The sequence below is a fragment of the Coprococcus sp. HPP0074 genome (genome assembly GCF_964238105.1).
In the GTDB taxonomy this organism is placed as follows: domain Bacteria; phylum Bacillota; class Clostridia; order Lachnospirales; family Lachnospiraceae; genus Faecalimonas; species Faecalimonas umbilicata.
This window is the reverse complement of sequence record NZ_CAXSKS010000004.1, coordinates 1-55,373: the sequence shown is the minus strand read 5'-3', so window position 1 is coordinate 55,373 and position 55,373 is coordinate 1. Positions and strand designations below refer to the sequence as shown.

At 42.2% G+C, this 55,373-nt stretch carries 71 protein-coding genes and 1 tRNA gene (1 of these 72 running past the window's edge); 66 read left to right on the top strand and 6 right to left on the bottom strand.

The window, feature by feature from the left end; translation table 11 throughout:
* The 6 genes from ACESPO_RS06455 to ACESPO_RS06430 form a co-directional block, all read left to right on the top strand.
* On the top strand, positions 1–836 hold the 3' portion of the coding sequence (locus ACESPO_RS06455) for a glycosyltransferase family 4 protein (protein ID WP_009263338.1). It extends 352 nt beyond the left edge of the window; only the last 836 of its 1,188 coding nucleotides appear in the window; its start codon lies beyond the left edge, outside the window; its stop codon occupies positions 834–836.
* Between the two features lie 247 nt (positions 837–1,083).
* Positions 1,084–1,743 (top strand): PHP domain-containing protein, encoded by a 660-nt coding sequence (locus tag ACESPO_RS06450; RefSeq protein ID WP_016439550.1) that lies wholly within the window; start codon positions 1,084–1,086, stop codon positions 1,741–1,743.
* Between the two features lie 326 nt (positions 1,744–2,069).
* A complete protein-coding gene (locus ACESPO_RS06445) occupies positions 2,070–2,957 on the top strand; it encodes a magnesium transporter CorA family protein (protein WP_117577847.1) in 888 nt (295 codons plus the stop codon).
* Positions 2,958–2,984: 27 nt separating this feature from the next.
* On the top strand, positions 2,985–3,236 hold the full coding sequence (locus tag ACESPO_RS06440; protein WP_008977027.1) for a DUF6472 family protein: 252 nt from the start codon (positions 2,985–2,987) through the stop codon (positions 3,234–3,236).
* A gap of 44 nt (positions 3,237–3,280) precedes the next feature.
* A complete protein-coding gene (locus tag ACESPO_RS06435) occupies positions 3,281–4,108 on the top strand; it encodes a DNA-3-methyladenine glycosylase family protein (RefSeq protein ID WP_016439551.1) in 828 nt (275 codons plus the stop codon).
* A 22-nt stretch (positions 4,109–4,130) separates the two neighbouring features.
* Entirely contained in the window at positions 4,131–4,484 is a 354-nt protein-coding gene (locus tag ACESPO_RS06430; protein WP_016439552.1) for a hypothetical protein, read from the top strand.
* Between the two features lie 25 nt (positions 4,485–4,509).
* Here the strand turns inward: ACESPO_RS06430 and ACESPO_RS06425 are convergent, their stop codons facing one another.
* On the bottom strand, positions 4,510–5,016 hold the full coding sequence (locus tag ACESPO_RS06425; protein WP_336305074.1) for a free L-methionine (R)-S-oxide reductase MsrC: 507 nt from the start codon (positions 5,014–5,016) through the stop codon (positions 4,510–4,512).
* A 178-nt stretch (positions 5,017–5,194) separates the two neighbouring features.
* Here ACESPO_RS06425 and ACESPO_RS06420 point away from each other — a divergent pair, with 178 nt between their 5' ends.
* The 4 genes from ACESPO_RS06420 (at position 5,195) to ACESPO_RS06405 (ending at position 8,464) form a co-directional block, all read left to right on the top strand.
* Entirely contained in the window at positions 5,195–5,641 is a 447-nt protein-coding gene (locus tag ACESPO_RS06420; protein ID WP_008977023.1) for a YaiI/YqxD family protein, read from the top strand.
* A gap of 58 nt (positions 5,642–5,699) precedes the next feature.
* Positions 5,700–6,851, top strand: coding sequence for a DUF3878 family protein (locus tag ACESPO_RS06415; RefSeq protein ID WP_336305075.1), 1,152 nt, complete (start codon positions 5,700–5,702; stop codon positions 6,849–6,851).
* An 87-nt stretch (positions 6,852–6,938) separates the two neighbouring features.
* Positions 6,939–7,580, top strand: a complete 642-nt coding sequence (locus tag ACESPO_RS06410; protein ID WP_008977021.1) for an endonuclease III domain-containing protein — start codon at positions 6,939–6,941, stop codon at positions 7,578–7,580.
* A 116-nt stretch (positions 7,581–7,696) separates the two neighbouring features.
* Positions 7,697–8,464 (top strand): nucleoside phosphorylase, encoded by a 768-nt coding sequence (locus ACESPO_RS06405; protein WP_320853025.1) that lies wholly within the window; start codon positions 7,697–7,699, stop codon positions 8,462–8,464.
* A 172-nt stretch (positions 8,465–8,636) separates the two neighbouring features.
* Here the strand turns inward: ACESPO_RS06405 and nagB are convergent, their stop codons facing one another.
* On the bottom strand, positions 8,637–9,368 hold the full coding sequence (nagB, locus tag ACESPO_RS06400; RefSeq protein ID WP_336305335.1) for a glucosamine-6-phosphate deaminase: 732 nt from the start codon (positions 9,366–9,368) through the stop codon (positions 8,637–8,639).
* Positions 9,369–9,541: 173 nt separating this feature from the next.
* Positions 9,542–10,402, bottom strand: coding sequence for a class I SAM-dependent methyltransferase (locus ACESPO_RS06395; RefSeq protein WP_116441097.1), 861 nt, complete (start codon positions 10,400–10,402; stop codon positions 9,542–9,544).
* Between the two features lie 303 nt (positions 10,403–10,705).
* Between ACESPO_RS06395 and yedF the strand changes: the two genes are divergently transcribed.
* The 7 genes from yedF (at position 10,706) to ACESPO_RS06360 (ending at position 18,249) form a co-directional block, all read left to right on the top strand.
* Positions 10,706–11,311 carry a sulfurtransferase-like selenium metabolism protein YedF gene (gene yedF, locus ACESPO_RS06390; protein ID WP_008977018.1) on the top strand — a complete coding sequence of 202 codons (606 nt, stop codon included), beginning with the start codon at positions 10,706–10,708 and terminating at the stop codon, positions 11,309–11,311.
* A gap of 90 nt (positions 11,312–11,401) precedes the next feature.
* The gene (gene selD, locus ACESPO_RS06385) at positions 11,402–12,442 is read left to right on the top strand and encodes a selenide, water dikinase SelD (protein WP_081636852.1); all 1,041 of its coding nucleotides are present in this window, start codon (positions 11,402–11,404) and stop codon (positions 12,440–12,442) included.
* A gap of 10 nt (positions 12,443–12,452) precedes the next feature.
* Positions 12,453–13,856: an L-seryl-tRNA(Sec) selenium transferase gene (gene selA / locus ACESPO_RS06380; protein WP_008977016.1), complete on the top strand. Its 1,404-nt coding sequence runs from the start codon at positions 12,453–12,455 to the stop codon at positions 13,854–13,856.
* Between the two features lie 76 nt (positions 13,857–13,932).
* Positions 13,933–15,849 (top strand): selenocysteine-specific translation elongation factor, encoded by a 1,917-nt coding sequence (gene selB / locus ACESPO_RS06375; protein WP_117577839.1) that lies wholly within the window; start codon positions 13,933–13,935, stop codon positions 15,847–15,849.
* Entirely contained in the window at positions 15,846–16,751 is a 906-nt protein-coding gene (locus tag ACESPO_RS06370; RefSeq protein WP_009263329.1) for a selenium metabolism-associated LysR family transcriptional regulator, read from the top strand. Before selB ends, ACESPO_RS06370 begins: the two co-directional genes overlap by 4 nt.
* Positions 16,752–16,835: 84 nt before the next feature.
* Entirely contained in the window at positions 16,836–17,972 is a 1,137-nt protein-coding gene (locus ACESPO_RS06365; protein WP_207666984.1) for an aminotransferase class V-fold PLP-dependent enzyme, read from the top strand.
* Positions 17,973–18,012: 40 nt separating this feature from the next.
* The gene (locus tag ACESPO_RS06360; RefSeq protein WP_008977012.1) at positions 18,013–18,249 is read left to right on the top strand and encodes a putative Se/S carrier protein; all 237 of its coding nucleotides are present in this window, start codon (positions 18,013–18,015) and stop codon (positions 18,247–18,249) included.
* Positions 18,250–18,359: 110 nt separating this feature from the next.
* Here the strand turns inward: ACESPO_RS06360 and ACESPO_RS06355 are convergent, their stop codons facing one another.
* Positions 18,360–18,947 carry a TetR/AcrR family transcriptional regulator gene (locus ACESPO_RS06355; protein ID WP_009263327.1) on the bottom strand — a complete coding sequence of 196 codons (588 nt, stop codon included), beginning with the start codon at positions 18,945–18,947 and terminating at the stop codon, positions 18,360–18,362.
* 29 nt (positions 18,948–18,976) lie between these two features.
* Entirely contained in the window at positions 18,977–20,005 is a 1,029-nt protein-coding gene (locus ACESPO_RS06350; RefSeq protein ID WP_009263326.1) for a proline racemase family protein, read from the bottom strand.
* Positions 20,006–20,237: 232 nt separating this feature from the next.
* Between ACESPO_RS06350 and ACESPO_RS06345 the strand changes: the two genes are divergently transcribed.
* The 44 genes from ACESPO_RS06345 to ACESPO_RS06130 all read left to right on the top strand — a co-directional run bounded on the left by ACESPO_RS06345 (position 20,238) and on the right by ACESPO_RS06130 (position 47,931).
* Positions 20,238–20,335: transfer RNA gene (locus tag ACESPO_RS06345), tRNA-Sec, on the top strand.
* 287 nt (positions 20,336–20,622) lie between these two features.
* The gene (gene prdC, locus ACESPO_RS06340) at positions 20,623–21,939 is read left to right on the top strand and encodes a proline reductase-associated electron transfer protein PrdC (RefSeq protein WP_009263325.1); all 1,317 of its coding nucleotides are present in this window, start codon (positions 20,623–20,625) and stop codon (positions 21,937–21,939) included.
* A 53-nt stretch (positions 21,940–21,992) separates the two neighbouring features.
* The gene (gene prdA / locus ACESPO_RS06335; RefSeq protein ID WP_336305076.1) at positions 21,993–23,855 is read left to right on the top strand and encodes a D-proline reductase (dithiol) proprotein PrdA; all 1,863 of its coding nucleotides are present in this window, start codon (positions 21,993–21,995) and stop codon (positions 23,853–23,855) included.
* Positions 23,856–23,904: 49 nt separating this feature from the next.
* Positions 23,905–24,195: a CBO2463/CBO2479 domain-containing protein gene (locus ACESPO_RS06330; protein ID WP_008977007.1), complete on the top strand. Its 291-nt coding sequence runs from the start codon at positions 23,905–23,907 to the stop codon at positions 24,193–24,195.
* Positions 24,192–24,644 carry a glycine/sarcosine/betaine reductase selenoprotein B family protein gene (locus ACESPO_RS06325; protein WP_008977006.1) on the top strand — a complete coding sequence of 151 codons (453 nt, stop codon included), beginning with the start codon at positions 24,192–24,194 and terminating at the stop codon, positions 24,642–24,644. Before ACESPO_RS06330 ends, ACESPO_RS06325 begins: the two co-directional genes overlap by 4 nt.
* A 27-nt stretch (positions 24,645–24,671) precedes the next feature.
* The gene (locus ACESPO_RS06320) at positions 24,672–24,917 is read left to right on the top strand and encodes a proline reductase (protein WP_008977005.1); all 246 of its coding nucleotides are present in this window, start codon (positions 24,672–24,674) and stop codon (positions 24,915–24,917) included.
* 173 nt (positions 24,918–25,090) lie between these two features.
* Positions 25,091–25,849, top strand: coding sequence for a proline reductase cluster protein PrdD (gene prdD, locus ACESPO_RS06315; RefSeq protein WP_009263323.1), 759 nt, complete (start codon positions 25,091–25,093; stop codon positions 25,847–25,849).
* A gap of 21 nt (positions 25,850–25,870) precedes the next feature.
* Positions 25,871–26,335, top strand: a complete 465-nt coding sequence (locus tag ACESPO_RS06310; RefSeq protein ID WP_016439560.1) for a glycine/sarcosine/betaine reductase component B subunit — start codon at positions 25,871–25,873, stop codon at positions 26,333–26,335.
* Positions 26,336–26,983: 648 nt separating this feature from the next.
* Positions 26,984–27,301: a 30S ribosomal protein S10 gene (gene rpsJ / locus ACESPO_RS06305; RefSeq protein WP_004843615.1), complete on the top strand. Its 318-nt coding sequence runs from the start codon at positions 26,984–26,986 to the stop codon at positions 27,299–27,301.
* A 74-nt stretch (positions 27,302–27,375) separates the two neighbouring features.
* Positions 27,376–28,056: a 50S ribosomal protein L3 gene (rplC, locus tag ACESPO_RS06300; RefSeq protein WP_008977002.1), complete on the top strand. Its 681-nt coding sequence runs from the start codon at positions 27,376–27,378 to the stop codon at positions 28,054–28,056.
* 28 nt (positions 28,057–28,084) lie between these two features.
* The gene (gene rplD, locus ACESPO_RS06295) at positions 28,085–28,705 is read left to right on the top strand and encodes a 50S ribosomal protein L4 (RefSeq protein ID WP_008977001.1); all 621 of its coding nucleotides are present in this window, start codon (positions 28,085–28,087) and stop codon (positions 28,703–28,705) included.
* Positions 28,705–29,004, top strand: coding sequence for a 50S ribosomal protein L23 (gene rplW / locus ACESPO_RS06290; RefSeq protein ID WP_008977000.1), 300 nt, complete (start codon positions 28,705–28,707; stop codon positions 29,002–29,004). The genes rplD and rplW overlap by 1 nt, the downstream gene beginning before the upstream one ends.
* Positions 29,005–29,069: 65 nt before the next feature.
* Entirely contained in the window at positions 29,070–29,912 is an 843-nt protein-coding gene (gene rplB, locus ACESPO_RS06285; RefSeq protein WP_009263322.1) for a 50S ribosomal protein L2, read from the top strand.
* 25 nt (positions 29,913–29,937) lie between these two features.
* Entirely contained in the window at positions 29,938–30,219 is a 282-nt protein-coding gene (gene rpsS, locus ACESPO_RS06280) for a 30S ribosomal protein S19 (RefSeq protein WP_004611886.1), read from the top strand.
* A gap of 77 nt (positions 30,220–30,296) precedes the next feature.
* Positions 30,297–30,683 carry a 50S ribosomal protein L22 gene (gene rplV / locus ACESPO_RS06275; RefSeq protein WP_008976998.1) on the top strand — a complete coding sequence of 129 codons (387 nt, stop codon included), beginning with the start codon at positions 30,297–30,299 and terminating at the stop codon, positions 30,681–30,683.
* Between the two features lie 11 nt (positions 30,684–30,694).
* Positions 30,695–31,351: a 30S ribosomal protein S3 gene (gene rpsC, locus ACESPO_RS06270; protein WP_008976997.1), complete on the top strand. Its 657-nt coding sequence runs from the start codon at positions 30,695–30,697 to the stop codon at positions 31,349–31,351.
* 2 nt (positions 31,352–31,353) lie between these two features.
* On the top strand, positions 31,354–31,791 hold the full coding sequence (rplP, locus tag ACESPO_RS06265; RefSeq protein ID WP_008976996.1) for a 50S ribosomal protein L16: 438 nt from the start codon (positions 31,354–31,356) through the stop codon (positions 31,789–31,791).
* Positions 31,781–31,987, top strand: coding sequence for a 50S ribosomal protein L29 (rpmC, locus tag ACESPO_RS06260; RefSeq protein WP_008976995.1), 207 nt, complete (start codon positions 31,781–31,783; stop codon positions 31,985–31,987). The genes rplP and rpmC overlap by 11 nt, the downstream gene beginning before the upstream one ends.
* A 46-nt stretch (positions 31,988–32,033) precedes the next feature.
* The gene (rpsQ, locus tag ACESPO_RS06255; protein WP_008976994.1) at positions 32,034–32,288 is read left to right on the top strand and encodes a 30S ribosomal protein S17; all 255 of its coding nucleotides are present in this window, start codon (positions 32,034–32,036) and stop codon (positions 32,286–32,288) included.
* A gap of 33 nt (positions 32,289–32,321) precedes the next feature.
* Positions 32,322–32,690 carry a 50S ribosomal protein L14 gene (gene rplN / locus ACESPO_RS06250; protein WP_008976993.1) on the top strand — a complete coding sequence of 123 codons (369 nt, stop codon included), beginning with the start codon at positions 32,322–32,324 and terminating at the stop codon, positions 32,688–32,690.
* Positions 32,691–32,702: 12 nt separating this feature from the next.
* The gene (gene rplX / locus ACESPO_RS06245) at positions 32,703–33,026 is read left to right on the top strand and encodes a 50S ribosomal protein L24 (protein ID WP_008976992.1); all 324 of its coding nucleotides are present in this window, start codon (positions 32,703–32,705) and stop codon (positions 33,024–33,026) included.
* Positions 33,027–33,049: 23 nt separating this feature from the next.
* Complete coding sequence (gene rplE, locus ACESPO_RS06240; protein WP_008976991.1) at positions 33,050–33,589, top strand: 50S ribosomal protein L5; 540 nt, start codon at positions 33,050–33,052, stop codon at positions 33,587–33,589.
* 17 nt (positions 33,590–33,606) lie between these two features.
* Positions 33,607–33,792, top strand: a complete 186-nt coding sequence (locus ACESPO_RS06235) for a type Z 30S ribosomal protein S14 (RefSeq protein WP_004611895.1) — start codon at positions 33,607–33,609, stop codon at positions 33,790–33,792.
* Positions 33,793–33,908: 116 nt separating this feature from the next.
* Positions 33,909–34,310 carry a 30S ribosomal protein S8 gene (gene rpsH, locus ACESPO_RS06230; RefSeq protein WP_008976990.1) on the top strand — a complete coding sequence of 134 codons (402 nt, stop codon included), beginning with the start codon at positions 33,909–33,911 and terminating at the stop codon, positions 34,308–34,310.
* Between the two features lie 71 nt (positions 34,311–34,381).
* Positions 34,382–34,924, top strand: coding sequence for a 50S ribosomal protein L6 (rplF, locus tag ACESPO_RS06225; RefSeq protein ID WP_008976989.1), 543 nt, complete (start codon positions 34,382–34,384; stop codon positions 34,922–34,924).
* Positions 34,925–34,941: 17 nt separating this feature from the next.
* Positions 34,942–35,310, top strand: a complete 369-nt coding sequence (rplR, locus tag ACESPO_RS06220) for a 50S ribosomal protein L18 (protein ID WP_008976988.1) — start codon at positions 34,942–34,944, stop codon at positions 35,308–35,310.
* A 13-nt stretch (positions 35,311–35,323) separates the two neighbouring features.
* Complete coding sequence (rpsE, locus tag ACESPO_RS06215) at positions 35,324–35,833, top strand: 30S ribosomal protein S5 (RefSeq protein WP_008976987.1); 510 nt, start codon at positions 35,324–35,326, stop codon at positions 35,831–35,833.
* Between the two features lie 14 nt (positions 35,834–35,847).
* On the top strand, positions 35,848–36,027 hold the full coding sequence (rpmD, locus tag ACESPO_RS06210; RefSeq protein WP_008976986.1) for a 50S ribosomal protein L30: 180 nt from the start codon (positions 35,848–35,850) through the stop codon (positions 36,025–36,027).
* Between the two features lie 22 nt (positions 36,028–36,049).
* Positions 36,050–36,490, top strand: a complete 441-nt coding sequence (rplO, locus tag ACESPO_RS06205; RefSeq protein WP_008976985.1) for a 50S ribosomal protein L15 — start codon at positions 36,050–36,052, stop codon at positions 36,488–36,490.
* On the top strand, positions 36,490–37,806 hold the full coding sequence (gene secY, locus ACESPO_RS06200) for a preprotein translocase subunit SecY (protein ID WP_008976984.1): 1,317 nt from the start codon (positions 36,490–36,492) through the stop codon (positions 37,804–37,806). Before rplO ends, secY begins: the two co-directional genes overlap by 1 nt.
* A 75-nt stretch (positions 37,807–37,881) precedes the next feature.
* Positions 37,882–38,526 carry an adenylate kinase gene (locus tag ACESPO_RS06195; protein ID WP_016441401.1) on the top strand — a complete coding sequence of 215 codons (645 nt, stop codon included), beginning with the start codon at positions 37,882–37,884 and terminating at the stop codon, positions 38,524–38,526.
* 4 nt (positions 38,527–38,530) lie between these two features.
* Positions 38,531–39,286 (top strand): type I methionyl aminopeptidase, encoded by a 756-nt coding sequence (gene map, locus ACESPO_RS06190; protein WP_008976982.1) that lies wholly within the window; start codon positions 38,531–38,533, stop codon positions 39,284–39,286.
* 11 nt (positions 39,287–39,297) lie between these two features.
* A complete protein-coding gene (locus tag ACESPO_RS06185) occupies positions 39,298–39,552 on the top strand; it encodes an RNA-binding protein (protein ID WP_008976981.1) in 255 nt (84 codons plus the stop codon).
* A gap of 13 nt (positions 39,553–39,565) precedes the next feature.
* A complete protein-coding gene (infA, locus tag ACESPO_RS06180) occupies positions 39,566–39,784 on the top strand; it encodes a translation initiation factor IF-1 (protein ID WP_004607275.1) in 219 nt (72 codons plus the stop codon).
* Between the two features lie 117 nt (positions 39,785–39,901).
* Positions 39,902–40,015 (top strand): 50S ribosomal protein L36, encoded by a 114-nt coding sequence (gene rpmJ, locus ACESPO_RS06175; protein WP_003497809.1) that lies wholly within the window; start codon positions 39,902–39,904, stop codon positions 40,013–40,015.
* A 314-nt stretch (positions 40,016–40,329) separates the two neighbouring features.
* Positions 40,330–40,698, top strand: coding sequence for a 30S ribosomal protein S13 (gene rpsM / locus ACESPO_RS06170; protein WP_008976980.1), 369 nt, complete (start codon positions 40,330–40,332; stop codon positions 40,696–40,698).
* Between the two features lie 30 nt (positions 40,699–40,728).
* Positions 40,729–41,124, top strand: coding sequence for a 30S ribosomal protein S11 (gene rpsK, locus ACESPO_RS06165; RefSeq protein WP_004607272.1), 396 nt, complete (start codon positions 40,729–40,731; stop codon positions 41,122–41,124).
* A gap of 16 nt (positions 41,125–41,140) precedes the next feature.
* Positions 41,141–41,734, top strand: coding sequence for a 30S ribosomal protein S4 (gene rpsD, locus ACESPO_RS06160; protein ID WP_008976979.1), 594 nt, complete (start codon positions 41,141–41,143; stop codon positions 41,732–41,734).
* Positions 41,735–42,018: 284 nt separating this feature from the next.
* Positions 42,019–42,978 (top strand): DNA-directed RNA polymerase subunit alpha, encoded by a 960-nt coding sequence (locus ACESPO_RS06155; protein ID WP_008976978.1) that lies wholly within the window; start codon positions 42,019–42,021, stop codon positions 42,976–42,978.
* Between the two features lie 108 nt (positions 42,979–43,086).
* Positions 43,087–43,623, top strand: a complete 537-nt coding sequence (locus ACESPO_RS06150; protein ID WP_008976977.1) for a bL17 family ribosomal protein — start codon at positions 43,087–43,089, stop codon at positions 43,621–43,623.
* A 229-nt stretch (positions 43,624–43,852) separates the two neighbouring features.
* A complete protein-coding gene (locus ACESPO_RS06145) occupies positions 43,853–44,545 on the top strand; it encodes an ABC transporter ATP-binding protein (protein ID WP_008976976.1) in 693 nt (230 codons plus the stop codon).
* Positions 44,546–44,547: 2 nt separating this feature from the next.
* The gene (locus tag ACESPO_RS06140) at positions 44,548–46,194 is read left to right on the top strand and encodes an efflux RND transporter periplasmic adaptor subunit (RefSeq protein WP_499788613.1); all 1,647 of its coding nucleotides are present in this window, start codon (positions 44,548–44,550) and stop codon (positions 46,192–46,194) included.
* 15 nt (positions 46,195–46,209) lie between these two features.
* Positions 46,210–47,445 carry an ABC transporter permease gene (locus ACESPO_RS06135; protein WP_336305078.1) on the top strand — a complete coding sequence of 412 codons (1,236 nt, stop codon included), beginning with the start codon at positions 46,210–46,212 and terminating at the stop codon, positions 47,443–47,445.
* Between the two features lie 93 nt (positions 47,446–47,538).
* Positions 47,539–47,931 (top strand): hypothetical protein, encoded by a 393-nt coding sequence (locus ACESPO_RS06130; protein WP_016441404.1) that lies wholly within the window; start codon positions 47,539–47,541, stop codon positions 47,929–47,931.
* Between the two features lie 127 nt (positions 47,932–48,058).
* On the opposite strand, the gene ACESPO_RS06125 is transcribed toward ACESPO_RS06130, so the two are convergent.
* Complete coding sequence (locus ACESPO_RS06125) at positions 48,059–48,742, bottom strand: phosphoribosylaminoimidazolesuccinocarboxamide synthase (RefSeq protein WP_008976972.1); 684 nt, start codon at positions 48,740–48,742, stop codon at positions 48,059–48,061.
* Between the two features lie 391 nt (positions 48,743–49,133).
* On the opposite strand from ACESPO_RS06125, the gene ACESPO_RS06120 reads away from it, so the two are divergent.
* From ACESPO_RS06120 to ACESPO_RS06100, 5 genes are all read left to right on the top strand, one after another.
* Positions 49,134–49,811, top strand: coding sequence for a response regulator transcription factor (locus tag ACESPO_RS06120; RefSeq protein WP_117577825.1), 678 nt, complete (start codon positions 49,134–49,136; stop codon positions 49,809–49,811).
* Positions 49,812–49,861: 50 nt separating this feature from the next.
* Complete coding sequence (locus tag ACESPO_RS06115) at positions 49,862–50,707, top strand: sensor histidine kinase (protein ID WP_035102981.1); 846 nt, start codon at positions 49,862–49,864, stop codon at positions 50,705–50,707.
* A 189-nt stretch (positions 50,708–50,896) separates the two neighbouring features.
* Positions 50,897–51,598 (top strand): ABC transporter ATP-binding protein, encoded by a 702-nt coding sequence (locus tag ACESPO_RS06110; RefSeq protein ID WP_016439563.1) that lies wholly within the window; start codon positions 50,897–50,899, stop codon positions 51,596–51,598.
* Entirely contained in the window at positions 51,591–54,188 is a 2,598-nt protein-coding gene (locus ACESPO_RS06105) for an ABC transporter permease (protein WP_270602218.1), read from the top strand. The genes ACESPO_RS06110 and ACESPO_RS06105 overlap by 8 nt, the downstream gene beginning before the upstream one ends.
* A gap of 151 nt (positions 54,189–54,339) precedes the next feature.
* Entirely contained in the window at positions 54,340–54,921 is a 582-nt protein-coding gene (locus tag ACESPO_RS06100; RefSeq protein WP_117577821.1) for a helix-turn-helix domain-containing protein, read from the top strand.
* The last annotated feature ends 452 nt before the right edge of the window (positions 54,922–55,373 follow it).

Sequence of the window (55,373 nt, the reverse complement as noted above, 5' to 3'; positions counted from 1 at the left end):
TTTATCTTCTGGCAGCGATGGTCAGGGAATGGTATCCGGGGAAAAAGATCATTGCCATCTGTCATGGATCGGATCTGCGGCAGATAGAAAAGAATACTCTGGAGCGAGAGTATATCAAGGAACGTATTCGGCAGTTAGACGGAGTGATCGCACTGCACAGGGAACAAAAGAAGGAAATCGAAAGAATTTTTCAAGTCAAAGAAGAAAAAATAAAAGTTGCCGGTGTCGGTTACAATGATAAGATCTTTTTTCAAACTGGTGAAAAAAAGGAGAAGAAAGAATCGTTTCAGATTATATTTGCGGGAAAAGTTTCAGAAAAGAAAGGAGTATGCAGCCTGCTGCGTGCGTTTTCCTATCTTCCGTATCCAAAAGAAAAATTGAAAGTTGTGCTTGCAGGTGGACATGGGCCGGAGGAGGAATATGAGCAGATACAGCAACTGGCGATAGAATGTCGCTATCCGGTCCAGTTTTTAGGAATGTTGTCTCAAGCAGAATTGGCGGAGCAATTTCGACAAAGCGATGTATTTATACTCCCTTCTTTTTTTGAAGGGCTGGCGCTTGTCAATATTGAAGCGATGGCATGCGGATGCAAAGTAGTTTGTTCAGATATTCCGGGAATGAAAGACTGGTTTGAGGAAAATGTTCCGGGAGAGCAGATTACTTTCGTGAAACTTCCGAGGATGGAGAACGCCGATGAGCCGGTGGCAGAAGAACTCCCGGCATTTGAACAGCGATTGGCAGAAGCATTGCGGCAGAAGTTGGAACAAACAGAAGAAGAAACTCCACAGCTTTCTCAGATTTCCTGGAGAAAAATCAGCGAATGTGTATTGAGATAAAGAAAATTTGGGTTACTCATAGATAAAACAAATAAGTGTTCTGTCTTATTTTATATTTCTATTAGAAAAAACGTGGCTGGAGTGATAACATTATTTTTAGAAGTGATTAGTGTGCAGAGATATTCTTGCTTGTCAATAGATGGTTGTACACTTGTCGGGAAAATAGAATTTTTCATCAGGATTTCGGTGTAAAGATACAGAGAAAGGGGAAAGATTCAGGGGGAAGACCAATGAATCAGGGCGTAAAATGTTTATTGATTTACACATGCATGAGTGTACCTATTCCAAAGATAGTCACTTAAAATTAGAGGAAATCGTAGAGTTGGCAAAAAAGAGAGGGCTGGGGGCAGTCTGCATTACAGACCACGATGATATGGGTCTGAAAGAGTATGCGGCGGAATATTCAGAAAAGACTGGATTTCCAATCTTTGTCGGAATTGAATTTTTTTCCTTACAAGGAGATATTGTAGCATTCGGAATTGAAGAATATCCGAAAGAGCGAGTGAATGCTCAGGAATTTATCGACCTTGTGAAAGCGCAGGGAGGAATTTGCTTCAGTGCTCATCCGTTTCGTAACAACAACCGTGGGCTGGAAGAGAATTTGAAAATTGTTCATGGGCTGGACGGGGTGGAAGTGTTAAATGGAAGCACATTGCCGGAAGCAAATAAAAAGGCGGCAGATTATGCCAAAGAGTTAGGGTTGGTTACCGTAGGTTCCAGCGATTGCCATGTAAGAGAGAAAGTAGGATTTTTCGCGACGTATTTCCCGGAAGATGTGTATACGATGGAAGATTTTATGCGCGTGTTCAAGAGCGGCGGGTGTAAACCTGCTTATTATTGGGAAGGGGAATATAAAATCTGGGATATGGAGACGCCGATACATAAGCCATTTCTGTTAAAAGAATAGAAGGGAAATGGCAGAAGGCGAAAGTAATGAAAACTCATAGAAAGAAGAAACTCTGCCGGGGGAGGTGAGTTTCTTCTTTCACTTTGTGGAGAAAGCCGGAAAGATGTTGTATACATCTTGACCGGCTAAAAAGAAAAAGCTCTATGTAAACGCAAAACGTAGTAGTTAGGCGAAGTACAATAGCCACAAATAATAAAAGTATAAATGCAACCATTGACTTCTTTGTTTTGATAAGGTTATGATAAAATAAAGTTGTGAGGAAAGTGTGACAAAAGAGAAAAGGATTTCTTAATAATCTAAAGAAGTTTAGAAAAAGGAGAAAAACGATGAACTATAAGTGGGAGGACAGCCAAAAGTCCTGTCAGATTGAGTTGTTGACGCCAGAAGAATTTCAAAGGTTGTATGCGGAGAAGTTTCCAAGAAGCTTTAAAGGTAATGAGTTGGAGCAGATTCGGTTTTGTAAGGCAGACCGTTTCTACCAGAGAGTGTCGGGGACATTTTCAATTCCGCGGAAGAAAGACCCTTCAGCAGAGAAGATTCGGTTTGGATATTATTTGTTAGAGGATACACTGATCTTTATTGAGAACAACGGAGAGGTCCGTAGAATTTTGGACGAGATGCAGGGATATCAGATGACAGATATTACATCAGCATCCTTATTGTTGTTTGATTTTATGGAGTATCTGATCAAAGATGATATGCTGTATTTGCAGCAGTATGAGGAGAAACTCACTCAGATGGAAGAGATGCTTCTAGATGGGGAATTAAAGGACTTCAACAGAAGTCTGCTTGAGGTCAGAAAGGATTTATCCGCATTGAGCGCCTATTATGAACAGTTGTCAGATGTTGGCGAGACCCTTCAGCAGAATGCGGCGGAATTAGGAGATGAGCAGGATAAGTTTTTATTCGGACTGTATTACGAGCGAGCAGAAAGGTTATATGCGATGGTGCAGAATCTGAAAGAATATTCGATGCAGTTAAGAGAAATGCACCAGACACAGATTGATATTAGACAGAATGAAATTATGAAAATTCTGACAGTCGTTACAACCATTTTTATGCCGCTGACATTGATTGCTGGATGGTATGGGATGAATTTTAAAAATATGCCGGAATTGGACGCGAAATACGGTTATATAGTAGTAAGTGCAATTTGTCTTGCCATTGTGGCAGTGGAAGTGTGGATTTTTCGAAAGAAAAAGTGGTTTGAGTAGTTGTTGAGGAAGAAAGGATAAAATGAAATGGAAACAATCGGAGAAAAGGCAGAAGGGAAATCTCTGACAAGGTCAGTGACAAAGAAAAGTACACAAAAACGAAGGATAACAAACTGTGAGAGCTGTATGAATTATGAATACGATGAAGAGTATGAGTATTATGTGTGCAGCAAAAATCTGGATGAGGATGAGATGTATCGGTTTGTCCGGGGAGAATTCCGGGATTGTCCATATTATCAGTTCGGAGACGAGTACCAGATTGTGAAGAAGCAGATATAATAGGGCAGTTTCTATACTAGATAAAGATGAGAAGAGGAAACGATATGGTGATAAGACAGAGCAAACATTTCAACTTGCAGCAGATCTGCGATTCGGGGCAGTGCTTTCGGATGGAGAGAGTATCGGAGAACTGTTACAGGGTGATTGCATTTGGCAGATCTCTGGAAATCTTGCAGGAGGGAGAGCAATGTACATTTTTCTGCACACCGCACGAGTTTGAGGAGATATGGAACGATTATTTTGATTTGGAAACGGATTATCAAAGTTATATAGAGGGGATTAACCCAAATGATTCTTACTTGCTCGCGGCGGCAGAGTGGGGGAGTGGGATACGGATTCTCCGGCAGGATTTGTGGGAGATGATAGCATCATTTCTGATTTCCCAGCAGAACCATATCACGAGAATCCGGAAGTGTATTCAAAATCTGTGTGAGACATACGGGGAGGAGAGGACAAGCGATTCCGGAAATACATTTTATACATTTCCGGAGCCGGAAAAACTAGCGGAACTTGGGGATGATGATCTCAAAGCATGTAATCTTGGATATCGCAGTAAATACGTTGTGCGGACTGCAAAAAGTATTGTATCAGGGGAAGTGGATCTGGATGCAATCCGACATCTGCCTTATGCAAAAGCAAAGAAAGAGTTGTTAAAGTTGTTTGGAGTCGGTGAGAAAGTTGCAGACTGTATCTGTCTGTTTGCGCTTCATCATCTGCAGGCATTTCCGATAGATACACACATCAGTCAGGCACTTCAGAAGCACTATAAGCGAGGATTTCCAAACCGCAGATATAAGGGCATGCAGGGTGTGATGCAGCAGTACATTTTTTACTATGAACTGACCGGAGATCATGAAAAAAGGCATATGTAAGAAGTGACAGGAGGTATAAATAGTGGCAGACAGAACAGTGCAGATAAAAAAACTGGAGCAGTTTGGAATCTGTGTTTCAGAAGGAATAGAGCAGTTTGGGGAAGAACAATATTTTAAAGAATTGGAGCAGTTTGTAAGGGGACAGGAGTTCCTGCGGCTTGGGCAGACAGTGACAAGAGGGCAGTGGTCAGCTGCGAGAATGACAATGCAGAGAATCGGTCAGACGATGGAGCGGCTGAGAATGCAGAGTATGAAGAAATTTCTTCCACAGCTTCAGAATACATTTGCCAGAAAAAATACAGCGCAGGCAAAAAATGTGCTTGCGCTGATGACACAGAGACGTGTGCAGATCATTCGGATTTTGACAGAAGCATAAGAGCATTTGTAGGATGAGCTTCTCTTTAGCAAAGTTCCAGAAGGGATTCGGACAGCATTCCCTCGAGCGTGTGGACAAGACATTCTAATCCATGTCGGTCTTCATCGTCGAACCGATGAAGGCATGGACTGTCGATATCGAGGACACCGACTACTTTCCCGCTGCAGTGGATGGGAACGACTATTTCGGAATTAGAGGCAGAGTCACAAGCGATATGTCCCGGGAATGCGTGGACATCTGGCACAAGCATTGTGCGGTCTTCTGCGACAGCAGTACCACAGACTCCCTTTCCTACTTTGATCTCTACGCATGCAGGTTTTCCCTGGAATGGTCCGAGAATCAGAGTGTCGTCTTTCAGAAGGTAGAATCCTACCCAGTTAATGTCGCGCAGTGCTCCGGCAAGAAGTGCGGAAGTATTTGCGAGATTTGCAGTCAGGTGAGGAACTCCGTCGACCAGTCCGGTCAGTTGTGTTCTGAGAAGACGGTACATCAAAGTTTTGTCATCAGGATAAGTTATTGCAATCTGTTTCATAAAAAACTCCATTCTGCCGTTCGAACGGCAATTTAATAAAGTCATTCTATCACAAGAAGAAGAACAGGTCAAAAGCCAGGATGGGGATTTTTATGTGGATGAAAGATGGGAAATGTGGAAAAAAGCGGGAAGCAAAATATAAGATGTGGAAAATAATATCAGATTCAGGAGGAGATATATGATTTTAGTAGACGCGGATGCATGTCCGGTTATCAGGTTGATTGAGCAGATTGCAGAGAAATATAGTGTTCCCTGCATTTTATTTTGTGATACGAATCATGTATTGTCATCTGATTATAGTGAAGTGAAAGTAATCGGTGCGGGGATGGATGCAGTTGATTTTGCACTTGTCGGAGCATGTAGCAGAGGGGATATTGTTGTGTCGCAGGATTATGGTGTTGCGGCGATGGTGCTTGGAAAAGGTGCTTACTGTATCCATCAAAATGGACGAGAGTATACAAATGAAAATATTGACAGGCTCCTGATGGAGAGGCATATGGCTAAGAAAGCCAGAAGGGCAAAGAGCAAGCATCATCTGAAAGGACCTGCCAGACGTACCGAGGAGGATGACAGAAAGTTTGCAGAAGCATTTGAGAGGATCGTTCGAAAGAGTTTTCAGTTATAGGAACAGCTATGGATAAAAGAGCGGAAGGAAAGAAGATAGCAGAGAGGCAGGTGAGAGTATGGAGGCAGTGAAAGTGCGAGAGGAATTATCGGAATATCTGGATGGGCTGCAGGAGCAGATGCCTTTGGCGTTTTGGAAGCTTGCGGAGATTTTTAAATATCAAGTATTTGAACTTTGCGAGGAACCTGAAGAGAAAGAAGAGGAAAGCGGGAAAAGTTATTTAATCCCATATATGATGAATGATGCGATTGAGGATTATCTGGTCTTGGAAAACTGCCGAATGGTAGGAGAGGTTGCCGTAGAAGAGCAAGCGGGAGGATTGGAACTGTCTGCGAGGATTTCCGGGAAAGAGGGCGCTTATGTACTTGTTGTGCGGCAGAAGAGCTTGCTTCATGGGGAGGAAACGGTGTTTACACTGCATTTTGAAAAAATCCGTGAATCTAGAACCTGCTATCAGTACCATGAGATAGGGCATTTTTGGATGGAAGGACAGGAGCAGTGGAGGCGGCTTGTCTATATGGCAGGAACGATCTATGACAAATTTGCGTATGTGGGAGAAGAAGTCTGTACAGAAGGAGAATTGGAACTTTTGAGGCTGGTAGAGTTTGCTCCATTTCGGAATTGGTCCCCGGTACGAGAGTCGCTGGAAGAAAAATATCCTGCGACTTATGAAGGAATTGCATGTATGGAGCAGTTTGCGGCGATGGCACAGGATCGAGGATATTTGGCACTGCTTCGTTTGTACCGCAGATTTCCATCGAGATCTCTGGAACGGTGGCTGACAAGAGCGCTGACGGATCCAAGCAGAGAGCAACTTTACGAAACCATCTTACAGGCAGTGGAAGCCGAGTCAGGTACTTATGAAAAGCGGGATTATGGAACGGCATTTCATCAAAAGATTGCAGAAAAACGGAAGCAGGCGGAACAGAAACTGATTCGAGCAGGATTTACAGGTACATATCCGGAGTATCATCGGGGAGAGTTTGAGGTCATCATTTTGGAGGAGCATCCTTTTACGGTGATGGAATGGGATCATTTTCAATTTCGGATCTACTATATGGTATCGCAGGTGAAGCGGCAAACAACAATAGGAAGGAATTGTCACAGACAGGCAAGAAACCGAGGATTCTTTCGGGGAAGAGGAAGAAACAGCTGGATTTTCACAGAAGATGGGAAAAATGTTGCAGACAGAATCCGAAAAAAGATGTAAAATAGAAAAACAAAATAAAAAGAAGACAGACCGTGAGAAAACAGAAAAAGAACAGTAGAAATTACGGGATGACAGGAGAAGATAAAGATGGCAAAGACAAAAAAGCAGAAACTGGCGCTGGAAGTGATCGAGCGCTTGCGGGAGGAATATCCAGATGCAGAGTGTACGTTGGACTATGACCAGGCATGGAAATTGTTGATCGGGGTAAGACTGGCGGCACAGTGTACCGATGAACGGGTGAATATTGTGGTAGAGAAATTATATGAAAAATTTCCAGATGTGGATGCGTTGGCAGACGCGGATGTGGCGGAGATCGAAGAGATCGTGCGCCCTTGTGGGCTTGGAAAAAGCAAGGCGAGAGACATCAGCGCATGTATGAAGATTTTAAAAGAGCAGTATGGGGGACAGATTCCGAAGACCTTTGATGAACTTCTGAAACTTCCGGGTGTCGGAAGAAAAAGTGCAAACTTGATCATGGGTGATGTATTTGGGGAGCCGGCAATCGTCACGGATACACATTGTATCCGTCTTGTAAATCGAATCGGACTGGTGGATGGCATTAAGGAGCCAAAGAAAGTAGAGATGGAACTTTGGAAGATCATCCCACCGGAGGAAGGAAGCGATTTTTGTCACAGACTTGTATACCACGGAAGGGAAGTGTGCACGGCCCGCACAAAACCACACTGCGACAGATGCTGTCTGGCAGATATCTGTGCGAAGAAAATTTAGGATAGTATTTACGCAGGATCAGCAGAAACATGTGTAACGTTGAAGTTACAAAATAGATTTAGCCCCAAAAGTGAAGTATCATAAAAACAAGGATTTAAAGTTTACGAGGTAGAAAAATGAGTATCATAAAAAATGAAATTCCGATATTGGAGTTTGATACAGAAAAAGATGCGATTATCAATCCTACACACGAGATGTTAAATATAAAACTTCCGCAAAAATGTGTTTTTGCTTTTCTGGAAGATTATATTGAGGAATATGCGAGTAAGAATGCTTTAAAACAGGTAGCGCATTTCATTAGTGCAACGAAAGAGTATCCGATTTACATAACGGAACACAAAGGGGAAGAGGTTGTGATCTGTCAGGCGCCAGTAGGAGCTGCTCCGGCGACACAGATTTTAGATTGGTTGATTGGCTATGGTGTGCGAAAAATCATTTCTGCTGGTTCTTGTGGATGTTTGGAAGAATTTCGCGAAGGAACATTTCTTGTACCGTACAAGGCTCTGAGAGAGGAAGGAACATCTTATCATTATGCTCCGCCTTCACGTTTTATAGAAGTGGATGAAATGGCAAGAAAAGCCATTGAAGAAACTATACTAGAACATGGCATGAAATATCAGGAAGTTATTACCTGGTCAACGGATGGATTCTATCGTGAAACGAAAGAGAAAGTAATATATCGAAAAAGCGAAGGGTGCTCTGTTGTGGAAATGGAATGTTCGGCACTTGCAGCTTGTGCGGCTTTTCGTGGAGTGAATTGGGGAATGATACTTTATACTGCAGATAGTCTTGCAAATGTTGATAAATATGATGAACGAAATTTTGGTGGCAACTCATATGAATATGCACTGATGCTTTGCCTTGATACGGTAGTGAAGATGTAAAGGTTTTTAGATTACAGGGATATTAGTATGTGGTAGGAAAGATAAATAATAGAATTTTAACAAAAGATGCTATCCCGATTTGTGAGTGATACAAGTCAGGATAGCATCTTTTATGAAAGTTTTGATATAAGTTTTTTAATATCTTTAGATTGAATTCACGCAGCAGGTGAAATTATAAATTTACTTTTGCTAAAGCTGCTTCGTCCCCTACGACTGTCACATCTGGGTGCATCTGTAAGATGGAAGCAGGAACGTGTGGTGTTACCGGTCCGAAAAATGCTTTTTCTACGATGTCAGCCTTGTCAGCGCCACTTACAACCACAACAATTTTCTTCGCTTTCATGATCGTTCCGATTCCCATAGTGTAAGCCTGTCTTGGTACGTCGTCGATGGAAGCAAAGAATCTTTTATTTGCCTCGATCGTACTTTCCTGAAGATCTACACAGTGAGTTGTCTTTGCAAAATCATCTGCAGGCTCATTGAATCCGATGTGTCCATTGTGACCAAGTCCGAGAAGCTGAAGATCCTGACCTCCGAGAGAAGCGATCAGAGCTTCGTAGTCAGCACATTCTTTCTCACTGTCTTCGATCATTCCATTTGGCACATGTGTATTCTCTTTGTCGATGTTGACATGGTCAAATAAATTATCGGTCATGAAATAGTAATAACTTTGATCATTGTCGCGAGGAAGGCCCTTGTATTCATCTAAGTTCACAGTAGTGACTTTGGAAAAATCAAGATCTCCGTTGTTATATTTTTCGATGAGCTGCTTGTATGTACCGATCGGTGAGGAACCGGTTGCAAGTCCAAGTACACAGTCTGGCTTTGTAATGATCTGTGCAGCGATGAGATTGGCTGCTTTTTGGCTCATCTGGTCATAATCTTTCATTTTGAAAATCTTCATCATAGTTCTCCTCCAGTTTCCATGCTTATAAATAAATTAGAAATTTGTACTTTAGATAATTCAAATGTAACAAAATCAAACTGGAAAAGCAAGTTTTTGCAGATGAAATCAACAAAAGTACAAAAAAAACCTACAATCAGATAACGTAGATGATGGTAAAGCGAGAGGCAAAATTAAATGGCTTCCCACCTACCCGAAGCACCGCATGGAAGGACAAGTCCGCTTTCCGATACTGGAAGTCCGATTTCGGAAGATTCTACAGTTCCATGGAAGTGTTTTAACTCTGTGGCGAGCATGTAGGTCAGTACTGCCGGTGCAAGTCCGGTTGTGTAGGAATTGATCAGGAAAAACAGTGGATTGTCTGACAGGATCTTTGTACAGAGTTTCACGAGTGGATGAATGGCATCCTCGATTTTCCAAATTTCTCCTTTTGGACCTCTTCCGTAAGATGGAGGATCCATGATGATCGCATCGTATGTGTTGCCGCGGCGGATCTCACGCTCAACAAATTTGACACAGTCGTCCACGAGCCAGCGGATCGGTGCATCTTTTAAGCCGGAAGAAACAGCATTTTCCTTTGCCCAGTTTACCATTCCTTTTGAGGCATCTACATGTGTGACATGTGCTCCCGCCGCCGCAGCAGCAAGTGTTGCACCGCCGGTGTAGGCAAAAAGATTCAGTACTTTGATCGGACGCCCGGCATTTTTAATTTTTTCAGAAAACCAGTCCCAGTTTGCAGCTTGTTCCGGGAACAGTCCTGTATGCTTGAAACTGAACGGTTTCAGATTGAAGGTGAGCGTTCCATAATGAATCTGCCATTGTTGAGGGAGGTCAAAAAATTCCCATTCACCGCCTCCTTTTGAACTTCTGTGATAGTGACCATTCATATGTTTCCATCCTTTGTGTGACTTTGGAGTATCCCAGATAACCTGCGGATCCGGACGGACGAGCAGATAGTCTCCCCAACGCTCTAGTTTTTCCCCGTTTGAACAGTCAATAACTTCATAATCTTTCCAGTGATCTGCAATCCACATATTTTTATTCCTTTCTGTTGTTCGTTTTCTCTTAGAATAGTTAAGTTTGCTATTTCAATGTCAGGCACGTTTGTTCCATTCAGGAATTTTTCATGCTGTTTTTTTGAGTATTGATTTTACGTTTCTTCTTATATTCTCATAGAATCCGACTTTTTTCAATGATTTTGCAGGAAGAACCGTAGAATTGGGGAAATTGGAGGAAAAATGTAGAAAATTAGGTTTACCAAAGTGGAAAACAGTGATAGAATGTATCTATAAGTGAAGAAGAAGGGGCACTTGAAAAAAAGAAAGGTGGATATGAAAATGATTACAGTAAATGCGATGGGTGATAACTGCCCGATTCCAGTAATTAAAACAAAAAAGGCAATGCAGGAGATTACAGGTCCTGAGACGATAGAAGTACTTGTGGACAATGAGATCGCTGTTCAGAATGTGACAAAGATGGCAGTTAGCTCAGGGGGAAATGTAACTTCTGAAAAATTGGGAGAGAAAGAATTTAAAGTGACGATCCAGATGAACGGTGCAGTAGCCAAGGAAGCAGGAGAGGAAGCAGTATGTACACCAGATCGTAAGGGAGATACGATTGTTGTGATCGCTTCTGACAAAATGGGAAGCGGTAATGATGAACTCGGAAAGGTACTGATCAAAGGATTTATTTTTGCGGTGACACAGCTGGAAGAATTGCCAAAGGCGATGATCTTCTACAATGGAGGGGCAACTTTGACAGCAGAAGGTTCGGATTCTCTGGAAGATTTAAAGAGTTTAGAAGCGCAGGGTGTTGAGATTCTGACGTGCGGAACATGTCTGAACTATTACGGCCTGACAGATAAGCTGGAAGTAGGATCTGTGACAAATATGTATACAATCGTGGAGAAGATGGCAGAGGCAGGAAAGATCATTCAGCCTTAGCAAGCAAAAAGAGGTTTTATTTCATATAAGGAAAATCCGGCTGAAGGAGAAACAAAGATAAAAGACAGAGAGAAGGAGAACAAAAAAGCGATGAAAAAAGACGTGAAATTAACGCAGTTGACGAAGACGGCGGGTTGAGCTGCCAAGATAGGTCCAGAGACACTTGCCCAGGTGTTGGGTAAGCTACCAAAATTTCATGATGACAATCTGCTCGTCGGCATCGAGACGTCCGATGATGCGGCAATCTATAAAGTGACAGAGGATATTGCACTGATTCAGACCGTGGACTTCTTCACTCCAATTGTGGATGACCCCTATACTTTCGGTCAGATTGCAGCGGCAAATTCTCTCAGCGATGTTTATGCGATGGGAGGGGAACCGAAGATTGCGCTGAATATCGTAGGATTTCCGAATTGTCTGGATCCGGCAGTGTTGGGAGAAATCCTGGCAGGAGGAGCAGATAAAGTGAAAGAGGCAGGAGCGGTACTCGTAGGAGGACACTCCGTGCAGGATGATGAGCCAAAATATGGACTTTGTGTATCCGGTTTTGTTCATCCGAAGAAGATTTTTAAAAATTACGGATGCAGACCGGGGGATATACTGATCTTGACAAAGCAGATCGGTACCGGAATCGTCAACACGGCGATCAAAGCGGAGATGGCATCGGAAGCTGCTGTGAAGGAAGCGGTGACGGTAATGGCATCTCTGAATAAGAAGGCAAAGGAAGTTGTAGAAAAATATGATGTGTCAGCCTGCACCGATATTACAGGATTTGGACTATTAGGTCACTGTGTCGAGATGGCGTCGGCAAGTGAAGTTACCTTTGAACTGCATGTGGAAGACATTGCCTATCTGGAAGAGGCAATCTCATATGCACAGATGGGGCTGATTCCGGCAGGAGCGTATAAGAACCGCGGATATTCGATCGATCAGGTAGACTGTGGAACCGTTGCAGAACATTATGTAGATCTTCTGTATGATCCACAGACATCAGGCGGTCTTTTAGTCAGTGTCTCCCCAGAGCAGGCAGAAGAAATGATAAAAGATTTTGCAGAAAAGGGAATGGATACGAAAATATCAATAATTGGAAAGGTACTGGAAAAGGGTGAAAAACTGATTCACCTGAAGTAAGGAAAGTAAAATGAATAAGAATTTATTATACCGCAGGATACCGAAGGTAGATGTACTGTTGGAAGACGAAAAAATTCGGGAGCTGACAGAGCAGTACAGTTACGATACCGTGCTGGAAGCGGTGCGGGAGGAGTTGGATAAACTTCGGGCGTTGATCGGAACATGCGAAGACGAAGCAGAAGGAATCCGGGAGATTGAACAATTGTCTGTACGGATTCAGGAGGCAGTAAAGGCGATGCATACGCCGAATATGCGTACAGTGATCAACGGAACCGGAACAATTTTGCATACAAACCTTGGACGTGCACCGATTGGGGAGCGTCATATGAGACACATTGCGGATATTGCAATGAATTATTCTAATTTGGAATATAACCTGGAAGCAGGAGCAAGAGGGGAACGTTATTCGCATTTTGAAAAATTACTTTGCAAAATTACCGGAGCAGAGGCGGCGATGGCGGTGAATAACAATGCGGCGGCAGTTATGCTGATCCTGAGCACAATGGGAAAAGGAAAAGAAGTGATCGTCTCCCGGGGAGAACTTGTAGAGATCGGCGGAAAATTCCGGATTCCCGATGTGATGGAGCAGAGTGGAGCAACGCTTGTAGAGGTCGGTACGACAAATAAGACGCATTATACAGATTATGAAAATGCGATCACAGAGGAGACGGCAGCGCTGTTAAAAGTACATACAAGTAACTACCGAATCGTTGGATTTACAGATAACGTAAGTATCGCAGAACTTGTTCCGCTTGGGAAAGAGCGGGAGATTCCTGTAATTGAAGATCTTGGCAGCGGTGTGCTGATCGATCTTAGCAAATATGGACTGACCTATGAGCCAACCGTACAGGATTCTGTGCGAAATGGTGCAGATGTCGTGTGCTTCAGCGGGGATAAGTTGCTCGGAGGTCCGCAGGCGGGAATCATTGTCGGCAAGAAGAAATATATTGATCAGATGAAGAAAAATCAGCTGACGAGAGCGCTTCGGATTGATAAGTTTACAGCGGCAACGCTGGAGGTCGTTTTACAGGAGTATTTATCTGAGGAAAAAGCAATCCAGAATATTCCGGCACTTCGCATGATCACAAAAGAGATCGAAGAGATTACAAGAGATGCGCAGGAATTGGAAGCACTGTTACAGCAGGCAGAATTGCCGGCTCAGATTCAGATGGAGCCATGTGAGTCACAGATTGGAGGAGGATCTCTGCCGTTGGAGAGGATCCCAAGTATGGCTGTGACGATTCATCCGGAAAAGATTACGACAGCAGAGTTGGAACTTCGGCTGAGACATATGTCTGTTCCGATGATCGTGCGTACAATGAATGACAAGATTGTGATCGATGTGCGCACAGTGGATAAGAAATGGTATCCGAAGATCGCAAAGATGCTCAAAGAAGAAGAGATATTGGAGTAAGGGGAAGCAAAGAGATTCGCCTGAATCAGAAAAAAGGGGATCGGCAAAGATCCCCGAAGGTAGAAAGGCAGTACAGATGAAGAATATCATTATTGGAACCGCAGGTCATATTGACCACGGAAAGACAACTTTGATAAAAGCGCTTACTGGGCGAAATACAGACCGGTGGGAGGAGGAACAGAGGAGAGGGATTACGATCGACCTCGGATTTACTTATTTTGATCTGAAAAACGGGGATCGTGTCGGAATCATCGATGTTCCCGGACATGAAAAATTTATCAACAACATGGTGGCAGGCGTCGTTGGAATGGATCTTGTCATGCTTGTTGTGGCAGCAGATGAAGGAATCATGCCGCAGACGAGAGAACATATGGATATTCTCGGGCTGCTTGGAATTGAAAAAAGCATTCTTGTTATCAACAAATGTGACTTGGTTGATGAGGAGTGGCTGGAACTTGTGGAGGAAGAAATCAAGGAAGAACTGGAAGGCACTTTTCTGGAAGATGCTCCGATCGTAGAAGTATCTGCAGCGACAGGAGAGGGGATTCCACACTTGATCGATGTAATTGAGCAGATGACGGCAAAAGAGGTGGAGCCAAAAGAGATCAACACGATCCCGCGGCTTCCGATCGACCGTGCGTTTACTTTATCCGGATTTGGGACAATCATCACAGGAACGCTGCTGACGGGAAGTATCAGCAAGGAAGATGTTCTTGAGATGTATCCGATTGGCAAAGAGTGCCGAATTAGAAGTATTCAAGTGCACGGGCAGGATGTGGACCGCTGTTATGCGGGGCAGCGTGTGGCAATCAATCTCTCGAATGTAAAAAAGAAGGAAATTGCGAGAGGATGTGTGCTGGCGCCGCCGAACAGTATGAAAAATACAATGCTTCTTGATGTGAAGCTGAATATGCTCCCATCTTCGATGCGAGTGTTGACCAATCATGCGAGACTACATTTCTTCACGGGAACAAGTGAAGTGCTTTGTCGAGCGGTACTTCTTGACAAGGAAGATCTGGGTCCGGGAGAGAGTGGATATGTGCAGCTTCGTCTGGAAGAAGAGGTGGCATTGCGAAGGGGAGACAAATTTGTTGTCCGTTTCTATTCCCCGATGGAGACAATCGGAGGAGGCGTTGTTCTGGAGCCAAATCCAGAGCGAAAGAAGCGTTTCCAGCAGGATGTGATCGAGGAACTGAAGCAGAAAGAATCAGGTTCCTCCGAGGATATTATCGAACTTCATGTCAAGGCGCATGCAGAGACGATGGTAACACTTGGGGAACTTGCGAAATTGACTGCACTTTCTATGGAAGAAGTGGAGGCAGATGTACGATCACTGGAAGCACAGGGAAAAGTATATGTATTCCAGATGAAGAAAGATGTCTATGTATGGCATGCGGCGAGTGAAAATGCAATGAGAGAGACTTTGTGTGAAACGCTGCGCAGTTATCATAACAGTCATCCGTATCGATATGGTATGAAGAAGGCGGAAGTACATATGACTTATCTGAAGAAAGTCAAGGCGAATGTATTTGACCTTTATATGGAATTGCTTGTGGAGAAAGGTGTCTTGAGACGCCATCAGGAATTTTTGGCATTGCCGGAGTTTGAAATCCCAAAAGATGAAAGATATCAGAGACTGCATGATCAGATGATCACTGTGTTTGAAGACGCAAAATTTGATTTCGCGAAATTTTCTGAGATCCCATTTGAGGAGAAGGAACGTCCGATGGCCGAAGATATTGTAATGTTTCTTGTAGATGAGGGAAGTGTGGTAAAGGTGGCAGAGGATCTGTATACAAGGAAGCATTTCATGGAAGAAGCAAGAGAGATTGTGGAAGGAATGCTGAGGGAGCGCGAGATCATCACGATCGCAGAGCTTCGAGATGCACTGAATACGAGTCGCAAGAGTGCGAAGCCGATCATGGAATATATGGACAGCATAAAAGTGACAAAACGAAACGGAACAGAAAGTGAAAGGGTAGCATACGTATGAATTTAAAACAGCTGGAAGCATTTGTGAAGGTTACGGAAGGACGGAGTTTCTCCAAGGCAGCAAAAGAATTATTCCTGACACAGCCGACAATCAGCGCACACATTGCTTCTTTGGAAAAAGAGTTGAATACAAGGCTGTTTGTGAGGAATACAAAAGAGGTCAGCCTCTCAGAAGATGGAACCGTTTTATATGAATATGCAAAGCAGATGGTAGAGCTGGAACGGAAGATTGAGTATGCGTTTCTTCATGAAGAACAAGATGCACCGCAGTGTATTACGATTGCGGCATCTACGATTCCGGCGCAGTATCTTTTACCGCGAATTTTGGCAAGATTTAGTGAACGGTACCCGAAAGAACAGTTTAAAGTGATGGAGACTGACAGTGCAAGAGCGATTGAACATGTGATCAATCATACTGCAGATATCGGTTTTACCGGGACGGTGATGGAGAAAAAGAACTGCAAGTACATTCCGTTTTATTGGGATGAACTTGTCGTGATCACACCGAACAATGAAAAATTCCGCAGACTAAGGGAGATTGGTTCCCCACTTGACTGGATCATGAATGAGCCGATCATCATGCGTGAAGAAGGATCGGGAACGCGGAAAGAGGCGGAACGTCAACTTCGGGAAAATGGTATTGAGGTGGAGAGTCTGAATATCATTGCAAGTATTGAAAATACAGAGACCATCAAGCGGTCTGTCGGAAATGGACTGGGTGTCTCTGTACTGTCAAAGCTCGCAGCGCAGGATGAACTGATCCATGGAAGGATATTAAGTTTTTCTCTTCCGTCACAGCGAGGAGGAAGAAATCTGAATATCGTATACAACAAAAATTTTCATCTGCCGCAGGCAGTAGAGAAGTTTATTAAGGTGACAAGAGAGGTTTACCAGACATTTTAGAAGAAAATGCTGGTGGGAACCGCAGGGAATGTGAAAGTTATTTTCTGCGGTTCTGCAAGAAAAAGAAAGCAGGCAGGTACGGTTATGATATATATGGATAATGCTGCGACGACGATGAGAAAGCCGAAGGAAGTCATCGAGGCAGTCGCAAATGCAATGCAGTGTATGGGAAATGCCGGCAGGGGGGCACATGAGGCATCTTTAGATGCATCGAGAGTGATTTACGATACGAGAGAGCGTCTGGCAAAGCTTTTTGGGGCGGAGAGTCCAAAAAGTATTGTATTTACAAATAATTCGACAGAGAGTCTGAACATTGCAATCCGGGGTGTGTTATGTCCGGGGGATCATGTTGTGACGACGATGTTAGAGCACAATTCAGTATTGCGGCCGCTTTATGCAATGGAAGAAAACGGTGTGGAGCTGACGATTGTTTCCAGTGATCCGTCGGGGAATATTTCGTACGATGAAATGGAAGCGGCGATTCGTCCACACACAAAGGCGATCGTCTGTACGAATGGCTCAAATCTGTCGGGAAATATGATCGATATTGCTCGTGTGGGAGAAATTGCGAAGAGACATCAGGTGCTTTTGATTGTCGATGCTTCACAAACGGCAGGGGTATATCCGATCGATGTACAGCAGATGCAGATTGATATTTTATGTTTTACCGGGCATAAATCCTTGTTAGGTCCGCAGGGAACCGGGGGAATGTATGTCCGCACAGGATTGGAAGTCCGCCCACTCAAGTGTGGCGGCAGTGGTGTCGATACTTATAATAAGCATCATCCGAAAGAAATGCCTACTGCTCTGGAGGCAGGGACACTAAACGGACATGGAATCGCAGGGCTTGGAGCTGCAGTGAAATATTTGGAGGAGACGGGGATTGATCAGATCCGGGAGAAGGAACTTCAGTATATGTGGCAGTTCTATCACGGGGTGAAAAAGATTCCGAATGTAAAAATTTACGGGGATTTCTCGACAGAGCGACGCTGTCCGATCGTGACGCTGAATATTGGGGAGTATGACTCTTCAGAAGTCAGCGATGAGCTTCTGATGACCTACGGGATTTCTACAAGACCGGGGGCACACTGTGCGCCACTGATGCATGAAGCATTTGGAACGGTTGAACAAGGGGCAGTACGTTTCAGCTTCTCGCATTATAATACAGAAGAAGAAGTAGAGACAGCGATCCAAGCAATCCGGGAACTGTCAGAAGAGTAGATGCAGAGACAATAAAAAGAAAAGAAAGTAAGTAGAAAACATGAGAAAGAAAGAATTGAAACTAGTGATCACTTTCCATACAACAGCAGATGCGATGGCGATGGAGAAAGCATGTAAGGAGCATGGAGCTGCCGGAAGACTGATCCCAGTTCCGCGTACAATCTCTGCGGGCTGTGGATTATCTTGGTGTGCAGATCTGACAGAGCGGGAAGCGTTAAAAAGCGTTATGGAGAAAGTCGGACTTCAAGAAGAAGAGATGCATGAGTGCATGGTATAAGAAGGAACAGAAATAAAAATTGTGAGGGTATCGCCCAATCATCTAATTGAATGATTGGGCGATACCCTCAATTTTTATTATATTCTGCAAACCTTTGTTCTTTGTTTGTGTTAATTTTTGGCGAGGAACTGTGCCAGTGTTCCCGGCAGAAGTTCTGCGCTGTATTTGCTCAGAGAGTAGGATCCCTGGCAGAGTAGCCAGTCGTAGATCAGTGAGCGTTCATACATCGTGTAGAGATGAACAAGTTCGTTTGCGGAGCGTTCAGAAGTAAACTCCCCACAGTTCTGTGCAGCTTCGATGATTTCCCGGATGCAGGTGAAATAGAATCGCTGATCATCTAGAAGTGCACGTTGGTCTCTTGTCGTCAGCTGCGAGGAGTAGAGTAGTGTCAGAAGTTCCATATCCACGCTTGTCTCGATCATCAGGAACAGTTCATAGTTCAAATAGAGAAGTTTGTCAGCGGCAGAAAGAGTTGGATCCATCGATGCGACAAGCTCTTCGTATTTATCATCAAACAGATAGGCAAGTGAGCCGAGCAGGGCATCTTTTCCTTTAAAATAATGATAAAAGCTGCCTTTGGATGTTCGGGAGGCAGTGATGATATCATCGATTGTCGTTGCGTGATATCCTTTTTTATAGAAAAGGTTCCATGCAGCTTTTACAATCTTACTCTTTGTCGTCTGTCGTTTTCTAGGCATAAGCTGCCTCCTTTCTTTTTGTGTGAAGATTATCCAACTTGGAACCCATACTTTAGCGGATCATCCGGATCGATCACATAGGTTGCTGCTCCGGTAATGTAGGCACTTCCGGTAATCTGTGGGATGATTGCTTTGTAGTTCCCGACAGTTGTTTCCCCTTTGACGATTCCGGTAAATTTAGAGCCGATGAAACTTTCATATACAAAAGGTTCGTTCATGCCGATTTGGCCGTGGGCATACAGTGCGGCAAGCTTTGCGCTTGTTCCGGTTCCGCAAGGAGAACGGTCAGCCATGTGGTCTCCAAAGATTACGACATTTTTCATGGTGCATCCAGGGGTTGTCGTAGAACAGTACAGTTCTGCGAGATCCACAGAAGTAATATCAAGTGTAGGGTGTTTGATTTTTACTTCTTCATTGACCTGTTTTACAAGCTGCATTCCAAAACGTGTCAGTTCCTGGATGTTTTCCGGTGTGACTGTCTTGCCGATCTGTGAGAGATCTACGAGAGCGAAAAAGCTTCCGCCGAAGGAAATATCGTACTTGATTTTTTTGCCGTCAATCACCGTTGTAAGATTTTCTTTATATAAGAAAGCAGGAACATTTGTGAGTGTGACGTTTAAGACTTTTCCATTTTTGACTTCTGCTTTTGTTCGGATCAATCCGGCAGGAGCATCCAATACCACTTCTGTATAAGGTTCCTTTGCCTCCACAAGCCCGGTTTCGATGAGTGCAGTGACAGAGCCGATGGTTCCGTGGCCGCACATATTCAGATATTCTCCGGTGTCCATGAAGATGACGCCAAAATCTGCTTCCGGATGGATCGGATCGGTCAGAAGTGCACCAAACATATCGTGATGTCCGCGCGGTTCGAACATTAGGGCAGTGCGGTATTTGTCATAATGTTTTGCAAGATAGTTCTTGCGCTCGATCATCGTATCTCCCTTTAATGGGGGGAATCCGGATAAAATAATTCGCGTAAATTCTCCTACGGTATGTGTGTCGATTGCTTTGAAAGCGGCCTCGAAAGAGTCCGTGTTTAAATGTGGATTGATTTCCATTGCGGTACCTCCGAAATTTTTATGTCAGCTGTATATAAGATAGCAGACTTGTTAATAGACTAAATACTAGAACGTAGTTCAGTTTTCTAATAGTATTATCAATGAAAAGTCCTAAAAAGTCAATGGAAAGTGGGAGTTTGAAAGAATAAATAAAATGAAAAAAGTTGGAATTTACTATTGAAAAACAGATAGGTTTGTGATAAAGTAAATGAGCAGAGGAAAATGCATATCTGGGGGTAGATGGGTAACTGGTGTGCCTCCTAGTCTTCAAAACTAGTGTGGGGCGTTAGGAGCGTCCCGGGTGGGTTCGATTCCCACATGCCTCCGCCAAAAGGAGAAAAGTTCCAGATGCATCCGCAGTCCGACTGAGAAGTCGAGAGAGGCTGTGGTTCCGGAAGATGCATTGCGTAGAATGTAAAGCACAGATGTCTTTGAGCGGCTTACATATAGATGTGCAGACTGGAATGGATATAGATGGTCAGTGATGACCGAGAACAGAATAGAGAATGTAGGGCTGTTGCTGTCAGAATACAGGGGCAGGCTTGATTAAATGATGAATGAAAAAGCTGAGTATTATACTCAGCTTTTAGTGAATACAGATAAAGGAGTCGAGAGCAGTGGGACGGGTACATATTTTATTAAAGCAGCATGTGGGGGCACCATGCAAGGCTGTCACGGAGCCGGGGGCGGATGTACAGAGAGGGACATTGATCGCAGTTCCGGACGGGCTTGGTGCCAATATATTTTCCAGTGTCTGTGGAGTTGTGGAGTCGGTAACTGACACAGAGATCGTCATCCGCAAGAAGGAAGAACAGCCAGAAAGTTATGTGAAGATTCCGGAAGGAACGAAGGCTGAGATGGTAGCCTATGCTGGTATCACCGGAATGGGCGGCGCGGGATTTCCGACAGCAGTGAAACTTTCCGCAGATTTGCACGGGGGATATATTCTTGTCAATGCGGCAGAATGCGAGCCGGGACTTTGTCATAACATCCGACAGATTGAAGAACAGTGTGACAAGATCATAAGGGGAGTAAAATATTGCATGGAGCTGACAAATGCATCCAAGGCAATTTTTGCAATTAAGAAAAAAAATGAAAAGGCAGTTCGCGTTTTAAAAGAAGCACTGAAAGAAGAGGAAGGAATCACACTTCATCTCTTGCCGGATATTTATCCGATGGGAGAAGAACGAGCAGTTGTAAGAGAGTGTCTTGGAGTGGAGCTTGGAGTGGATCAGCTTCCGACGGCAGCAGATGCAGTTGTAATCAACGTAGAGACCGTTTCTAGAGTGGCAGAGGCGATCGATGAGAGAAAGCCATGTTTTTCCAAGAATGTAACTGTCGTAGGAAAGTTAAACGGCGGCGAAGAACCACATGTCTTTTTGGATGTTCCGATCGGGACGAGTATCGGGGAACTGATCGAGCGTGCAGGAGGGATTAATGGAATTTACGGAGAGATTATCGTGGGAGGACCATTTACCGGGCATGCAGCGCAGGAGGATACCCCGGTGACAAAGACAACCGGAGGGGTGATCGTGACGATTGATCTTCCAGATCTTCATGGGGCGCCGGTAGGACTTCTTGTCTGTGCCTGTGGTGGGACAGAGGAGCGTATGCGCGATATCTGTGCGAAGATGAATGGCAAGGTTGTATCGGTTGCGAGATGTAAGCAGGCCGTTGAGATGAAAAATGGTGCGTTAAAATGTGAGCGCCCGGGAAACTGTCCGGGACAGGTGAAAAACAGCATCCAGTTTAAGAAAGATGGATGTGAGTACATTATAATAGGAAACTGTTCGGACTGTTCCAACACAGTGATGGGATCTGCGCCAAAGATGGGGCTGAAAGTATTCCACCAGACAGATCACGTGATGCGGACAATTCACCATCCGTTGTACAGACACTTAAGAGTATCAAAGAAAGTAGAACAGGATATTTAATCTGCTTTCCGGTCTGGTGGACCGGGAAGCATTCATATAAGGAGGGACATGTTATGTCAATTACAGCAGAAACAGCAAAAGAACATGCGAAGGATCCAGCGGTGCTTTGCTGCCGGGCGGAAGCGGGGATTACGATTGGTGTTGAAAATTTGGAAGATCCAACGATTTTTGATGATCTTGTAGATTCTGGGCTTTTAAATCTGGACGGAGTTCTGACGATCGAGCAGATTCTTGGGGCGACATTGACGAAGACTTGTGATTCACTGACGCCACTTACACCGGATGTGGTAGCAGGAATCAAGGAAGTGGAACAGGAGATAGCTGTTGAAGAGCCTGCAGAAACAGAGGCAGAGCAAAAAGAGGAAGTGGCATCCAGTCAGAGTATTGTCACAACGGCTGGCGGTGTGTTAAAGATTCACATTGGAAAGGGAAAAGATATTGACATCGAAATTCCGACAGGAATCACAGCAGGTGCTGCAGGTGTGCAAATGCCAGCGATGCAGCCAGCTTCTGTTGTGCCGGTTGCAGCGACGCCGGCAGCGGAAGAGAAACCTGAGAAGGTTATCAGAAGCCTGACAAGAAAGCATTTTAAAATTACAGAAGTAAAACGTGGACCGGAGACGAAGATCGAGGGAACTGTTTTATATATTCGAGAAGGGATTGAGGAGGAAGCAGCAGCTTCCCAGGAACTTGTCAATAGTCTGAAGATTGATATCATCACACCGGAACAGTATCATACATACTCTGAGACGATTATGGATGTACAGCCGATCGCAGCCAAAGAAGGGGAAGATGAGATTGGATCCGGTACAACAAGAGTGCTTGACGGCGTTGTTGTTATGGTGACAGGTACCGATGCAAATGGTGTTCAGATTGGAGAGTTTGGATCTTCTGAAGGAATTTTAGATGAAAATATTATGTGGGGAAGACCGGGAGCGCCGGAGAAAGGTGAAATCTTCATTAAGACAGAAGTGGTCATCAAAGAAGGTACGAATATGGAACGTCCGGGACCGCTTGCGGCCCACACTGCAACGGATGTGATCACACAGGAGATCCGCCTTGCCCTGAAGAAACTGGATGATACACTTGTTGTTGATACAGAAACATTTGAACAGGTGAGAAGACCTGGTAAGAAAAAAGTTGTGATCGTAAAAGAAATTATGGGACAGGGAGCGATGCATGACAATCTGATTCTTCCGGTAGAGCCGGTTGGTGTCCTTGGAGCAAAACCAAATGTAGACCTTGGAAATGTTCCGGTTATGGTATCTCCGCTTGAGGTACTTGACGGATGTATTCATGCGCTGACATGCATTGGACCTGCATCAAAGGAAATGTCAAGACATTACTGGAGAGAACCTCTTGTACTGGAAACCTTGTATGACAAAGAACTGGATCTCTGCGGCGTTATTTTTGTAGGAAGTCCTCAGATCAATTCGGAGAAATTCTACGTGTCAAAGCGTGTCGGAATGATGTGCGAAGCTCTGGATGTAGACGGAGCATTTGTCACAACCGAAGGGTTTGGAAACAATCACATCGATTTTGCAAGCCACATTGAACAGATTGGTATGAGAGGAATTTCTGTAGTTGGGATGTCGTTCTGTGCAGTGCAGGGAGCGCTTGTTGTCGGAAATAAATATATGACCAATATGGTTGATAACAATAAATCGGAATCCGGAATCGAGAATGAAGTGCTCGCATGCAATACACTCTGTCATGAAGATGCAATTCGTGCGCTTTATATGCTGAAAGCAGATATGGCGGGAGAAGAGATCAAGAAGCCGGAGAAAAAATGGAATCCAAATGTGAAGGAAAATAACGTGGAGCTGATCTCTAATGTGACTGGGAAACCGGTAGAACTTGTGGCAAATGAACAGTCTCTGCCAATGAGCCAGAAGCGAAAAGAAAAATACGACTAAAATTTTGCGGCAGCCAGAAACTGTCGGAAAGTCGATAGCAGGTGATGACATGAAGTATGGGGATAAGATCATTCGGATGGAAGGGGTGATCGTGGAGGTACATGATGGCTGTGTGGGGATTGATTTGAAAGGTCGTCTCGGCTATCTGAAAGTACCGATGCGGATGTTAATCACAGACTATCCGGTGAAGGTGGGACAGGAAGTTGCATGGAACATGAGTTTTGTGGAACAGATGGGCCCTGAGATCAATGAAAAATATATGAGCAATCTGATGACGTATCAGAAGCGTCAGGAAAAAATGCGTGCGAACAATAGAGACGATGAGGAGGTAACGCAATGAGCTTAACAGTAGTGAAAGGTATGCAGTCGGAAATCTTTGTTCCGATCACACCGCCGGCTGTATGGACTCCGGTGAAGAAAGAGCTGAAAGATATGACGATTGCGCTGGCAACAGCGGCGGGTGTTCACCATAAAAGCGATGAGAGATTTAATCTTGCGGGTGATTTTACTTGGAGAAAAATCACAGATCAGATGAAATCCGATGAATTGATGGTATCCCACGGTGGATATGACAATGGGGATGTCAATAAAGACATCAACTGTATGTTTCCGATTGACCGGATCCATGAACTGGCGAAGGAAGGATTTATCAAAGCGTGCGCGCCAGTGCATGCCGGATTTATGGGAGGCGGCGGAAATCAGGAGAAGTTTAAACATGAGACAGGACCTGCGATCGCTCAGATGTTTAAAGAGGAAGGTGTAGATGCAGTGATCCTCACTGCCGGTTGAGGTACCTGCCACCGCTCTGCAGTACTGGTGCAGAGAGCGATTGAGGAAGCGGGAATTCCGACAATTATTATTGCGGCACTTCCGCCGGTTGTACGTCAGGCTGGAACCCCTCGTGCGGTAGCGCCGCTTGTTCCGATGGGAGCAAATGCGGGAGCGCCGAACGATGTAGAGATGCAGACTGCAATCGTAAAAGCGACATTGGAGCAGCTCATAGAGATTGAAACTCCTGGAAAGATTGTTCCGCTTCCATTTGAATATGTAGCGAAAGTATAATTGTGTGTAATATCATATGAAAAAAGAAAACGTGTATGAGAACTATTTCTGGTAGAGTGAGTATCAAAGGAACGATGCGAAGAAAGAGAATGGGAATTCATACACGTTTTTTTAATTGCTTTTTGTAATAGGTGTGAAGGGAAAAGCAGATGTGAAAGAAAGGGGAAAGAAAAGTGGAAGAAATCAGAAAGCGGCGTCTTGTCATTAAAGCTTTTCATGCAGAAACTGTTCGGGAAGGGCAAGAAAATCGGATCACAAGGGCGAGGGAGATAGAAGTAGCACCAGAATCTTTTGCAGAAAAAGCGGATCATGAGATGATTGAACAGATTCGTATTCGGCTTGTGCATCCAGATCAGTATCAGGAGGAGACAAATAGCATTATGGATGTAATTCCGATTTCAGCAAAAGTACTAGGAGAAATCGGTGAGGGAGTGACACACACCGTGACAGGAGCTTATGTATTGTTAACCGGGGTGGATGTAGATGGAATCCAGACAGCGGAATTTGGATCATCGGAAGGGGTGATCGAGGAGCAGATCGCATGGGGGAAAGCTGGAACACCTAAGCGGGGAGATGAACTGATTTTGTTTGAGGTGACGTTCTGTGCCGGCAAGGGGCAGGATCGTGAGGCGGTCACAAGGGCGCATGCGCTCTGCGATGAGTTTGTCCAGCAGTACCGGGAGTGTTTAAAAAAGCTGCGCGGGGAACAGTGTACAGAGCGGAGAGAGTTCTATGATATTGAGAGACCGGGAAGAAAGAAGGTTGTGATTGTAAAACAGGTGGCTGGTCAGGGGGCAATGTATGACATGCAGCTCTTTGCAAAAGAACCATCAGGAATGGCAGGAGGCAGATCTATCATTGATATGGGAAATATGCCTCTGGTCGTAACACCGAATGAATACCGGGATGGAATCTTGCGATCCATGCAGTAAGGAAAGAAGGAGGAAAAAGCGATGGGAATCGGACCGTCTACAAAAGAAACAAGCCTGCATCATTTTCGGGATCCGCTTCTGGATGTAATATCTTCGGATGAAGAACTTGATCTGTTAGGCATTATTATAGTAGGAACTCCTGATAATCAGGAAGAAAAAATGCTCGTAGGAACGAGAGCTGCCGTGTTGGCGGAGAGTATGCGGGCAGATGGGGCAATCATTTCTGCGGATGGATGGGGGAATAGTGATGTGGATTATGTCAATACGGTGGAGCAATTGACAAAGAGAGGAATTGCTGTCTCTGGATTGAAGTTTGTTGGGACTTCCGGCGGTTTTGTTGTGGAGAGCCCGAATCTGAATGCAATCGTAGATATTAATAAGAGTAAGAGTGGTACAGAGACGTGTGTGCTTGGAGAAAATAGTGTGACAGAGCTGGATGCGAGAAAGGCTGTGGCGATGTTAAAGCTAAAGATGAGAAGGGGATAAAGAAAAAGACGAAAAAAGACATGCCTGCAAGATGACTGACTAAGCTGCGGCATGTCTTTCTTCTATATTTATTGAGAGGTTTGTTGCTTTGCAATCCGTTATATTAAAAGAGGGGGAATGGATATTGGATTGAATTTCGCACAAACTGTCTATTGGGGGAAACAGTTTTTTCAAATCCTTGCAAAAGCAACAGTTAGTGGTATAAAGTTATAAAAGATAGGCTGAAAAAAAGACAGTATCCTCCTGAAGATCACCGCCTTTGGTCTGCATCACTAATATAACTTCGGTGATAGTATAAAGCCGGAGTCGAAAATTGTCAATAGGAAAGAAGAAAAAAATTGTACATTAAAAAATACAATAAAAAATCGAAAAAAATGTAAAAAATAGTTGCAAAACTAAAAAGTATCTTGTATACTAAGAGAGCTGTGACATGATAGCGATGAAGCGTGAGGTTGCTGCTTAACATAGCAGGTGTTCCGTGGAGCGAATGTCAAGTTAGGAAACTGGCGACAAGTCACTGTACGAATCAATAACAGCCGATGAAAAACGGTAACAACGTGTGAGAGTTTTATGACACACACGGGAGAGTGTACAGTCACCGCTTGTCGTACTTAAGTTGAATAGTACGAAAAGGAGGCGACTTTTTTTATGGCAAGTCAAGTAATGAGAATCACATTAAAAGCATATGATCATCAGTTAGTAGATGCATCAGCAAAGAAAATTATCGAAACTGTAAAGAAAAATGGAGCACAGGTGAGTGGACCGGTACCACTTCCAACTAAGAAGGAAGTTGTAACAATCTTAAGAGCGGTACACAAATACAAAGATTCCAGAGAGCAGTTCGAACAGAGAACTCATAAGAGACTGATTGATATCACAACACCAACACAGAAAACAGTTGATGCATTATCAAGATTAGAGATGCCGGCTGGTGTTTATATTGATATCAAAATGAAAAACAAATAAGACAGTAACAATCCTATATTTAGGATGAACACATATATTCAGTGTTCCGCTGTAAATCACAGGAGGTAATTATAATGAAGAAAGCTATTTTAGCTACAAAAGTCGGAATGACTCAAATCTTCAACGAAGATGGAGTTTTAACTCCAGTAACTGTACTTCAGGCTGGTCCATGTGTAGTAACACAGATCAAGACAGTTGAGAACGACGGTTACAGCGCTGTTCAGGTTGGTTTCGTTGACAAGAAAGACAAAATCGTTAACGTAGACAAGAACGGTAAGAAAACAATCGTGCACAGACACGGTACAACAAAAGCAGAAAAAGGACATTTTGACAAAGCTGGTGTTTCAAGCAAGAGATTTGTAAGAGAATTCAAATTTGAAAACGCTGACGAGTTCGAATTAGCACAGGAAATCAAAGCTGATATCTTTGCTGCTGGAGACAAAGTAGATGCTACTGCAATCTCTAAAGGTAAAGGATTCCAGGGTGCGATCAAGAGACATAACCAACACAGAGGACCTATGACTCACGGTTCTAAATTCCATCGTCATGCAGGTTCCAATGGTGCTGCATCTGATCCGAGCAAGGTATTCAAAGGAAAGAAGATGCCAGGACACATGGGAAGCAAGAGAATTACAATTCAAAATCTTGAAATCGTAAGAGTAGATGCTGAAAACAACTTAATCTTAGTAAAGGGATCTGTACCGGGACCTAAGAAATCTTTAGTGACAATTAAAGAAAGCGTAAAAGCAATCTAGTCTTTAATAGGAAAGGAGGAACACACAGATGGCAAACGTATCTGTTTATAATATCGAAGGTAAAGAAGTTGGAACAATCGACTTAAGCGATGCAGTATTCGGTGTTGAAGTAAACGAACACTTATTACACATGGCAGTTGTAAGCCAACTTGCAAATAAACGTCAGGGAACACAGAAAGCAAAAACTCGCTCAGAAGTTCGCGGCGGTGGTAGAAAACCATGGAGACAAAAAGGAACAGGTCATGCAAGACAAGGTTCTACAAGAGCTCCACAATGGACAGGCGGCGGAGTTGTATTTGCTCCAACACCAAGAGATTACTCTTTCAAATTAAATAAGAAAGAGAAGAGAGCTGCTCTGAAATCAGCTCTGACAAGTAGAGTAGAAGAAAAGAAATTCATCGTTCTTGATGAGATCAACTTTGGAGAGATCAAGACAAAGAATTTCCAGAATGTACTGAACAACTTAAATGTAGCAAAAGCGTTAGTTGTTTTAGAAGATGGAAATAAGAATGCAGAATTATCTGCAAGAAACATTCCTTCTGTTAAGACAGCTCGTACAAATACAATCAATGTATACGACATTCTGAAATACAACACAGTAATCGCTACGAAAGCAGCTGTTGAGACTATCGAGGAGGTGTACGCATAATGGCAAGCATTCAGTATTATGATGTAATCCTTAAACCAGTGATCACTGAGAAGAGTATGGCTGCTATGGCTGAAAAGAAATACACATTTTTAGTTCATCCACAGGCAACAAAGTCTCAGGTAAAAGAAGCAGTTGAAAAAATGTTCGCAGGAACAAAAGTAAAAAGCGTAAATACTATGAATCTTGATGGAAAAACAAAAAGACGTGGTATGACATACGGAAAAACTGCAAAGACAAAGAAAGCAATCGTTCAGCTTACAGAAGAAAGCGCTGATATCGAGATTTTCGAAGGCTTATAAGATAAAGTAACTATACGGTGCAAATCCGTGAAACGAAAAATTAGGAATTGAAAGGAGAGACAGTAATGGGAATTAAAACATACCGCCCATATACACCTTCCAGAAGACATATGACTGGCTCTGATTTCTCAGAGATCACAAAGACAACTCCGGAGAAATCTTTAGTTGTATCTTTAAGCAAAACAGCTGGTCGTAACAATCAGGGTAAAATCACAGTTAGACACCGCGGAGGCGGAGCAAAAAGAAAATATAGAGTAATTGATTTCAAGAGAAGAAAAGACGGAATTCCGGCTACTGTAATCGGTATCGAATACGATCCGAACAGAACAGCTAACATCGCTTTAATCTGCTACGCAGATGGAGAGAAAGCTTACATCTTAGCTCCTCAGGGATTAACAGATGGAATGAAAGTTATGAACGGACCAGAAGCAGAAGTAAGAGTAGGAAACTGCTTACCACTTTCTGAAATTCCGGTTGGTACACAGATTCACAACATCGAGTTATATCCAGGAAGAGGTGGACAGTTAGTTCGTTCAGCTGGTAACAGCGCTCAGTTAATGGCGAAAGAAGGAAAATACGCTACACTTAGACTTCCGTCTGGAGAGATGAGAATGGTTCCAATCATTTGTAGAGCATCTATTGGTGTAGTAGGAAACGGAGATCACAACCTTGTGAACATCGGTAAAGCCGGACGTAAACGTCACATGGGTATCAGACCAACAGTTCGTGGTTCTGTTATGAACCCTAACGACCATCCACACGGTGGTGGTGAAGGTAAGACTGGTATTGGTCGTCCAGGTCCATGTACACCTTGGGGTAAACCAGCACTTGGTCTTAAGACAAGAAAGAAAAACAAACATTCTAACAAGTTAATCGTTAGAAGAAGAGATGGTAAAGGTATCAAATAAATAGTTTACAAGGAGGTTAGAACCTATGGCTCGCTCACTTAAAAAAGGACCATTCGCGGACGAAAGCTTACTTAAAAAAGTAAAAGCTATGAATGAAGCAGGCGACAAATCAGTGATCAAAACATGGTCACGTCGCTCTACAATCTTCCCACAGATGGTTGGACATACAATCGCCGTTCATGACGGAAGAAAACATGTACCTGTATATGTAACAGAAGATATGGTTGGACACAAACTCGGAGAGTTCGTTGCAACAAGAACATACAGAGGACATGGAAAAGACGAAAAGAAATCAAGAGTTCGTTAATAGAGATGAATAAAACAACACCCTTTGGGTACATAGTACCCTTGGGGAGGGCTTAATTATGAAAGGAGGATTCATCCATGGCTAAAGGACATAGATCCCAAATCAAAAGAGAGAGAAATGCAAACAAAGACACTAGACCGTCAGCTAAGTTATCTTACGCTAGAGTTTCAGTTCAGAAAGCATGTTTCGTATTAGATGCCATCAGAGGTAAGGATGTACAGACAGCACTTGGTATTTTAACTTACAATCCAAGATACGCTTCTAGTTTAATAAAGAAATTATTAGAATCAGCAATCGCAAATGCTGAGAACAACAACGGTATGAATGTTGAGAACCTTTACATTGAAGAATGTTATGCAAACAAGGGACCAACAATGAAGAGAATTAGACCGAGAGCACAGGGAAGAGCTTACAGAATCGAGAAGAGAATGAGCCACATTACACTTGTGCTGAATGAAAGATAAGGAGGGCAATCATGGGACAGAAAGTTAATCCTCATGGCTTAAGAGTCGGTGTTATCAAAGATTGGGACTCTAAATGGTATGCAGAAGACAAATTTGCAGATTATTTAGTAGAAGACCATAAAATCAGAACATTTCTGAAAAAGAAATTATATAGCGCAGGAGTTTCTAAGATTGAGATCGAAAGAGCATCTGACCGCGTGAAAATCATCATCTATACAGCAAAACCAGGTGTAGTAATCGGTAAAGGTGGAGCTGAGATCGAGAAAGTAAAAGCTGAATTAGCTAAATTTACAGATAAGAAATTAGTTGTAGATATCAAAGAAATCAAAAGACCAGACAAAGATGCTCAGTTAGTAGCTGAGAACATTGCATTACAGTTAGAGAACCGTATTTCTTTCAGACGTGCAATGAAATCTTGTATGTCAAGAACAATGAAAGCAGGAGCACTTGGTGTAAAAACTTCTGTATCAGGACGTTTAGGTGGAGCAGATATGGCTCGTACAGAATTTTACAGCGAAGGAACAATCCCGCTTCAGACATTAAGAGCAGACATCGACTATGGATTCGCTGAAGCTGACACAACTTATGGAAAAGTTGGTGTTAAAGTATGGATCTACAAAGGCGAAGTTCTTCCAACAAAAGAGACTAAGGAAGGGAGCGATAAATAATTATGTTAATGCCTAAAAGAGTAAAACGTCGTAAACAATTCCGTGGTTCTATGAAAGGAAAAGCTTTACGTGGAAATAAAATCACAAACGGTGAATATGGTATTGTTGCAATGGAACCATGCTGGATCCGTTCAAATCAGATCGAAGCAGCCCGTATCGCTATGACACGTTACATCAAACGTGGTGGTAAAGTTTGGATCAAAATATTCCCGGACAAACCTGTAACTACAAAACCAGCTGAAACACGTATGGGTTCTGGTAAAGGAACTCTGGAATACTGGGTAGCAGTTGTAAAACCAGGACGTGTAATGTTTGAACTTTCAGGAGTACCTGAAGAAGTAGCTCGTGAAGCATTACGTCTTGCAATGCACAAATTACCTTGTAAATGTAAGATTGTTTCTCGCGAAGAATTAGAAGGCGGTGATAACAGTGAAAATTAATAAATTTGTAGAAGATTTAAAGGCAAAATCAGCTGCAGAATTGAATGAAGAATTAGTAGCTGCTAAAAAGGAACTTTTCAACTTAAGATTCCAGAACGCAACAAATCAATTAGACAACACAAGCAGAATTAAAGAAGTAAGAAAAAATATTGCCAGAATCCAGACTGTAATTACAGAAATGGCAAAAGCTGAGTAATATTCATAGAATATAGCTTCAGGAACTTCGGAAAGGAGTAGAAACTGTGGAAAGAAATTTAAGAAAAACTCGTACAGGTAAAGTTGTAAGTGACAAGATGGATAAAACTATCGTAGTTGCAGTAGAGGATCACGTAAAACACCCTCTGTACAACAAAATCGTAAAGAGAACATATAAATTAAAAGCTCATGATGAAAACAACGAATGCGGAATGGGCGATATCGTAAAAGTTATGGAAACAAGACCTTTATCAAAAGATAAGAGATGGAGACTTGTAGAAATTATGGAAAAAGCAAAATAATTTGCTTTAGAATTATGAAGGAGGTTTACCGGCATGATACAACAAGAAAGTAGACTTAAAGTAGCAGACAACACAGGTGCTAAAGAATTACTCTGCATCCGCGTGTTAGGTGGTTCTACTAGAAGATATGCCAGCATTGGTGATGTGATTGTTGCCAGCGTTAAAGATGCAACACCAGGTGGTGTTGTTAAAAAAGGCGATGTAGTGAAAGCCGTAGTTGTACGTACAGTAAAAGGTGCTCGTCGTAAAGACGGTTCTTATATCAGATTTGATGAAAATGCTGCTGTAATTATTAAAGATGACAAAAACCCAAGAGGAACTCGTATTTTTGGACCAGTAGCGAGAGAGCTTCGTGAGAAACAGTTTATGAAAATTGTTTCATTAGCTCCAGAAGTATTATAAGGAGGTACCGGAATGTCAACTATGAAAATCAAAAAAGGTGATACTGTAAAAGTGATCGCTGGAAAAGATAAAGATAAAGAAGGCAAAGTAATTGCTGTCAACAAAAAAGACGGAACAGTATTAGTTGAAGGTATCAATATGCTGACAAAGCACACAAAACCAAGTGCTGCTAATCAGAATGGCGGTATCGTTCACCAAGAAGGTCCTATTGATATTTCTAACGTAATGTATGTCCACAACGGAAAACCTACAAGAATCGGGTTCAAGATGGACGGAGACAAAAAAGTGCGTGTAGCAAAATCAACAGGCGAAGTGATCGTTGATAAGAAGAACTAATTCGGGAAAGGAGGACCAGAACTTTGAGTAGACTGAAAGAACAATACCAAAACGAAATCGTAGATGCTATGATTAAGAAATTTGGATACAAAAATATTATGGAAGTGCCAAAACTTGATAAGATCGTTATCAACATGGGTGTTGGCGAAGCAAAAGACAATGCGAAAGTGTTAGAATCAGCAGTAGCTGATCTTGAGAAAATCTCAGGACAGAAAGCAGTTCTCACAAAAGCAAAAAAATCTGTAGCGAACTTCAAATTAAGAGAAGGAATGGCTATCGGATGTAAAGTTACTTTAAGAGGAGAAAAAATGTATGAGTTTGCAGATCGTCTGATCAACTTAGCATTACCTCGTGTACGTGACTTCAGAGGAGTAAATCCGAACGCATTTGATGGAAGAGGTAACTATGCTCTTGGTATCAAAGAACAATTAATCTTCCCGGAAATCGAATACGATAAAGTAGATAAAGTAAGAGGTATGGACGTTATCTTTGTTACAACAGCTAAGACTGACGAAGAAGCTCGCGAATTATTGAAATTATTCAATATGCCATTTACAAAATAGTAGGGAGGAAATATTTCATGGCAAAAACATCTATGAAAATTAAACAACAACGTAAACAAAAATTCTCTACTAGAGAGTACAATCGTTGTAGAATCTGTGGTCGTCCACATGCATATTTAAGAAAATACGGAATCTGCAGAGTATGTTTCCGTGAATTAGCATACAAAGGACAGATCCCGGGAGTAAAGAAAGCTTCCTGGTAAGCCACAAAATAGAAAGAGCAAACAGGATATCCGTAGTAGAAGCGGTCGGATTTTCCGGCTGCATCTGAAGGATGTAACAAGTAAATGAAGAATGAAAAAATAGGAGGCAACTTCAAATGACTATGAGTGATCCAATCGCAGATATGCTTACAAGAATCCGTAATGCAAACACTGCAAAACATGATACAGTAGATGTTCCGGCATCTAAAATGAAACTTGCTATCGCAGAAATCCTTTTCAACGAAGGATACATTGCAAAATATGACGTAATCGAAGATGGTAACTTCAAGACAATCCGCATCACATTAAAATATGGTGCAGATAAGAATGAAAAAGTTATCACAGGTCTTAAGAGAATCTCTAAGCCAGGTCTTCGTGTATATGCAAACAAAGAAGATCTTCCTAGAGTATTAGGCGGACTTGGAACAGCTATCATTTCTACAAATCATGGTGTAGTTACTGATAAAGAAGCTAGAAAACTGAATGTTGGTGGAGAGGTACTCTGCTTCGTTTGGTAATCGGCAAATGCAACTGAAAACAGAGAAGCATAGATTGCTTCTCCGAAAATTTAAGTGTAGGAGGTAAAGGTATGTCACGTATCGGAAGACTGCCAGTAGCAATTCCAGCAGGTGTAACTGTGGAAATCGCTGAGAACAACAAAGTGACTGTAACAGGTCCTAAAGGAACTCTTGTAAGAGAGCTTCCAACAGAGATGGAAATCAAAAAAGAAGGCGAAGAAATCGTAGTAACAAGACCAAGCGACTTAAAGAGAATGAAAGCGTTACACGGTCTTACAAGAACACTCATCAACAACATGGTAGTTGGTGTTACTCAGGGATACGAAAAAGTTCTTGAAGTAAATGGTGTTGGTTACAAAGCCGCAAAATCAGGAAACAAATTAACATTAAGTTTAGGATACTCTCACCCAGTAGAAATGATCGATCCAGAAGGTGTTGAAACAGTACTTGACGGACAGAACAAAATTACTGTAAAAGGTATCGATAAAGAAAAAGTAGGCCAATACGCAGCTGAAATCAGAGATAAGAGAAGACCGGAACCTTACAAAGGTAAAGGTATTAAATATGCTGATGAAGTTATCAGACGTAAAGTTGGTAAGACTGGTAAAAAATAATTAAGGAGAGTGTGAAAATGGTTAGTAAAAAATCAAGAAGCGAAGTTCGCGTAAACAAACATAGAAGACTGCGTAACCGTTTCAGCGGTACAGCTGAAAGACCACGTTTAGCTGTGTTCAGAAGTAATAATCATATGTATGCTCAAATTATTGACGATACAGTTGGAAAGACTCTGGTATCTGCATCTACTCTTCAGAAAGAAGTAAAAGCAGAATTAGAAAAAACTAACAACGTTGATGCAGCAGCATATTTAGGAACAGTGATTGCAAAGAGAGCAATCGAAAAAGGTATTAACACTGTTGTCTTTGACAGAGGCGGATTTATATACCAGGGAAAAATCAAAGCATTAGCTGATGCAGCTAGAGAAGCTGGATTAGAATTCTAGGAGGAGGAACACAATGAAACAAAATCGCATTGATGCTAGTCAATTAGAACTAACAGAAAAAGTGGTATCAATCAAACGAGTAACAAAAGTTGTTAAAGGTGGTCGTAACTTCAGATTCACAGCTTTAGTAGTTGTTGGTGATGGAAATGGCCATGTTGGTGCTGGTTTAGGAAAAGCTGCTGAAATTCCGGAAGCAATCCGCAAAGGAAAAGAAGATGCAGCAAAAAAACTTATTTCTGTTTCATTAGATGAGAATGGAAGTATTACACACGATTTAATTGGTAAATTCGGAAGTGCTTCTGTATTACTTAAAAAAGCTCCAGACGGTACTGGAGTTATCGCCGGAGGTCCGGCACGTGCGGTTATCGAGCTTGCAGGTATCAAAAATATCCGTACAAAATCTTTAGGATCTAACAACAAACAGAACGTAGTACTTGCTACGATCGAGGGATTAAGTCAGATTAAAACTCCAGAAGAAGTAGCTAAACTTCGCGGAAAATCTGTTGAAGAGATTTTAGGCTAAGGAGGAGATTGAACATGGCAAATTTAAAAGTTACATTAGTAAAATCTACAATCGGTGCTGTTCCAAAACACAAAAAGACAGTGGAAGCTTTAGGTTTAAAGAAACTGAACAAAACAGTTGAATTACCGGACAACGCTGCAACAAGAGGAATGGTTCAGCAAGTTAGACATTTAGTGAAAGTAGAAGAAGCATAATTATAGACAAGGAGGTGTCACGATGAACTTATCAAGCTTAAGACCTGCTGATGGGTCAAAACATAGTGATAATTTCAGAAGAGGCCGCGGACATGGGTCAGGAAATGGCAAAACTGCTGGTAAAGGACATAAAGGTCAGAAAGCACGTTCAGGCGCTACAAGACCAGGTTTTGAAGGTGGACAGATGCCATTATACAGAAGAATACCAAAGAGAGGTTTCACATGCAGAAACTCTAAAGAAATCGTTGGTATTAATCTGAGCGCATTAGAAGTATTTGAAAATGATTCAGTTGTTTCAGTTGAGACATTAATCGAAGCAGGAATTGTTAAGAATCCTAGAGATGGTGTTAAGATTCTTGGAAACGGTGAACTTACAAAGAAACTTACTGTTCAGGCAAACGCTTTCAGCGCAAGCGCTGCAGCAAAAATTGAGGCTCTCGGTGGAAAAGCAGAGGTGATCTAATGCTAAAAACATTTCGGAAAGCATTTCAAGTGGCAGATATTAGAAAAAAGATTTTCTATACATTTATGATGCTTGTTGTGATTCGAATAGGTTCACAATTGCCGACACCGGGTGTTGATCCAACTTATATTCAGAATTTTTTTGAAAGTCAGACAGGGGAAGCGTTTAACTTTTTTAACGCTTTCACTGGCGGTTCTTTCACACAGATGTCAGTATTCGCGCTGAGCATCACTCCATACATTACATCTTCTATCATTATGCAGCTTCTCACAATTGCAATTCCAAAATTAGAGGAAATGCAGAAAGATGGAGAAGATGGAAGAAAGAAGATCGCAGCGATTACTCGTTATGTGACAGTAGCTCTTGCACTGATTGAATCTACAGCAATGGCTGTTGGATTTGGACGTCAGGGACTTCTTGTTGATTTTAATTTTGTAAATGCTGCAGTAGTAGTAGTGACACTCACAGCCGGTTCTGCGTTCCTTATGTGGATCGGTGAGCGGATTAATGAGAAGGGTGTGGGAAATGGTATTTCCATCGTACTTCTGATCAATATCATTTCAAGAGTACCGGATGACTTTGTGACACTGTATAATCAGTTCATGAAAGGCAAGAGCCTTGCTTCCGCAGGACTCGCAGCTGTTATTATACTTGCAATTATACTTGTAGTAGTTGTCTTTGTTATTATTCTTCAAGATGGACAGAGAAAGATCGCTGTTCAGTATTCCCAGAGAATCCAGGGAAGAAGAAGTGTAGGAGGACAGTCTTCATTTATCCCATTGAAAGTAAATACAGCAGGTGTTGTTCCTGTTATTTTTGCATCTTCTCTGATGCAATTCCCGGTCGTGATCGCTTCTTTCTTAGGAAAGGGAAACGGAAAGGGAATCGGAAGTGAGATTCTGAAAGGATTAAGTTCTAATAACTGGTGTAATCCAGAGCAATTAAAATATTCCTGGGGACTGATCTTATATATTGTCCTGACTGTTTTCTTTGCATATTTCTATACATCTATTACATTTAATCCGTTAGAGATTGCAAACAATATGAAAAAGAGCGGTGGGTTCATTCCGGGTATCCGTCCGGGAAAACCGACAGCAGACTATCTGACAAAGATCCTGAATTATATCATCTTTATCGGAGCAGTAGGACTGATCATTGTACAGGTAATTCCTTTCGTATTCAATGGCTGGCTCGGAGCAAATGTTTCCTTCGGCGGAACATCTCTGATCATTATCGTAGGTGTTGTACTGGAGACGATCAAACAGATTGAATCCCAGCTGCTTGTACGAAATTATAAAGGTTTTTTAAATAAGTAATCAATTAGTGTTCTGAATTTTTTCAGAACACTAAAATACTATACGGACATATCGTCGCGTTTGGAGGAAAATGCCATGAAAATTATTATGCTAGGTGCGCCGGGGGCAGGCAAAGGAACACAGGCAAAAAAAATTGCTGCAAAATATCAGATCCCACATATTTCCACAGGAGATATTTTCAGAGCGAATATTAAAAACGGGACAGAACTGGGAAAACAGGCAAAGACATATATGGATCAGGGACTTCTTGTTCCGGATGAGCTTGTAGTAAATCTGGTTGTGGATCGAGTGAATCAGGAAGACTGCAAAAATGGATATGTACTTGATGGATTCCCGAGAACAATTCCGCAGGCAGAAGCGCTTGACCGTGCATTGGAAGCACTTGGACAGAAAGTGGACTATGCGATCAATGTAGAAGTACCAGATGAAAACATTGTAAATCGAATGTCAGGAAGAAGAGCATGTGTAGGCTGCGGTGCCACTTATCATGTAGAATATGCACCGACAAAGGTGGAGAATGTATGTGATGTCTGTGGTGCAGATTTGATCTTAAGAGAGGACGATCAGCCAGAGACAGTTTTAAAACGTCTTGGTGTTTACCATGAGCAGACACAGCCTTTGATCCATTACTACACAGAGAAGCATGTATTAAAAGAGGTCGACGGAACAGTGGATATGGAAGCTGTATTTGCGGCGATCGTTGAGATTTTAGGAGCGTAAGCATATGCCAATTACAATGAAATCGGCAAGAGAAATCGAACTGATGACAGAGGCGGGAAGGATTCTCGCAGCCGTACATGAGGAACTTGAGAAGGCATTGCACCCGGGGATGACGACACTTGACATTGATAAGATCGGTGAGGAAGTGATCAGAAGTTATGGATGCATTCCGTCATTTCTCAATTATAATGGATATCCGGCGTCCATCTGTGTATCAGTCAATGACGAAGTGGTACATGGGATTCCGTCGAAGAACAGGATCATAAAAGAAGGAGATATTGTCAGTCTCGATGCAGGAGTGATCTACAAAGGATATCATTCGGATGCTGCAAGGACACATGCGGTCGGCGAAATCAGCAAGGAAGCAGCTGATCTGATCAAGGTGACAAGGGAATCTTTCTTTGAAGGAATCAAATTTGCCCGAGAGGGAATGCATTTATTTGAAATTTCAGCAGCAATCGGAAGATATGCGGAGGAGAGAGGATATGGTGTCGTAAGAGAATTATGCGGACATGGAATCGGTACTCACCTGCATGAATCACCTGAGATACCAAACTTTGCACAGGGAAGAAGAGGACCGAAACTGCGCGCTGGAATGACACTGGCGATCGAACCGATGATCAACATCGGTACGCATGAGGTCGACTGGCTGGATGATGACTGGACAGTCGTGACAAGAGATGGTTCCTTATCTGCACATTACGAAAATACGGTGTTGATCACAAAAGACGAACCGGTACTTTTAACCTTATTGAAGTAAGAGGACAGAATATGAAGGAATTAGAAACAGGAATGCTCGCAAGATCAAAAGCCGGGCATGACAAAGGGCAGATTTATATCATCAAAGATATGGATGAAAACGATGTGTATCTTGTAAATGGAGAGAATCGTACATGTGACAAACCTAAAAAAAAGAAAAGGAAGCATGTACAGATCATTACAGAACGATACGAGATACAGGCCGCAGACGATGTGGCAGTAAAACGGATACTGAAATTATATAAGGAAAAGAACGTGAATCATTAGGAGGGTGTAAAAAATGTCAAAAGCTGACGTGATTGAAATTGAAGGAACAGTAGTAGAGAAGTTACCAAATGCGATGTTTCAGGTAGAATTAGAAAATGGACATCAGGTACTTGCACATATCAGCGGAAAGCTGCGTATGAATTTTATCAAAATTCTTCCGGGAGATAAAGTAACCTTAGAGTTATCACCGTATGATTTGTCAAAAGGTAGAATTATTTGGAGAGATAAGTAAAAAACTATTGACTTTATTAAAATTATAATGCTATAATATTAGGCGAACTGTTCTGTGATTATTTTGCAGAATAGTGGGTAAATATAGGCAGAGCAGTGGATGAAAGGAGGATTTGACGTGAAGGTTAGATCATCAGTTAAACCAATTTGCGAAAAATGCAAAATCATTAAAAGAAAAGGAAGCATCAGAGTAATCTGTGAAAATCCGAAACACAAACAAAGACAAGGATAATAAGCGTCGTTGTCGAATTTGTGCGTAAAGCACAAAGATTTATTTAGGCGGCTGTAACATGACACACCAGGGTGTGTGGTGTTATTAAAATATACAAGAACATACCGATTGTATATTGCTTATAATACTGGCTCCGGCCAGAAAGGTCACAGGAAACTGTGGCTGGACGCAGTGAAGAAGGATGAAGATCCCGGCGTCCCAATTTGAGACAATATAAACTACGGCAGAAGAGGGTGTATACTACATTTCAGACCTGTAACCCAGGGGCTATGCATACTTCTTGCTGACCAAGATTCAAAATGGAGGAAAATCACATGGCTCGTATTGCTGGTGTAGACTTACCAAGAGACAAACGTGTAGAAATCGGATTAACTTACATCTACGGAATCGGTAGAGTAAGCTCTAATCGTATCTTAGAAGAGGCAGGAGTAAATCCTGATACTCGTGTCAGAGATTTAACTGACGAAGAAGTAAAGAAAATCAGTGCTGTAATCGATGAAACTCAGTTAGTAGAAGGTGATCTTAGAAGAGAGATCGCTCTTAACATCAAGAGATTACAGGAAATCGGATGCTATAGAGGAATCCGTCACAGAAGAGGACTTCCGGTACGTGGTCAGAAGACAAAGACAAATGCCAGAACAAGAAAAGGTCCTAAGAGAACAGTAGCAAACAAGAAGAAATAATAAGAATTCGTAGAAAGTAGGTTAGTTTAAATGGCTAAGAAAGTTACAAAAAAAGTGACAAAGAAACGTGTCAAGAAAAACGTTGAACGCGGACAGGCACATATCCAATCATCTTTTAATAATACAATCGTAACATTAACAGATGCTCAGGGAAATGCTCTTTCATGGGCAAGTGCAGGTGGTCTGGGATTTAGAGGTTCAAGGAAATCTACTCCTTATGCAGCACAGATGGCAGCTGAGACAGCAGCAAAAGCAGCATTAGTACATGGTTTGAAATCAGTAGACGTTATGGTAAAAGGACCAGGTTCTGGTAGAGAAGCAGCAATCCGTGCGCTTCAGGCATGCGGAATCGATGTAACAAGCATCAAGGACGTAACACCAGTTCCACATAACGGATGTCGCCCACCAAAACGTAGAAGAGTGTAATTAGGAGGATACGAAAATGGCAGTAAATAGAGTTCCAGTTCTGAAAAGATGCCGTTCATTAGGTATGGACCCAATCTATTTAGGAATTGATAAAAAATCTAACAGACAATTAAAAAGAGCTAATAGAAAAATGAGCGAATACGGACTTCAATTACGCGAAAAACAAAAAGCAAAATTTATCTATGGCGTTTTAGAAAAACCTTTCAGAAACTATTTTGCAAAGGCTCAGAAAATGAACGGAATGACAGGTGATAACCTTATGATTCTCCTTGAATCAAGATTAGACAACGTTGTATTCCGTTTAGGTTTAGCAAGAACAAGAAAAGAAGCTAGACAGATTGTTGACCATAAGCATGTATTAGTAAATGGAAAACAGGTAAACATTCCTTCTTACTTAGTAAAAGCAGGAGATGTTATCGAAATTAAAGAAAAGAATAAAGGTTCTCAGAGATACAAAGACATCTTAGAAGTGACTGGCGGAAGAATGGTACCAGATTGGTTAGAAGCAGACGCTGAAAACTTAAAAGGAACTGTAAAAGAACTTCCATTAAGAGAAGCAATCGACGTTCCAGTAGATGAGATGTTGATCGTCGAATTATATTCTAAATAATTAAACCTTTTGCGTTTGATTACGCTGCAACAGACAGGGGTGTTGCAAAATGGAAAATTTCTACAGGAGATCGTCTTCGTCTATTGGCGGTTGGCAATATCTTGGCTGAATGCTTCATTTTGTGAGAACCCCTAGTTGTATCCTATCACATATTATTTGTCGGAATGCGGATTCAGACAGAGTATCGTGTGAAAATGTGTACGGCATATAGATATGTTGTGGGAAGTTTATTTGGAGTATAGTTACCCTCAATAGTTTAATAGCCCAGAAGGAGGGACTTTATCGTGTTTGATTTTAATAAACCAAATATTGAAATTACTGAGATTTCAGAAGACAAAAAATATGGCAGATTTGTTGTAGAACCTTTAGAAAGAGGATATGGTACAACACTTGGTAACTCTCTGAGAAGAATCATGCTTTCTTCTTTACCGGGAGCTGCAATCAGCCACGTAAAGATTGACGGTGTGTTACATGAGTTCAGTTCAATTCCGGGCGTGAAGGAAGATGTGACAGAGATCATCATGAATCTGAAATCACTGGCAATCAAGAACAGTTCCGAGACAGATGAGCCGAAGACTGCTTATATTGAGTTCGAGGGCGAAGGTGTCGTGACTGCTGCTGATATTCAGGTGGATCCAGATATCGAGATCATGAATCCGGATGCAGTGATCGCTACATTAAATGGCGGTGCAGACAGCAAACTTTACATGGAACTTACTATCACAAAAGGCAGAGGTTATATCAGTGCAGATAAGAACAAGAACGAAGAACTGCCGATCGGCGTGATTCCGATTGATTCTATCTACACACCGGTAGAACGTGTAAATCTGACAGTAGAGAATACTCGTGTTGGACAGATCACAGACTATGATAAACTGACACTGGATGTATATACAAATGGAACATTACTTCCAGATGAGGCAGTCAGCCTTGCTGCTAAGGTTCTCAACGAACACTTGAAATTATTCATCGATCTTTCAGAAGTAGCTCAGGCTGCAGAAGTTATGATCGAAAAAGAAGACGATGAAAAAGAAAAAGTGTTAGAGATGAGCATTGATGAATTAGAGCTTTCTGTTCGTTCTTACAACTGCTTAAAGAGAGCCGGCATCAATACAGTGGAAGAACTGACAAACAGAACTCCGGAAGATATGATGAAAGTTCGTAACCTCGGACGGAAATCATTAGAGGAAGTTCTTGCAAAATTAAAAGAACTCGGATTAGAATTAAGCCCGGGAGAAGAGTAAATGATAACAGCATCTAGCTAGTAAGCCCGAAGATGCATAACTAGATGACACCGGTTAATAAGCCCGAAGTGCATAGCCGTGTGTTCCGAAATATGGAGGAAATTAAAAATGGCAAAATATAGAAAACTTGGCAGAACAAGCAGCCAGAGAAAAGCATTAATCAGAAACCAGGTAACAGCATTACTTCACAATGGTAAGATCGTTACAACAGAAGCAAAAGCAAAAGAAATCCGCAAAGTTGCAGAAGGTCTTATCGCTTTAGCAGTAAAAGAAAAAGACAATTACGAAGAAGTAACTGTAAAAGCAAAAGTTGCACGTAAAGATAAAGACGGCAAGAGAGTGAAAGAAGTTGTAGACGGAAAGAAAGTTACAGTTTACGATGAAGTAGAAAAGACAATCAAAAAAGATATGCCTTCAAGACTTCATGCAAGAAGAGAAATGTTAAAAGTTCTCTACCCAGTGACAGAAGTTCCGGAAAAAGCTGCTGGAAGAAAGAAAAATACAAAAGAAGTAGATTTAGTTGAAAAATTATTCAGCGAAATCGCACCAAAATACGAAGATCGTAAAGGTGGATACACAAGAATCGTTAAGATTGGTCTTCGTAAAGGTGATGCTGCAATGGAAGTTCTCCTTGAGTTAGTATAAGATCCAGGATTATTTCAGAGCATAAAATAAAAAGTCATAAGACAAATCAATACAAAGAGATGGAAGAAATACAGAGATGTATTCTTTCATCTCTTTTTGCATTTTGGAATTCTAAAAAAAATGATTGCAATTATGGAAAAAAGTGCTATACTAATTGTATTATTTAAGTAGTACAAAGGTACATTTAGATATCACAGAATAGCAATATGGGGGTGGCAAGGTGGAACCATTGATATCAATTAAAGATATGCATAAGATATACAATCCGGGTGAAAACGAAGTGCGTGCGCTAGATGGTGTCAGCCTGGAGATCCATGAGGGAGAGTTTGTTGCGATCATTGGTCATTCCGGCTCTGGAAAATCCACATTGATGAATATGATCGGTTGTCTGGATACACCGACTTCGGGAAGTTACTTTTTGCATGGAAAGGATGTTTCGAGAATGACGGACAATGAACTGTCCGATGTGAGAAATCAGGAGATTGGATTTATCTTTCAGGGGTTTAATCTGATTGCAAATCTAGATGCGATTGGCAATGTGGAGCTGCCGTTGATCTACCGGGGGATTGACAGAAAGACGCGAAGAGCCGCGGCAAAGCAGGCACTGATCAAAGTAGGTCTCGAGAAGCGGATGACACACAAACCGTCAGAGATGTCAGGAGGTCAGCAACAACGTGTCGCAGTGGCGAGAGCGATCGCGGCAAGCCCTCCGGTGATACTGGCAGATGAACCTACCGGCAATCTGGATTCAAAATCTACAAAAGAGATCATGCAGATTTTAGAAGGGCTTCACAAGTCAGGAAGGACAGTCATCATCATCACGCATGATAATGAAATTGCGGAGCAGGTAAAGCGAGTAATCTACATACGAGATGGAAGAATTGAGCAGGATTATTTAAACGAAGAGAAGCAAGGAGAATAGTCGTGAGAAAGAAAGACAAAGAGATTTATGAAGAGACAGACATAATCGTTCTGTCGGAGGAAGAGGAAGGAAGCAAAGAAACTACAGATGTCCGGAAGAAAAAGAAGAAGCTTCCGAACTGGGTGATCGTTCCAGTTATCGGGGGAATTGTCGTTGTCGCAGTGATTGCGTCTCAATTTACTTCAAAAGAGAAAAAGACAGGAGGAACTGTGGAAGTTGTCGAAGTGGTACGAGGAGATGTGAAAGAAATCTACAATGTATCCGGAACAGTGGACAGCGAGAAGAAAAAGGTATTTTATTCCCCGGTCAATGCGCCGGTCAGCCAGCTTCGTGCGAAAGTCGGGCAGGCAGTGAAAGCAGGAGATCTCCTTGTGGCATTTGATACGTCTGATCTGGAAAAGAACAATCAGAAAGCACAGATGGATCTTCAGTCTGCAGTCAATACAAATCAAAGCGCAAGGGAGCAGGCAGATCGAAGTGCTTCTGGTGCAGCCCGTGCACAGGCAGAACAGCAGATCGCCAGTGTAGAATCACAGATTTCAGCGAAATCACAGCAGATGGCATCGCTGGAGCAGAGTGTGAAAGATGAAATTACTGCGAACCAGACTCTTCAGCCGCAGTTGGACGAATGGAATGCACAGAAGGCTGCAAATTTGGAGCGGATTGCTGTATTGTATGGGGAAATAGAAAAGATTCGTATAGATCTTGCTGACGAGAATCTATCTGAAGAAGACAAGAAGAGATTACAAACACAGAGAGATGAAAAATCTCTTGAAGTTTCAGAAAAAGAAGGGGCAAACGCAGCGCTCGATGCCCAGATTGCCCAGGTCAGTGCCCAGATACAGACCGGAAGCCAGCAAGCATATGCGCAGATACAGCAGGAAGTACAGGCATTACAGGCACAGGCAGAGCAGCTTCGTGCAAGTATTTCTGTAGAAACACCGAGTGCAAGCATTCCGGATACGAGTCTCACACAGGGACAGATCAACAATATGGCAATCACGGAGAATCTGGCAGAACTGGCAGTGCTCAGCTCTGAGGAACTGATGGCAAAGGCAAGAGATGGAATCAAGGCAGATTTTGATGGTGTGATCTCTGATGTAAAGACGATGGAGGGCGGCACTGCTGTCGCAGGAGGAGAGTTATTTACACTTGTGAGCAATCAGGATGTCAATGTAAAGCTGGAAATTCCTGCAAGTGATTTTGACAAAGTAGAAGTTGGAAGCAAGGCGGTTGTAAAAATCGGAAAGTATAAATACGATGGAGTTGTAGAATCTATCGATAAGATTGCAGTTCCAAATACAAAAGGGAACCCGGTGATTGGTGCAAATGTAAAGATTCAGAATCCAGACGAGAATATCTATATCGGGGTTGCGGCAAAGTTGACAATGACAGTGGCAGAGGAAAAGGATGTCCTTTACCTTCCGAATGAAAATGTAAATACTTCGACCGAAGGAGATTTTGTCTATGTAGTACAAAGTGGTGTTGTGAAGAAAAAGGCAGTGGAACTTGGAATTACATCCAACAGCAAGGTGGAGATCAAGTCAGGTCTGAAAGAAGGAGACAAAGTTGTTGCAGATACTTTTGGAACGGTGGAAGAGGGGATGAAAGTAACAACGACAACTGTGGCGAAGTCAGAGGAGAAATAGAAAGGTAGGTACGCGATGGCACAATTATTGGAATACATTAAGATGGCATTGTACAGTATCAAGTCCAACAAAGGGCGTTCTTTCCTCACGATGCTCGGAATCATTATCGGAATTTCTTCTGTGATCACAATTGTGTCAATCGGAAGCGGATTAAAGGCAGATGTGATGGCGACCGACGAGACAAAAAGTGTCTCTGTGATTGTTAATAAAGATGCTACAAGCTACACAAATATTATTAGCTGGGACGATCTGAAGGCGGTAAAGGATAATCTTGGAAATAAGGCAATCGGAGTAGTGTCTTCCGGCGCAACGATGGGGACAGTCACGACGAGAAAAGGAGAGTTTGATGCGTCAGTTACACTGACAATGCCGGATGAGGAGAAGAATCCAATGCAGACTTCGATCATCCGAGGAAATTATTTTACCGAAGACAATGTGCTCAATGCAGATTCTGTCTGCGTTATTGACAAAGCAAGTGCATTGTATTTGTTTGGGACACCGGATGTCATCGGAATGGAGTTAGAGGCGACGATCGAAGGTGTGCTGCAGACCATCCAGATAGTTGGAGTCCGGGATTCTGATGAGGAATTGATGAAGGCGAATGACGAAGCTATGAAGATGTTCGGTATGGAGATGCCGGTATTTCTTGAGATGCCGTATACAACAGCAGAAAACTGGGGAAGCCAGATAGAGGATTTTTCCAGCCTGACAATCTATTTAAATGGTGGAGACCAGGCAAATGCAGCTACAAAATCTGCTATTCAGACATTGTCTGCAAGGCATTTGGGAGAGGGCGAGGAGCTCTTTGTCAAACAGCAGGAGATGAACATGGCGGAAGCGATGGGAAGCGTGCTTGACATGGTGACAGCCTTTGTAGCATTTGTAGCAGGAATTTCCCTTGTTGTCGGAGGAATTGGTGTCATGAACATCATGCTTGTATCAGTGACAGAGCGGACAAGAGAGATTGGAATCCGAAAGGCGCTGGGAGCGAAGACATCATCCATTATCGTACAGTTTTTGTGTGAGTCTGCGATCATTTCTGGAATTGGTGGAGTCATCGGAATTTTGATCGGGGCAGGGCTGTCTGGACTAATCTCGGTACTGGAGATTGGTGGATTATCTGCGAGACTGTCTCCGACAGCAATCGTTTTGACGACCTGTTTCTCGTGTGGGGTTGGAATTGTCTTTGGCATTTATCCGGCGAGAAAGGCGGCGAAGATGAGTCCGATCGATGCACTGCGACAGCTCTAAAAGTGTAACAGAAGAAAATGTATTTGTCAGAAGGGAATCATTGTGGCATAATGAAATTTGCCAGAAGAGTAAAAGAAAAAGGAGGAGAGATCTATGTTTAAACCAAACAAATTATTAAAAGTTGTATCAATTATCTTTATCGTACTTGCTGTGATGGGGGCAATTGGTACCGTAGGAAGTTATTTTATGCTGCAGTCTATGGGAGATGTTGTAAATGGAGTAGATATGAGTGCAGTAAAAGCAATGGCAACTCCGTTGACGTTGCTTCAAGGATTATTTTCTTCCCTGTTGATGCTTGTATGCGGAATCTTTGGATTGAATGGAAAATCCTTTAAGGTATGTCTGATTGGCATGATCATCTACCTTGTGATCGTTGTGATTGCATTTATCCAGTCCATAATGTTGGTAGGATTTCAGGTATTTTCCATTATCGATTTCATTTTGCCGATTTTATATCTGTGGGGATTGTATCAGTCTAAGGAATAAGGGAAGAGAAGGAGCAGCCGTATTTGGCTGCTCCGTTGAAAATAAGAATGGATAAAAAAGGAACTGCTTTGCAGAAGGTGTTTGGTCAATTGTCTTGATCAAATCTGCAGGCAGTTCCTTTTCAGTATTATCTATTTAAGATCAGTTTTGTCAGTTCTACTGGCTCTACAATCTTTCCATCTTTGTAAACACGCATGTTTCCGGAAGCAATCTCATCGATCAGGATTACTTCGTCGTTGTTGTAACCGAACTCAAATTTGATATCCCAGAGGTCAAGTCCGATAGATTTTAAATCATCAGCAACGATCTTTGTGATCTTTAATGTCTGCTCTTTCATGCTTTCGAACATTTCCGGTGTCATGATTCCGAGTGCTGCAAGACCTTCTCCAGTCACAAGCGGATCACCTAAAGCATCGTTTTTGAATGTACACTCTACATAACCACCGTCAAGAACTGTTCCGTCTTCGATATATTCTCCATATCTGCGGATGAAACTTCCTGTTGCAACTAAACGACAGATTACTTCTAATCCGTGTCCAAACACTGTCGCAGGGAGCACTTCCATTGTAGCATTTTCCACATCAGCACCTACATAGTGTGTCTTGATGCCTGCATCTTTTAACAGTTCAAAATAGTGAACAGATGTTTCAAGATTTGCTTTGCCAATACCTTCGATTGTTAATCCAACACTATTTTCGCCCGGATCAAAAACTCCGTCTTTTCCAGTACAGTCATCTTTGAATTTGAGCATTACATTTCCGTTCTCAAGGCTGAATACATCTTTGGTTTTTCCTTCATAAATTTTCTTCATTGTACAAATCTCCTTCTGTAATTAATGAGTGTTATCTTACTGAACTTCTTTACTGTATCACAACTGATGGAAGATGAAAATGTTTTTTTTACAATTTTTTAGAAAAAATTTCACAAAAAATAAGAAAAAAACCTATTAAAAATCAAGGCTAATAGACATTAAAAATTAGCGCTAATAGATGAGAATAAAATGTATTTTTATTCGAAAATAATGAATATTATAAAAACGATTTGCTTGAGCAAATGCAGAAGAGTGATAAGAAAAACTTGTTTTTGCGAGGAGAAATTCGATATAATAGAGATCAGAGAAAAAGTTTTGTGCATTTCATCCAAAGGAACTGAATGAGAAAAAAGCAGAAAACATGGAGAAATCGGAAAAGGAGGGAGCCGGTATGGCAGAGAAGAAGATTTTAATTGTGGAAGATGACAGAGGCTTAAACCAAGGGATCACACTTGCCCTGCACGCGCCGGAGTATCGATTTTATTCAGCGTACAATCTTAAAGAAGCAAGAAGAATCTGGAAAGAGGAGAGAGTATCTCTTATCATTCTGGATATCAATCTTCCAGATGGGAGTGGATATACCTTTCTTGAGGAGATCCGGAGAGAGTCGGAAGTTCCGGTTATTATGCTGACGGCAAATGATTTGGAAATCGATCAGGTGACCGGATTTTCTCTCGGGGCGGATGACTATATTACGAAGCCCTTCAGTCTGATGATCCTGCGGGCGCGGGTGGAACGGATGCTTGCACGGATGGCACAGGACAAAGGTCTTACTTATGAAAAGGACGGGTATCGGTTTGTATTTGAACAAATGTATTTTACAGTAGAAGGCCAGGAAGTTACGCTGAGTAAGACAGAGCAGAAGCTTCTGCGGATTTTGATTGAGCATCAGGGGCAGACATTGACCAGAGAGCAACTGGTGGATCGAATCTGGAGTGACGGAGCGCAGTATGTAGAGGAGAATGCACTTTCGGTGACTGTCGGAAGGCTGCGAAAAAAGCTGGAACAGACGGGAAAGAAAAATCCGATCCAAACGGTATACGGACTTGGTTATGTGTGGGAGAGATAAAAAGATAGAAGAAACAAAAAGAAAAGGTAAAAGGGAAAGGGGGAAACCGTGTGCGAATCTTTCGGACAACAAGGACACTTCAGAGACTGGATGAGATGCTGACTAAAGCAATCAACGGAACATTTACGGAGGAGACATATGATGAGACAGAATTGTCGCGGCTGGAGTCAAAGTGGAAACAGTATTTTACGATGTCCGGTATGTCGATGGAACGGACAAAAGCAGAGCGGGAAAATATTCAGTCAATGATTTCGGACATTTCTCATCAAATGAAGACGCCACTTGCAAATATCATGCTGTATTCGGAACTTTTACAAGAGCAGACCGAAGGAGAGCAGGAGAAATATCTGGCAGAACAGATTGAAACGTATGCGAAAAAACTGGAATTTCTCACGACGGCACTTGTGAAAATGTCGCGGCTGGAGTCGGATGTTTTTAAAATCTGTCCATCGGTACAGCGGGTAGGAAGCCTTGTGCGTCAAGCGACAGAGGAGATTCTGCCAAGGGCAAGGCAGAAGGAGATCCAGATAGAAATCTGTGGTGATATAGAGGGCAAAGCGAACTTTGATCAGAAGTGGACGCAGGAAGCGCTCTATAATATTTTGGATAATGCAGTAAAATATTCACCGAAAGGAAGCCGGATAGAGGTGGAAGGGATATCATATGAGATGTATTTCTGTATTGCGGTCAAGGATCAGGGAATCGGAATCCGGGAAGAGGAGCGGGCACAGATTTTCAGCCGCTTTTACCGGTCAGACCTGGTGCAGCAGGAAGAGGGCATCGGGATCGGACTGTATCTGGCCAGGGAAATCGTTCAGCGCGAGGGTGGCTATATCAAAGTAGAATCCAAAGAAGGAAACGGAAGTATTTTTAAAATATTTCTTCAGAAAGAGTAAATCTGTCAAAACTGTTAGATTTTGGAAAGATTCTCGTAAGAATGATTTTATAAAATGACTTTATAGAAAGGAACCGCATGACGAAAAGAGGGGCGGGTTCTGATTCTATAAGGTCTTTTTCTTATATAGAAAGAACAAAAAATGGTTAGGGATGAAAAGAAACTGTGTGAATAGAAAGGAGTTGTTGGTATGACAATTTTAGAGGCAAAAGAGTTGAAAAAATATTATGGAAGCGGAGATACCCTTGTGAAGGCATTGGACGGTGTGGATCTGGCGGTAGCACAGGGAGAATTTGTATCGATCGTAGGAACGTCGGGAAGTGGAAAGTCAACATTGCTTCATATGCTCGGAGGTTTAGATGTGCCGACAGCCGGTCAGGTCATTGTAGATGGAAGAAATATTTCTACACTGAAACCAGAAGAACTGACAATTTTTCGAAGAAGAAAGATTGGATTTGTATTTCAGAGCTACAACCTTGTTCCGGTGCTAAACGTCTATGAAAATATCGTCCTTCCGATCGAGCTGGATGGAAATGAAGTCGATGAAGACTTTGTGGAGGATGTGATCCATGTACTGGGACTGGATAAGAAAAGGTATAATCTTCCGTCTCAGTTATCCGGTGGACAGCAGCAGAGGGTAGCCATTGCCCGGGCGCTTGCCAGTAAGCCTGCGATCATCCTCGCCGATGAGCCAACGGGAAATCTTGACTCAGCTACAAGTCAGGATGTGTTAAGTCTTCTCAAAGTGACAAGCGACCGGTTCGGACAAACGGTTGTGATGATCACACATAACGAGGAGATTGCCCAGATGGCAGACCGGATCGTACGTATCGAGGATGGAAAGATCAAGGGCAGAAATGCGCGCAGAAAGGGCGGTGAATTCTATGCGTAAGGTGCGTAACAAAAAGGTTATTGATAAGATCTCGTATAAAAGTTTCCGGGCAAACCGGACAAGGAATGTCATTGCCATTATCGCTATTGCACTGACTGCAATGTTGTTTACCACATTATTTACAGTGGGAATCGGAACCGCAGAGAATTTTCAGCGGCAGACCATGCGTCAGGCAGGTGGTGATTCTCATGGAGTATTCAAAAATATTACGGAGGAGCAGTATGAAAAGCTGAGCAGACATCCACTGGTCAAAGAAAGTGCGGATAACAGACTCGTGGCGAATACGGTGGAGAATCCAGAATTTTTAAAGCGACATATGGAAATATGGTATTATCCGAAGAACTTTTATGGACACCATTTCATTGAGATCATTGATGGAAAAGCGCCGGAGAAGGCGGAGGAAGTACTGGTCGATGAAACATCGTTAAAGCTGCTTGGGATGAAAGCGAAAGCCGGGCAGCAGATTACACTGCTTCTGAAAATCCGGGAAGGGCAGGAGCCGGTGGAGCGCACCTTCCGCATTTCCGGAGTGATCAGATCCGATCCGGCTCTTGATGTGGGATTTACTGTTGTATCCAAAGCATATCTGGCAGAACATCAGGAGGAATTGCAGTACACCTATGATCAGGATACTTCTCCGGTAGGCGCAATCCGAATGGAGATTGTTTTTCAAAATTCCCAAGGGATACAGGAGAAGCTGGACAAGGTAGCCAGGGAAAGTGGATACTCCACAAAAGAGGGAGAAAAAAACTATATCGCAAGCAACGCAAACTGGGCATATATTTCTGAGAGTACTTCGGGAGACCCTATGACAGTTGCTGCGATTGCAGGTGTTGGATTTTTGATTGTTTTGACAGGCTATCTGATTATTTATAACATTTTTCAGATTTCTGTTATGAAAGATATACGGTTCTACGGGCTTTTAAAGACGATCGGAACGACTGGAAAGCAGATTAAAAAGATTATCCGAAGGCAGGCATTGTTACTTTCCACCATCGGAATTCCGTGTGGACTTTTTGTTGGATTTTTTGTAGGAAAGGCGATCGTGCCAATGCTTTTATCACATACGATAGCGGGAAACAGTGATTCGGCAGTATCTATGAATCCGTGGATTTTTGTTGGGGCAACCGTGTTTGCACTTGTCACAGTATTCATTTCGGCAGGGAAACCGGCGAAATTGGCGGCAAAAGTTTCCCCGGTGGAGGCTGTGCGCTACACAGAAGGAAAAAGGCAGGCGAAGAAACAGAAAAAAACGGCAGACGGCGGGAAAATCAGTCGGATGGCACTTTCTAATTTAGGAAGAAATAAAGGGAAGACCGTTATTGTAATCGTGTCGTTGTCGCTTGCAATCGTATTATTAAACAGTATTTTTACTTTTACAAATGCATTTGATATGGACAAGTATCTGGCGAACTTTGTCAGTTCTGATTTTGTGATTGCCAATGCAAAATACTTTAATTCAGAGTATTCTGCAAGAAAAGAAGAGCTTCAGGAATCAAATTTAACGGAAAGCTTTATAGAAGCGTGCGAAGAACAGGAAGGATTTGAAAAAGGTGGACGGATCTATGCGGCAACAGATCAGGTCGGAGTAAAGATTTCTGATTATAAAATTCCGAAAAATATGCCTGTAAATGAAAATGGGGAACTCTGCTGGATGTGGAATGGAGAAAAAATTCCGGTAACAAAATTGAATGAAGAAAACTATCAGACAATGTATTATGGGGTAGATGATTTTCTATTTGAAAAAATGGAAGTTTATGAAGGGGAGAAAGATCTTGATGTGATTAAGGAAAAGCTGGCAACGGGGAACTATCTGATCTATGCAGTGTCGACAGATGATAATGGAATGGTAAGAAAAGAGGATATGGTACATCATGCGGGCGACAAAGTTACTCTGAGTTTTCCAAATGGCGAAGAGCGGGAAGTAGAAATCCTCTCCGTGATCAAAGAAAATTATTATGGGTTATCTACGCGTTATTCTGTGATATTTCCATATTATACAACAGCGGAAGTATTTCGGAAGGACTTATCGGAAGACTATCTGATGAGCTATTCATTTGATGTGAGAGACGACCGAGAAGAAGCGATTCAACAATTCGTCAAAAATTATTCGGAAAAGACAGAGCCTACGATGAACTACGAGTCAAAATTAAAATGGTCCAACGAGTTTGAAAGTTTGAAAGGGATGTTTACAATCATTGGATGTTTTTTGACATTTGTAGTTGCCGTGATCGGTATCCTGAATTTTATCAATGCCATTCTGACGAGTATTGTCACAAGGCTCCGTGAGCTGGCAATGTTAGAATCAATCGGAATGACGAAAAAACAGATTATAAAGATGCTGACATTGGAAGGGATTTATTACGCAGGATTTACAATGATATCTTCATTACTCATCGGTATGTTGATGTCCGTGACAATATTGCGGGTACTGACCTCACAGATCTGGTTTATGAAATATCAGTTTGTAATCTGGCCAATGCTTGTGACTTTTCCGTTTTTACTGGTGCTTGGGTGGCTTGTTCCAAAGGCTGCGTATCATTTCCAGGGAAAGAAAAGCATGATCGAGCAGCTGAAAAATGCGGATTAATCTGAGAAAATCAAAATATTGTTGACAGAAGTTGCTGCAATAAATGAGGGGAGAATCATTGAAGGGCTCATGAAAAAGGTATTCTACTTAGCGTAGATTGTAAAAAAAGATTTTACTGATACAATAAACTTATAGGTGAAGGGAGATTACTATGAGTTATGTAACAGGAAATACGATAAGAACGTTAAGGATCAAACACGGAATCACGCAAAAGGAATTGGCAGAAAAACTGAATGTGAGCGATAAAACAATTTCAAAGTGGGAAACAGAAAAAGGCTTGCCGGATATCAGTATAGTAGAAGAGTTGGCAAAAGCACTTCATGTATCACTGACAGAATTATTTACCGGAGATCTGAAGACAAATGAAAATGTATCCGGAAATATAAAAAGAATACAATTCTATGTATGCCCGATTTGTGGGAACATTATAACAGCTGTAGGCGAAGGGAATTTTTCTTGTTGTGGAATAACACTTCTAAAGCAGGAAGCAGAAACCGCTGAGGAAGAGCATTCACTTTTTGTAGAAACTGTTGACAATGAATTTTCTATTGTGATGAAACATTCGATGAGTAAAGGGCATTATGTGTCTTTTATTGCCTATGTTACATCGGGGTCTGTAGAAATAGTAAAATTATATCCCGAGCAGGATATTTCTGTACGATTTCGAAAAAAGGGACATGGATTTTTATATGGCTATTGTAACAGACATGGACTGTTCAAAAAATATATTTGATTCTATTTTTACAAATGTGGAAGCGGACAATTACAAAAGTGTTTACTTAACAAATATATTCATTTATCATAAGCAACAGCAATAGAAGAACTATGTTGTCTGCTTTCACAGTGTGGCCACGATAATGTTTCGTATCGATCAATGATGAGAGAAGATAGAGAAAACAATGGAAAATCACGGAGAAGCGTCAAAAGCAGCTGCGGAAATTGTATGAATTGTACAAATAAAATAAAAAATAAAAAAACTATTGACAATTCGTGTCGAAGAATGGTATGATAACTGAGCGCTCAAGAGAGCAGACAGATGAGAAACAACGGAAAACGTCGAAAAATACCGAATCAGAGAAAGTTACGAAAGTACAAAAGAAAAGATTTGAAAAAAGATGAAAAAAGTTGTTGACAAAGATAAAAAGATGTGATAATCTAATATAGCTGTCGCAAGAGAGCGAAACA

Bases quoted from the DNA above. Each gene is read 5' to 3' on its own strand.
- ACESPO_RS06450 (WP_016439550.1), top strand. From the start codon at position 1,084: ATGTTTATTGATTTACACATGCATGAGTGTACCTATTCCAAAGATAGT.
- ACESPO_RS06445 (WP_117577847.1), top strand. From the start codon at position 2,070: ATGAACTATAAGTGGGAGGACAGCCAAAAGTCCTGTCAGATTGAGTTG.
- ACESPO_RS06440 (WP_008977027.1), top strand. From the start codon at position 2,985: ATGGAAACAATCGGAGAAAAGGCAGAAGGGAAATCTCTGACAAGGTCA.
- ACESPO_RS06435 (WP_016439551.1), top strand. From the start codon at position 3,281: ATGGTGATAAGACAGAGCAAACATTTCAACTTGCAGCAGATCTGCGAT.
- ACESPO_RS06425 (WP_336305074.1), bottom strand. From the start codon at position 5,016: ATGAAACAGATTGCAATAACTTATCCTGATGACAAAACTTTGATGTAC.
- ACESPO_RS06420 (WP_008977023.1), top strand. From the start codon at position 5,195: ATGATTTTAGTAGACGCGGATGCATGTCCGGTTATCAGGTTGATTGAG.
- ACESPO_RS06415 (WP_336305075.1), top strand. From the start codon at position 5,700: ATGGAGGCAGTGAAAGTGCGAGAGGAATTATCGGAATATCTGGATGGG.
- ACESPO_RS06410 (WP_008977021.1), top strand. From the start codon at position 6,939: ATGGCAAAGACAAAAAAGCAGAAACTGGCGCTGGAAGTGATCGAGCGC.
- ACESPO_RS06405 (WP_320853025.1), top strand. From the start codon at position 7,697: ATGAGTATCATAAAAAATGAAATTCCGATATTGGAGTTTGATACAGAA.
- nagB (WP_336305335.1), bottom strand. From the start codon at position 9,368: ATGAAGATTTTCAAAATGAAAGATTATGACCAGATGAGCCAAAAAGCA.
- ACESPO_RS06395 (WP_116441097.1), bottom strand. From the start codon at position 10,402: ATGTGGATTGCAGATCACTGGAAAGATTATGAAGTTATTGACTGTTCA.
- yedF (WP_008977018.1), top strand. From the start codon at position 10,706: ATGATTACAGTAAATGCGATGGGTGATAACTGCCCGATTCCAGTAATT.
- selA (WP_008977016.1), top strand. From the start codon at position 12,453: ATGAATAAGAATTTATTATACCGCAGGATACCGAAGGTAGATGTACTG.
- selB (WP_117577839.1), top strand. From the start codon at position 13,933: ATGAAGAATATCATTATTGGAACCGCAGGTCATATTGACCACGGAAAG.
- ACESPO_RS06370 (WP_009263329.1), top strand. From the start codon at position 15,846: ATGAATTTAAAACAGCTGGAAGCATTTGTGAAGGTTACGGAAGGACGG.
- ACESPO_RS06365 (WP_207666984.1), top strand. From the start codon at position 16,836: ATGATATATATGGATAATGCTGCGACGACGATGAGAAAGCCGAAGGAA.
- ACESPO_RS06360 (WP_008977012.1), top strand. From the start codon at position 18,013: ATGAGAAAGAAAGAATTGAAACTAGTGATCACTTTCCATACAACAGCA.
- ACESPO_RS06355 (WP_009263327.1), bottom strand. From the start codon at position 18,947: ATGCCTAGAAAACGACAGACGACAAAGAGTAAGATTGTAAAAGCTGCA.
- ACESPO_RS06350 (WP_009263326.1), bottom strand. From the start codon at position 20,005: ATGGAAATCAATCCACATTTAAACACGGACTCTTTCGAGGCCGCTTTC.
- prdA (WP_336305076.1), top strand. From the start codon at position 21,993: ATGTCAATTACAGCAGAAACAGCAAAAGAACATGCGAAGGATCCAGCG.
- ACESPO_RS06330 (WP_008977007.1), top strand. From the start codon at position 23,905: ATGAAGTATGGGGATAAGATCATTCGGATGGAAGGGGTGATCGTGGAG.
- ACESPO_RS06325 (WP_008977006.1), top strand. From the start codon at position 24,192: ATGAGCTTAACAGTAGTGAAAGGTATGCAGTCGGAAATCTTTGTTCCG.
- ACESPO_RS06310 (WP_016439560.1), top strand. From the start codon at position 25,871: ATGGGAATCGGACCGTCTACAAAAGAAACAAGCCTGCATCATTTTCGG.
- rpsJ (WP_004843615.1), top strand. From the start codon at position 26,984: ATGGCAAGTCAAGTAATGAGAATCACATTAAAAGCATATGATCATCAG.
- rplC (WP_008977002.1), top strand. From the start codon at position 27,376: ATGAAGAAAGCTATTTTAGCTACAAAAGTCGGAATGACTCAAATCTTC.
- rplD (WP_008977001.1), top strand. From the start codon at position 28,085: ATGGCAAACGTATCTGTTTATAATATCGAAGGTAAAGAAGTTGGAACA.
- rplW (WP_008977000.1), top strand. From the start codon at position 28,705: ATGGCAAGCATTCAGTATTATGATGTAATCCTTAAACCAGTGATCACT.
- rplB (WP_009263322.1), top strand. From the start codon at position 29,070: ATGGGAATTAAAACATACCGCCCATATACACCTTCCAGAAGACATATG.
- rpsS (WP_004611886.1), top strand. From the start codon at position 29,938: ATGGCTCGCTCACTTAAAAAAGGACCATTCGCGGACGAAAGCTTACTT.
- rplV (WP_008976998.1), top strand. From the start codon at position 30,297: ATGGCTAAAGGACATAGATCCCAAATCAAAAGAGAGAGAAATGCAAAC.
- rpsC (WP_008976997.1), top strand. From the start codon at position 30,695: ATGGGACAGAAAGTTAATCCTCATGGCTTAAGAGTCGGTGTTATCAAA.
- rplP (WP_008976996.1), top strand. From the start codon at position 31,354: ATGTTAATGCCTAAAAGAGTAAAACGTCGTAAACAATTCCGTGGTTCT.
- rplN (WP_008976993.1), top strand. From the start codon at position 32,322: ATGATACAACAAGAAAGTAGACTTAAAGTAGCAGACAACACAGGTGCT.
- rplX (WP_008976992.1), top strand. From the start codon at position 32,703: ATGTCAACTATGAAAATCAAAAAAGGTGATACTGTAAAAGTGATCGCT.
- ACESPO_RS06235 (WP_004611895.1), top strand. From the start codon at position 33,607: ATGGCAAAAACATCTATGAAAATTAAACAACAACGTAAACAAAAATTC.
- rpsH (WP_008976990.1), top strand. From the start codon at position 33,909: ATGACTATGAGTGATCCAATCGCAGATATGCTTACAAGAATCCGTAAT.
- rplF (WP_008976989.1), top strand. From the start codon at position 34,382: ATGTCACGTATCGGAAGACTGCCAGTAGCAATTCCAGCAGGTGTAACT.
- rplR (WP_008976988.1), top strand. From the start codon at position 34,942: ATGGTTAGTAAAAAATCAAGAAGCGAAGTTCGCGTAAACAAACATAGA.
- rpsE (WP_008976987.1), top strand. From the start codon at position 35,324: ATGAAACAAAATCGCATTGATGCTAGTCAATTAGAACTAACAGAAAAA.
- rpmD (WP_008976986.1), top strand. From the start codon at position 35,848: ATGGCAAATTTAAAAGTTACATTAGTAAAATCTACAATCGGTGCTGTT.
- rplO (WP_008976985.1), top strand. From the start codon at position 36,050: ATGAACTTATCAAGCTTAAGACCTGCTGATGGGTCAAAACATAGTGAT.
- secY (WP_008976984.1), top strand. From the start codon at position 36,490: ATGCTAAAAACATTTCGGAAAGCATTTCAAGTGGCAGATATTAGAAAA.
- ACESPO_RS06195 (WP_016441401.1), top strand. From the start codon at position 37,882: ATGAAAATTATTATGCTAGGTGCGCCGGGGGCAGGCAAAGGAACACAG.
- map (WP_008976982.1), top strand. From the start codon at position 38,531: ATGCCAATTACAATGAAATCGGCAAGAGAAATCGAACTGATGACAGAG.
- ACESPO_RS06185 (WP_008976981.1), top strand. From the start codon at position 39,298: ATGAAGGAATTAGAAACAGGAATGCTCGCAAGATCAAAAGCCGGGCAT.
- infA (WP_004607275.1), top strand. From the start codon at position 39,566: ATGTCAAAAGCTGACGTGATTGAAATTGAAGGAACAGTAGTAGAGAAG.
- rpsM (WP_008976980.1), top strand. From the start codon at position 40,330: ATGGCTCGTATTGCTGGTGTAGACTTACCAAGAGACAAACGTGTAGAA.
- rpsK (WP_004607272.1), top strand. From the start codon at position 40,729: ATGGCTAAGAAAGTTACAAAAAAAGTGACAAAGAAACGTGTCAAGAAA.
- rpsD (WP_008976979.1), top strand. From the start codon at position 41,141: ATGGCAGTAAATAGAGTTCCAGTTCTGAAAAGATGCCGTTCATTAGGT.
- ACESPO_RS06150 (WP_008976977.1), top strand. From the start codon at position 43,087: ATGGCAAAATATAGAAAACTTGGCAGAACAAGCAGCCAGAGAAAAGCA.
- ACESPO_RS06135 (WP_336305078.1), top strand. From the start codon at position 46,210: ATGGCACAATTATTGGAATACATTAAGATGGCATTGTACAGTATCAAG.
- ACESPO_RS06130 (WP_016441404.1), top strand. From the start codon at position 47,539: ATGTTTAAACCAAACAAATTATTAAAAGTTGTATCAATTATCTTTATC.
- ACESPO_RS06125 (WP_008976972.1), bottom strand. From the start codon at position 48,742: ATGAAGAAAATTTATGAAGGAAAAACCAAAGATGTATTCAGCCTTGAG.
- ACESPO_RS06120 (WP_117577825.1), top strand. From the start codon at position 49,134: ATGGCAGAGAAGAAGATTTTAATTGTGGAAGATGACAGAGGCTTAAAC.
- ACESPO_RS06110 (WP_016439563.1), top strand. From the start codon at position 50,897: ATGACAATTTTAGAGGCAAAAGAGTTGAAAAAATATTATGGAAGCGGA.
- ACESPO_RS06105 (WP_270602218.1), top strand. From the start codon at position 51,591: ATGCGTAAGGTGCGTAACAAAAAGGTTATTGATAAGATCTCGTATAAA.
- ACESPO_RS06100 (WP_117577821.1), top strand. From the start codon at position 54,340: ATGAGTTATGTAACAGGAAATACGATAAGAACGTTAAGGATCAAACAC.